This window comes from Formosa algae (genome assembly GCF_001439665.1).
Lineage (GTDB): Bacteria > Bacteroidota > Bacteroidia > Flavobacteriales > Flavobacteriaceae > Formosa > Formosa algae.
This window is the reverse complement of sequence record NZ_LMAK01000003.1, coordinates 1-57,671: the sequence shown is the minus strand read 5'-3', so window position 1 is coordinate 57,671 and position 57,671 is coordinate 1. Positions and strand designations below refer to the sequence as shown.

Here is a 57,671-nt window from a genome sequence, read left to right as displayed (position 1 = left end):
TCTATTTCGGAATTCCAATCGACCAAATAAATTATAACTAAACCATGAAGAAGAAAAAGTTAATCCTTATTATTTCCATAATTGTAGCACTTCTGGCATTACTTGTCATTGGAAAAAAAGCAGGTTGGTTTGGTAAGCAAACTAATTTTAAGGAAGTTGAAACTCAAGAAATATCAACAATAGATATTATTGAAACGGTATCTGCAACCGGTAAAATTCAACCTGAAATAGAAGTGAAGCTCTCTAGTGAAGTGTCTGGAGAAATTATAGCACTTCCTGTTCGCGAAGGTCAAGAAATTGAAAAAGGAGATTTATTGGTAAAGATCAATCCAGATATTTATCAGTCTAGTTTAAACCGCTCTCAAGCGACACTTCAGAATGCTAAATCTGGTTTAGATCAAGCAGAGGCGTCTTTAAAAGAAGCTAAAGCGAGTTACGTACGAAATAAAACCTTGTTTGAAAAAGGCATTATTGCTAAAGCAGATTGGGATAAAGCTATTTCTGCTTACGAAGTTGCCGAAGCCTCTAAGTCTTCTGCATATTATAATATGCAAAGTGCAGGAGCAACAGTAAATGAAGCTAACGATAACTTAAATAGAACAACAATCTTTGCTCCAATGAGCGGTACAATTTCTAAATTAGATGCCGAATTAGGTGAGCGTGTCGTAGGAACTCAGCAAATGGCAGGTACCGAAATTATGCGTGTAGCTAATTTAAATAATATGGAAGTTGAGGTCGATGTAAATGAAAATGATATTGTTAAAGTGAGTATTGGAGATTCTACAATTGTTGAAGTTGATGCGTATTTAAAGAAGGAATTTAAAGGTATTGTTACTGAAATTGCAAATTCTGCAGATGAAGCATTAACATCAGACCAGGTCACAAACTTTAAAGTAAAAGTTAGAATTTTAGAAGAGTCTTATAGCGATTTAGTTGAAGGTAAACCAAAATCATATTCACCATTCCGTCCAGGAATGACGGCTACGGTAGATATTATCACTAAGCAACGCAAAGGAATTATTGGTGTGCCAATTAGTGCCATTGTAATTAAAAACGATACTACAACGTCTAAAACCACGACACCAAAAACGTTAGATTCAACAGAAAAATTTGAATGTGTTTTTGTAAAAGAAGGTGAGCTTGCTAAGCTTCGTGTGGTTAAAACAGGAATACAAGATAATTCGAATATCGAAATTATTTCAGGATTAGAAACTGGAGATCTTGTGATTGTAGGACCTTACAATATGGTAACCAAAACGTTGAAAAGCGGAGATAAAGTTGGAACAAAATCTGACGAAGAAGAAAAAACTGAAGAGTAATTAAACGAATACATATACTGTGGCATTACTATTAAATATAGAAACAGCAACAACAAACTGTTCAGTCTCACTATCTAAGGATGGTGAGACTTTTGCTTTAAAAGAAGATAACGACAAAGGCTATTCGCATGCAGAACGACTTCACGTTTATATTAAAGCATTATTTGAAGACAATAATATTGAAACCTCTCAATTAGATGGTATCGCTATAAGCAAAGGACCAGGTTCTTATACCGGATTACGTATAGGAGTGTCTGCTGCTAAAGGCTTATGTTATGCACTAGATAAACCTTTAATTTCTGTATCTACTTTAGAAGCCTTAGCGCATCAAGTTAGCATTACAGACGGTGTAATTGTATCTATGTTGGATGCACGCCGTATGGAAGTGTATGCTGCTGTTTACGATGCTAATTATAACGAAGTAAGAAGCATAGAAGCAGAGATTTTAGACGAACATGCTTTCGAAACTTTTTTAGAAGAAGGGAAAGTGTATTTTGTAGGTAATGGTGTCGAGAAAACAAAAACCATTATAACACATCCTAATGCTGTGTTTGTAGATGGCAAATTACCATCGGCTAGAGAAATGGGCGCTTTGGCAGATGTGAAGTACAAAAAAAGCGACACCGAAGATGTCGCTTATTTTGAACCTTATTATTTAAAAGATTTTGTGGCTTTAAAGCCTAAAGCAAAATAGTTATTAAGACTCTTTATGAATTTCAACTTGATGTGGGTAAGGAATTTCAATTCCAGCTGCATCAAGTTGTAATTTAACTGCTTCTGTGTTTTCAAAATGAACATCCCAGTAATCTGCGTTTTTAACCCAACCTCTAACGGCAAAGTTTACAGAACTATCTGCTAATTCTGTTACAGCTACCATAGGTGCAGGATCTTTTAAAACCTTAGGGTTAGATGTTAAAACATTCATTAATACCTCTTTTGTTTTCTTGATATCATCATCATAGCTTACACCTACAATCATATCTAAACGAATTAAGTCGTTAGCACTGTAATTTATAATATTACTGTTAGATAAAGGTCCGTTAGGAACAATAACCTTACGGTTTTGTGGAGTTGCTAATTCTGTAGTAAAAATTCTAATTTCTTTTACCGTTCCAGATTCACCACTTCCAGTGATATAGTCTCCAACCTTAAAAGGTTTAAATAATAAAATTAGTACTCCTCCTGCAAAGTTAGCAAGCGAACCTTGTAACGCTAAACCAATAGCTAAACCTGCAGCTCCAATAATTGCAGCGAAAGACGTTGTAGGTACTCCCAACGTTCCTAAAAGGGTAATGATTAATAAGATTTTTAAACCCCAACTAATAAGACTAGAAAGGAAACCTTGTAGGCTATCTTCATACCCGCTTTTAGTCATTAATTTTTTTGAAGTACTTACTAATTTCTTAATAATCCAAGAACCAATAATCCAAATTAATATTGCTCCAATAATTTTTACTCCGTATTCTAATCCTAAATCAAGCCACTTTTCTGTGTCGATGTTTTCTAAATTCATATTTTTGATAATTAAATTTTTATAATGCAAATCTAAAAAAAACGTCTCTAAATCATATTTTTTTGAAGATAAAGAATTATTAAATAAGAAAAAACGCCCAATATTAAGTAATACTGTGCGTTTTTTCTTATTTAAATGAAACGGTAAGTCTCTGTAAACAAGCTTATCCGTTAATCGCTTCTACATAATCTACTTTGCCACTAAGCATTTCTTTAAGCATGTTCTCAATACCATTTTTTAATGTAAATGTAGACGACGGACATCCGCTACAAGCACCTTGAAGAATTACTTTTACCGTTTTAGTATCTGCATCATACGACTGAAATTGGATATTACCACCATCGCTTGCTACAGCTGGTTTTACGTATTCTTCAAGAATATTTATAATCTCTTTAGAGATATCGTCCATAGCCTCAAACGATTCATCAATTTGTGGTGTTGTTTTTCCTAATGCTTCTGGAGCTTCAGCAAGAACGACATCTTTTCCTTGTTCTATAAATCCACGAATAAATTCACGTAATTCCATTGTAATATCCTGCCATTCTGCAATATCGTACTTGGTAATCGATACGTAATTTTCGTCTATAAATACACTCTTTACAAAAGGGAAATGAAACAATTCTGAAGCTAAAGGAGATAGTTTGGCTTCATCTATAGATGTAAATTCAAACATAGCAGTCACTAATTTTTTGTTAGCGACAAATTTTTGTACAGCTGGATTTGGTGTGCTTTCTGCATAAACCGTAACAGCCGTTTTCTTTGGTGCACTATCGTCTAAAACAATAACTCCATCGTTATTTAAATAAGTTTCTATTTGTTCAGAAACTTCGTCTTGTACATCGTTCCATTCTACAATATTATAACGTTCTATGGCTATAAAATTAGCAGATATATAAACCTTTTTTACAAATGGTAAATAGAATAATTGTTGTGCCAATGGTGAATTTTTGGCCTCGTCTATATTGTTAAATTCAAAACTCTGATATTTTGTGATGAATTGATTTAATTCAAATTTTATAATTGCTGGATTGGTTGTCTCTTGTATTGAAACACTAAATGTTTTCATTTATAAATAATTTTGACAAAAATAACAAAACTAAATTTTACTTATCTGTTTAAGACTCTTAAATTATACTACAGAATATGTGAAAGATTTTTCTTATATTTAAAGTTGATTTACATAAATCATCTATGAAGTGTCAGAAAAATCAGGTGAATTTCATGTTTTTCGTTCTTTTTCAGCACGCTTTAGACCAAAATGAGCGTTAAATTTATATATTTGGACGTGCAATATGCTGACTTCCCCTCTTTAGTATGTTGTAACTGAATTAATAGCAAACGCATTTGTACATGAATTTTAGGATTTATAGTTTAGTTTTCTTTTTTGTATTGATAACTTCACTTGGTAAGGCACAAGAAGGTCTACCTATTTACACAGATTATCTTACAGATAATATTTACTTAATTCATCCTTCCATGGCTGGTGTGGCTAACTCCTCTCAAGTGCGACTTACAGCAAGACAACAGTGGTTGGGGCAGGACGATGGTCCGAGTTTAATGACTGCCAGTATAAATGGTAGAATTGGCGGATATTCACCTTCTGCAATTGGCGGAATTTTGTATTCAGATAAAAATGGTTACCATTCACAAAAAGGAGCCTATGCGACCTATGCACACCATATCATGTTTTCAAGAAATGATATCGATTTAGATATGCTTTCTTTCGGATTAAGTGCTGGGTTTATTCAGTATAATTTAGATGAGACTAGTTTTATTAATGGCGGTTATGATCCTATAATCTCAGGGATAGAACAAAGTTCTACCAATTTTAATATGGATCTTGGTGTGTCTTATCAGTTTATTAGTGCTTATATACACGCCACAATAAAAAATATCTTAAAAAACGACGGAATAAATAACGACATTGAGATAACAAATAATCTAAGACGTTACTTGTTTTCTGTTGGAAATGTATTTCACACCAGACGTTTAGATACCGATTATGAGCCTTCTATTATGTTTCAATATAAAGAAGGAACAAAAGAAACATTTATTGATTTTAATTTTAAAGTCTATAAAGATTTTGAAAAGTCTAAAATGTACTTTGGGTTGTCTTATAGACTTGGTTTAAATGGAAGTGAATATTTAGATGGCTCCGGAGAAAGTGAACAAAAACTACAATATCTAACACCTATATTTGGGCTGTCTATTAATCAATTTGTATTTGCCTATACCTACAGTTATCAAACAAATTCTATAGTGTTTAATAATGGGGGATATCATCAGTTTTCATTGGGGTATAATTTTAATATTAGGAGACCAAAATATGATGGTCGATTGCCAGGCAATAACTAACTTTGTGTAAAAGTTAAAATTATGATTATAAAAGCTGTAAATGGACACGCTCCACAGATTCCAGATGATTGTTTTATTGCTGAAAATGCCACTATAGTTGGTGAAGTAAGCATGGGGAAAGAATGTAGTATTTGGTTTAATGCAGTACTTCGTGGCGATGTACATTTTATAAAAATGGGCAATAAAGTTAACGTACAGGATGGTGCTGTAATTCATGCTACTTATCAGAAATCTCCAACTACAATTGGTAATAATGTTTCTATTGGTCATAATGCCTTAGTACACGGTTGTACAATTCACGATAATGTATTAATTGGTATGGGAAGTATAGTGATGGACGATTGTGTGATAGAAAGTAATTCTATTATTGCAGCTGGCGCTGTAGTTACTAAAAATACGATTGTTGAATCTGGTAGTATTTACGCTGGTGTGCCTGCTAAAAAAGTAAAAGATATTAGCGAAGAATTAATTTCTGGTGAAATTAATCGTATTGCAGATAACTACGTAAAGTATTCGGGTTGGTTTAAGGCCGAAGACGAAAACTAAAAATTCCACACATTTACAGTATAGCTATGGCCAAGTAGGTCATGCATAACATTAGGATTACCATTAGTGTAAAACTCATGTGTTGCTGGAATTGTTTGTGTATTAAGTAATGCCTTAATTTTTAAAATAGCTTTAGTCTGTCTAGCTACAGCTTCCCCAGAATCTATAATTTTTACATGTTTAGGTAGAAGTTGTAATAATAGCGGTAGGAGGTAAGGGTAGTGGGTACAGCCTAAAACCAAATAATCTATATTGGCAGCAATCATGGGTTTTAAGTACTGTTTAAGTAAGCTTTCCATGTCTTTACTTAATGTTTGTCCTGCTTCTATTAACGGGACTATACCATCTCCATCTTGTTCTATTACCTGTACATCGTTACGGTATAAGTTCGTGGTGTTATGAAATAATGCGCTAGACAGTGTGCCCTTTGTGGCTAATATACCAACAGCTTTAGTTTTACTATTTAAAGACGCTGGCTTAATGGCTGGTTCAATACCTATAAATGGGACATTATAGGTTGTTCTAAGCGTTTTAATGGCATTTGTTGTGGCTGTATTACAAGCAACAATAATAAGCTTGCAATTCTTGTTTAAAAGCAATTCGGTGTTTTTAATGCTTAATTCTAAAATTTCCTCAGCAGTTTTATTACCGTAAGGAGCATTAGCACTATCTGCTAAATAAATTGTGTTTTCATTAGGGAGTAAGGCTTCAATTTCTTTATAAATAGAAGTGCCTCCAACACCAGAATCGAATATGCCAATAGGTTGTGTACTCATTTTGTAAAAATAAAAAAAGCCGCTTTATTAAAAGCAGCTTTTTAAATATTGTTAATGTTATAAATTAGAATCCTAATTCTTTTTTTACATCAGCTAATAAGTCTTTACCATCGGCCATGATTACACCACCATTTTGAGAGGCATCTAATACATAATCGAAACCTTGAGCTCTTGCTACTTTTAAGATTGCAGCTTTAGCTTTTTCAGTAATAGGACGTAATAAGTCTATTTCTTTTTGTTGCATGTCTTTTTGAGCTTGTGCTTGGTACTGACGGATGTTTTGTTCCATAGTTTGTACTTCTTGCACACGTTTAGCATTTTCTTCTTGAGTTTTAGTAGCAGACTCAGAATCGTATTGCTTTACTTTAGTGTCAAGCTCTGTAGCCATATTTTTAATATCAGTCTCATACGTTTTTCCTAATTTCTCCATTTGCGATTGAGCCGTTTTCATTTCTGGCATTGAAGAAACTAATTCTTGAGTATTAATATGAGCAACTTTACTTTGTGCTTGTACAAAAGATGATGCGCCAATAAATAAAGCTGTTGCTATTAAAAGTGTTTTAAATTGTTTCATTTTTAAAGTATTAATTTGTGTTATAATTTTTATTGTTTACTCTCCGTTATCTTCACTATTCTCTTGGGCTTCGCGTTCTAATCTTGCTTTTTCTCGCTCTTCAAGAATACGTTGTTTTCGTGCTTCTAATTCTAATTCTCGCGCTTCACGATCTTTAATTTTTTGTTGTTTACGCGCTTCAAGAATTTCTTCCTTAGTTTTCGGTTCCTCAGTCGTTTCTGTTTCCGTTTCCGTTTTTGTTTCTTCTGTTTCTGTTTTTTCTGAATCTGATACAGTAGCGGGTTCAGATATGGTTTCTAAATCATATTCTGTAGGCGCAGAAGCGTTACTATCTTCAACCTTTTTTTCTTCACTAGCCACTGATTCTTCAACAGTTTCCTCAGAGGTCGCTAATGTATCATTATTTTCTGAATTATCAGAAACTTTATTTCTAGCAGCTAATTTTTCTTGTCTAGCAGCTTCTCTATCTTCTAGAATTTTTTGTCGTCTAGCAATAGCTTCTTGTTTGCTAGCTTCTCTTGCTTCTAAAATTTCTTGTCGGCGTTGCTCTTCTAATTGTTCACGCTCTGATATTTTATCTGCTTGTGCTTTTTCTCTAGCTTCTAACTCTGGATTGTAGTCTGGAACAATATCTTCTTCTGCAGCTGCACGTCGTTGTGCTTTTGTTTGTGCTTGTTGGCGCTTAGAGGTTCTATTAATACTTCGTAAAACAAGTTCGCTAATATCGTACCGCTCTGCTGAATATAGCATCACTAAATCTGCAGATTTATCGAATATAAAATCGTATTGTTTAGAGGCTGCAATATCTTGTACTGCTGAAAAGATCTGATCTTGTATGGGCTGAATTAATTGTTTTTTTTGAACCATTAAATCGCCGTTCGGACCGAAGCGTTTTTGTTGCTGATCTAAGATTTCTTTCTCTTCGTAATCAATATCTTCTTTACGTTCTTCGTAAAGCTCTGTTGTTAAAAGTGCTTTTTCGTTACTAAGGTCTTTTCGCTTTTGTGCAATATCGTTTAGTTTTAAATCGATATCTGCTTTCCAGCGTAATACTTTATCGTTTAATTGTGAAGACGCATCTTGGTATTCAGGAATATGTTCTAAGATATATTCTGTATCTATATAACCAATTCTTACGCCACGTTGTGCTTGGGCAGAAAAATTTAGTAAACCAACTACAGTCATTAAAAAAAGAACGTGTATTTTCATCTGTTTCATATTAATAAAATCATTAACTACTAAACTTTACAAACGACAGATGAATTAAAATATTCTGTCCCTACTTGATTTAAAGTTTCCAAAATTAACAAATTTTAACTTTATAGCTTTTAAAACAAGTAGTAAATCAGTGAAGTACTTATAGAAAATATCATGCCAAATTAAAATTGTTGTCCAATGATAAAGTGAGTTTCCCATCCGTTTGCATTAATTTCTCCCGGTAGAGGATCAAAACCGTAACCAAAATCAATACCTAATAAACCAAATGCAGGCATAAAAACACGTAATCCAACACCAGCAGATCGTTTTAATTGGAAAGGGTTATAGTCGCTAAAAGCATTATAAGCAGCACCACCTTCTATAAAAGATAAGGCGTATATTTTTGCAGATGCTTTTAGTGTTATTGGGTAACGTAATTCTAAAGAGAATTTATTGTAAATAGATGCCCCATCTTCTGTAGTATTTCCATTACTATCTACAGGTTGTATAGATTGGTTAGCATAACCACGTAAGGCAACAGCTTCTCTACCATCTAAACTATAGCTTCCTAAACCATCTCCTCCTAAATAGAAACGTTCGAAAGGGATAACACCTCTGTCTTGGTTGTAGGCTCCTAAGTAACCAAATTCAACTGTTGGTTTTAAAACTAATTTACCAATGATGTTTGTATACCATTCTCCTTTAAACTTAATTTTATAAAATTCTAACCAGTTAAAACGTTCTTGGTCAATTTCTCCCATACGCTCGTAAGCGTCCGTTCTTGTTACAGAAGATTCTTCTGTATCGTTATAAATGTCTTCTTGCTCTTGACGTTCTTCAGCTAAGTCGGCATAATCTACACCATTTACTAAAGAGTATGGTAAAGATAATTTAGCACTAACACTAAAATTAGAACCTCCTAATGGGAATACAGGGTCGTTCCAAGTATTGTTTCTTGTTAAACCAATAGTGTAAGCTAAACTGTTAGAGTATCCGTCTGAGAACGTAAATAATCCTGTACTATAATTTTTAAGATTGTAGTGTTGTAAACTTACAGATTGTGATAATGTAAAGAAATCGTCTGGAATAGATAAACGTTTCGCTAAACCAACCGTAATACCAATAATATCAAAACGTCTGTCTTTATCTGCTTCTCCTGTACTAGAATCGTATAAGAACTGATTTGAGTAAGACAGTGACGTAGAAAATTGTACAGGTTTTACACCACCCATCCATGGTTCTGAGAATGAAAAACTATACGTTCTGTAAAACTGACTCGCTTGTAAACGTAACGATAATTGCTGTCCGTCTCCCATTGGTAAGGGCTTGTATGCTTCTTTATTAAATATGTTTTTTAATGAGAAGTTATTAAATGAAAGTCCTAACGTACCAATAAAACCTCCACCACCGTAACCACCTTGCAATTCAATCTGGCTAGATCCGGTTTCTACAACTTCATATTCCATATCAATCGTTCCTTCATTAGGATTTGGATTGTTAAAGTTTGGTGTAATTTGTTCTGCATCGAAAAAGCCTAACTGACTTAATTCACGAACCGTTCTTACCACATTCTCTTTACTATAAAGTTCTCCTGGTCTAGTCCGGATTTCACGATAAATAACGTGGTCATTTGTTTTTTCGTTACCTACAACCGTAACTTCGTTAAAATGCACTGGTTTTCCTTCAGAAATTCTGATTTCCATGTCTATTACATTTCCATCTGCATTCGTTTCTACAGGGTTAATTGTCGAGAATAAATACCCATTGTTTTGGTATAAGTTGGTAATGTCGTTACCATCTGGTCTAGATTCGTCTGCAATCCCTTTTTCTAATAATACACCATTATATGTATCTCCTTTACGAACTCTTAATACAGCACTTAAATATTCGTCTGTGTAAACAGAGTTTCCTAAAAAGTTAATTTCTCCAAAAGTATACTTGCTACCTTCTTCAACTTTAATATCAATAGAAACCGTTTTATTGTCGTTGGCATATACACTATCTGAAATGATACGAGCATCTCTATATCCGTTTTCTTTATAGGTATCTATTATGCTTACTAAATCTGTTTTATAGTCGTCTTCAATAAATTTTGAACGTTTCCAAGCACGTAAAATCATTTTCTTTTTAGTATTTTTCATACTAGCAAGAAGCTTTTTATCTGCTAAAACGGTATTGCCTTCAAAATTAATATCTTTTACTTTTACTTTTTCACCTTTTTCAATAGCAACAATCATGTTAACACGGGGTTTTGCTATGGAATCTTCTATAGGATATGTTCTTACAATAACTTTAGAATTAAAGTAACCATCTTTTCTATACTTAGATTCTAAGTAGTTTTTTGTTGTGGTGATTAAGTTTTCTGTGATTTTAACGCCTTCATTAAGGTTGTTTTCCTCAATAATGTCATCCATTTTACCTTTTTTCACACCTGTAATTCTTAAATTTGTTAATTCAGGTAGGTCAAATAAATGTATTTCTAAACTAGCTGTGTCGCCTTCAATATCTTTAATGTAAATTTCGATATCGCTAAAGAGTCCAGATTTCCAAAGTTTCTTGATAGATTCGCTAATTTCTTCTCCAGGAATTAATATTTGCGATCCTTTTCTAAGTCCAGAATAGGTTACAATAGTTTGTTCGCTAAAGCTAGAATTACCGGATACGGTAATGTCTGAAATGGTGTATTTTTTTCCGTTGGCTGAAGCCTGAGCACTAACAAGATTAGATGTTAATGAAAAGAATAAAATAAAAATGAATGGTAAATATGTTTTCAATGATAATGAATTAGCTAAGTTGTTCACTTGTTTTTCCAAAACGGCGTTCTCTTTTTTGATAATCAATAATAGCATCATACAAATGTTGCCTAGTAAAGTCCGGCCAAAGTACATCTGTAAAATATAATTCGGCATAGGCTATTTGCCAAAGTAAAAAGTTGCTTATACGTTGTTCTCCGCTAGTACGTATAAGCAAGTCTACGTCTGGTAAATTTTGCGTGTAAAGATGCTTATTTATAACTGATTCATCAATATTTTCAGAAGAAATTATATTATTTTTAACTTTATCACTAATTTCTTTAACTGCAGAAATTAATTCTTCTCTTGATCCGTAGCTTAGGGCAAGAGTAAGAGTCATGCGTGTATTCTTCTCTGTTTTGGCAATAACTTCATGAAGTTCTTTAAATACTTTTTTAGGTAAGGATGTTAAATTTCCTATCGCATTTAATTTGATGTTATTGTCTTGTAATGTTTTAATTTCTTTTTTTAAAGAACTAACTAGAAGCTTCATAAGTGTGTCGACTTCTAATTTTGGTCTGTTCCAATTCTCTGTAGAAAATGCGTATAATGTTAAGTTTTCTATACCTAGTTCTGCGCAACTCTCAACAGTTTCTCTAACAGATTTTGTTCCGTTCTCATGCCCGATTGCTCGAAGCAATCCTTTTTGTTTTGCCCAACGTCCGTTACCATCCATAATAATGGCGATATGTTTGGGTAATCTATCTGTATTAATGTTTTCTTTCAAAATCTATTTAATTTGTGCAATAACACGGATTTCTACCAAAGGTATAAGTTAGTGTTAATCCTGTAAACACATACCAATCGTTATTGTATGTATTTCCTATATCCTCACTAGTATCGATATCGTCTGCAAACGCATATCGGGCTCCAACTTCTGCACCTATATTAAAAGACCTGTTAAGTCTAAATTTATAACCCAAAACCATGGGTAAAGCTAATGCCCATTTCTTTTTTAAATCTGAATTTGTATGGTTCAAAACACTTAAACCTGTATATATATAAGGTGTGCCTTGAGCTCCAGAATGATGCAAATCAAAATCAAAAAAATTAAATTCCAAACCTGCAGACAATTCGCCTACCGTTTTTGAGTCTTTTCTATCAGGTATATTAAGCTCTAGTTCGGTAATTACTCCAGAAACTCTCCAAGAATGTCTAGAACTTTTGTTCCATTTATAGATTCCTCCAAAAGCAACCTGATTAGGGTTTACGAAACTGGGCTCTCCATAATCTCCTATTAAATTACTACCACCTAGAAATATTCCAAATTCATGTATTTGGGAATAGCTAGATTGTAAACAAAAAAGACTTATAACAAGTACTAGTATATACTTCATGCGGTTTTAAAGTTTGCAAATATAACAAATAAGATTAGCTCTTAACAAATTGAATTAATTTGTCTTAGTGTAAAACTAAAATCTGACTAAAATATTGTCTAGTTGCGTTTGTCTTCTCCCCATAATAATTTTTTTCTGAGGGTGTTTAAAAAGCTTTCGTTTAATAATTCTATCATTTTAACTGTAAAATCTGCTTTTTTAATAGTTAATATAGTTTCGTTATTTATGGTTGCTATTCTGGAATCCAAAGATACGAGATAGCTGTTTTCTCGTCCGCTTACTTTTAATTTTATTTCTGTTGAATCGGTAATTATTAAAGGCCTTGCGTTTAAATTATGCGGGGCAATTGGTGTTAATGCTAAGCTATTGGTGTCTGGTGTTATCACTGGTCCGCCACAACTTAAAGAATATCCTGTAGATCCGGTTGGAGTGGAGATGATTAAACCATCGCTCCAATAAGACGTTAAATACTCGTCGTTTAAATAGGTTTCCACTGTAATCATGGAGGTTGTATCTTTTCTGCTTACGGCAATTTCGTTTAAAGCGAAATTCATTTTTGCTATATCCTCATTTTCTGGAGAAGTTGTAATATCAAGTAGACTGCGTTCAGAAATTCTATAATTTCCATTCAAGATATCGTCTATAGCTTTTTCAATATACTCTTTTGGTATGGTTGCTAAAAATCCTAATCGGCCAGCATTAATACCTACAATTGGGATGCCTAAATCTTTTACATAAGTTACTGCTCTTAATATAGTACCGTCTCCGCCAATACTTATTAAGAGATCGAAAGAAGAGTCTAGTGTATCAAAAGTACTGAATACATTATATTTCTGGTCGTTTTCTATTTCATGATGTATTAAATCGAAGAAATTACGCTCAATAAAAATTTCAGCATTTTTTTTCAGCAAATGTCCTAGCAATGTTTCTACAGGTACATCAGAGTTTTTATGATAAAATTGTCCAAAAATGGCGATTTTCATAATTACATGTTTAGGTATTTGTTTAGGTAATCTGATCGTTCTTTAAGACTTTCTATATAACTATCGTCTTCATGTCCGGAGATTATGCTGTAATCGTAGCGTCTAAAGGTTTGTATAATATCGTTTAAACTGGAATTGCCTATTTTTAAGGTAAGTTGTACTAATTCGTTTTCCATTTTAGAAATAAAAGCCCCTAAAAGTTTTCCTTTATTAGATTCTACAATCTGTGAAATTTCACTAAAAGAGTAATCGTCTAGCCCTTTTTCTATCACTAAAGTGCCACCATCTTCCGCAAAAAATGGGGTTTGGTTAAACAATGTTATAATATCATTTAGCTCATAATATCCCAAATAGGCGTTGTCTACATTTAAAACAGGCATGATATTACTGGCGTTTTGGGCAAATGTTTCTAAAACATCTAGCCAATTGGCATCGTCACGCACAAAAAAACCTTCGCTAGCATAGCTGTAATCGCTAATGTGTTTATCGCTTTCAAAACAATATACATCGGTTTCAGATAAGCAACCTATGTATGCGTTTTCGTTGTTTTTTATAGGTATATGGGTATATGTAAGCTGATTAAATAGCAATTGCATGTCGCTAATTTTATCGCTTATACTTAAGGGCTTAATGTCGTTTATTATATATAGGGAAATATTCATTCTATCCTCGTTTACTAAAGCGCAAATTAATTAAAAAATAGTACAATATGCCTCTTCTACTTTGTATTTTTGCGTTATCAAAAAAGGATTTATGACAAAGTTAAGTGTAAATATTAATAAAATAGCAACACTAAGAAATTCTCGCGGTGGCGATTTTCCTAATGTTGTTCAAGTTGCTAAAGATGTGCAACGTTTTGGTGCCGAAGGTGTAACCATACATCCTAGACCAGACGAACGCCATATTCGCTATCAGGATGCATTCGATTTAAAGACTGCAGTCTACACAGAGTATAATATTGAGGGAAATCCGATTAAGAAATTTATGGATATGGTTTTAGAGATAAAGCCTACCCAAGTTACACTTGTGCCAGATGCAGACGATGCCATTACTTCTAATGCCGGTTGGGATACTATTAAACACAAGGATTTTTTAATAGATATTATTACAGAGTGTAAACGCAATAATATTAGAACGTCTATTTTTGTAGACCCAGTATTAAAGCAAATAGAAGGGGCTAAAGCTACAGGTACAGATAGAATAGAATTATATACAGAAGCCTTTGCACATCAATTTGGATTAGGAAATTCAGAAAGTATTGTACCTTATACTGAATGTGCTGTTTTGGCAAATAGTTTGGGATTAGGCATAAATGCTGGGCACGATTTGTCTTTAGATAATATTAAATTTTTTAAAGATCATATTCCAGGTTTGCTTGAGGTTTCAATAGGTCATGCTTTAATTTCAGAAAGTTTGTACTTAGGTATTGAAAACGTAGTAAACATGTATTTAAATAAACTGAAGTAATATTTTAAAACAAAAAGGAATGCAATTACATGCTAATATTTTAGGCGAAGGTGCGCCGTTTGTTATTCTTCATGGTTTTTTAGGCATGAGTGATAACTGGAAAACACTTGGAGTCCGTTTTAGCGAACAACACTATCAAGTGCATTTGGTCGATCAGCGTAATCATGGTAGAAGTTTTCATAGCGACGATTTTAGTTACGAGCTCTTAGTAGAAGATTTAAAAGCCTATTGCGATGCTAATAATTTAAAAAACATCGTGCTTTTAGGGCACTCTATGGGCGGAAAAACAGCCATGTTGTTTGCGACTAAATATCCAGAATATGTTTCTAAATTATTAGTGGCCGATATTTCACCTAGATTTTATCCTGTACATCATGATGCCATTTTAAACGGTTTGGGTACTTTAGATTTTTCTGAATTAAAAACTCGAGGTGCTGCAGATAAAGCATTAGCAAATTATGTGTCAGATTTTGGAACGCGACAGTTTTTATTAAAGAACTTATATTGGGTAGAAAAAGGGCAATTAGGTTTACGTATAAACTTAGAGTCTTTAACAGAAAATGTTTCAGAAGTAGGCGAGGCTTTACCAATACACGCAGAGTTTGATGGGGACACCTTGTTTTTACGTGGCGATAAATCTGAATATATTGCACTACAGGATGAAGGTGTTATAAAATCACATTTTCCTAATGCACAAATTGTTACAATAAAAAATGCAGGACATTGGTTACACGCAGAAAATCCAGAGGATTTTTATAATGAGGTGATTGGTTTTATCTCGTAAAAAGCTGTAAATTCATTAAAAAAATAAATAATTATGAATCAAGTTATTAAATTTCTTTTAACAGCTTTCATAGTCGTGTTATTGGGTCGATTTTTATCAGGTATTCATGTAGACGATTATATTACGGCTATTATTGTGGCTATAGTTTTAGCCATATTAAATATTTTAATAAAGCCGCTTTTGCAAATATTAACGTTTCCAATAACTATTGTAACGTTGGGACTGTTCTTGTTGGTAATTAATGGAATAATTATCTTAATGGCAGGATATTTAGTAAGCGGTTTTCATGTAGATTCTATTTGGTCGGGAATACTCTTTAGTATTTTACTAACCATACTACAATCTATAATTTACAGTATTGTAGGAGACGATAAAAAATAGTCTGAAATACAAGACGTTAAAAACTTTGTAGGGTTGCAAAAATGTTTTATTTTTGCAGCCCGTTTTTAATTAGAAAAATCAAGGAGAATCTGTGCTTTAACGTTACATTAGGGCGCAGAAACTTATGTTAAATGCCCAAGTTGGGTTTTATATCATTTAAAATGAATATTACAAGAGAGAACATCGATGCATTAAATGCTGTAGTAAAAGTTGATATCGCAAAAGAAGATTATAGCGATAAAGTAGAGAAAATCTTAACAGATTACCGAAAAACAGCAAACATTCCTGGATTTAGAAAAGGACATGTACCAATGGGAATGGTAAAAAAGCAATACGGTAAAGCTGTTTTGGTAGACGAGGTAAATAAATTATTACAAGACGCTTTAAATAAATATTTAACTGAAGAAAAATTAGATGTTTTAGGTCAGCCGCTTCCTAAAGCTCAAGACGGTATCGATTGGGATGCTGAAGCATTTTCTTTTGAATTTGAATTAGGATTAACTCCTGAGTTCGATGTAGAATTAAAAGGTAAAGATGCTATTACTCAATATAATATTGTTGCAGACGATAAAATGATCGACGAACAAATTGAGCGTATCCAAAAACAATACGGAAAATTAATTCCTCAAGACGCTATAGAAGACGACAGTGAAATTACTGGAACTTTTAAGAACGAAGAGAAAGAAATAGAAAACACTGTAACTTTAACTTTAGATAAACTTAAAGGAAAAGCAAACACAAAGAAATTTGTTGGCGCTAAAGTAGGTGATGTTATTACACTTAAAACAAAAGGACTTTACAGCGACGATCACGATTTAATGAATGCTTTAAAAGTATCTCATGACGAAGCTCATGGGTTAGATATTGAAGTAACATTCACCATTTCTGAAATCAATAAGCGTGAAGCTGCAGATTTAGATCAAGAATTATTCGATAAATTATTCGGAGAAGGAACGGTTAAATCTGTAACAGAATTAAAAGATAAGATTAAAGAAGATGCTGAAAAGCAATTCGTGCAACAAGCAGATCAAAAACTTTTAAACGATGTGACTGAGTATTTAGTAGATAATACTAAATTTGATTTACCAGCAGAATTCTTACAAAAATGGATTCAAGCAGCAGGAGAAACACCTTTAGATGATGCCGCAGCAAAAGAAGAATACGAAAAGTCTGAAAAAAGCATGCGTTACCAATTAATCGAAGGGAAGTTAATTACTGCTAACGATATCCAAATTTCTATAGACGATATTAAAGATCATGCTAAAACCATGATTAAAGCACAAATGGCTCAATTCGGACAATTAAACCCGTCTGAACAAGAATTAGACGATATCGCTGCTCGTGTATTAGGAAACCAAGAAGAAGCACGTCGTATTTCTGAACAAATCGTTAGTCAGAGACTATTAGATGTGTATAAGGAAAAAGCAAATTTAGAAGTAAAAGAAGTGACTTACGAAAACTTTGTTAAAGAGGTTTACGGAGACAAATAAGTCAACTGTTTTAAAGAATAATCATTATATTTAGGCGTTGAATAGGTTTTATTCAACGCCTATTTTATTCATTATTTAATTAAAAATAACATTTATGAATTACGGAAAAGAATTCGAAAAATTCGCTATAAAAGATCAAGGGATAAGCAGCACATATTATAACCAAATTATTGGGAGTATGTATCCAACAAATTTAACACCTAACATTATCGAAGAGCGCCAAATGAATGCTGTAGCTATGGATGTGTTTTCACGTTTAATGATGGATCGTATTATTTTTATGGGTACAGGAATTAACGATCAAGTGGCTAATATTATTCAGGCACAGTTGTTGTTCTTAGAAAGTACAGATGCTAATAAAGATATACAGATTTATATTAATTCTCCTGGAGGAAGTGTATATGCTGGTTTAGGTATTTACGATACTATGCAGTTTATTAAACCAGACGTTGCAACAATTTGTACAGGTATGGCAGCATCTATGGGAGCTGTATTATTATGTGCAGGAGCAGAAGGTAAACGTAGTGGTTTAACACATTCACGTGTTATGATTCACCAACCTTTAGGTGGTGCCCAAGGACAAGCAAGTGATATTGAAATTACTGCGCGTGAGATCTTAATATTAAAAGAAGAATTATACAAGATTATTAGTAAGCATTCAGGTCAGGATTACGACAAAGTATATGCAGATAGTGATCGTGATTACTGGATGAAAGCTGATAAAGCTAAAGAATACGGTATGATTGATGAGATATTAGTGAGAAGCTAATACAACTCAAAAAAACAGTAGCAATTTGCTGCTGTTAAAAAGTGAAATTTAAAAAGATTTATGGCAAAGGAAGAATTAGAATGTTCGTTTTGTGGAAGAAAAAAACCTGAGACTAGTTTATTAATAGCAGGTTTAGATGCGCATATTTGCGATCGTTGTATCGAACAAGCACACGGTATTGTTTTAGAAGAATCTAAGCAATCAGATAATAGTGAATTATCTGCCGAATTAATGTTGCGTAAACCACTTCAAATTAAAGAGTTTTTAGACGAGTACATTATTGGTCAGGATATGACTAAAAAAGTAATGTCTGTCGCAGTTTATAACCATTACAAGCGTTTATTACAATCGCCTTCTAAAGATGATATTGAGATTCAGAAAAGTAATATCATGATGGTTGGGCAAACTGGTACTGGTAAAACATTAATGGCTAAAACCATTGCAAAAATGTTAAATGTGCCTTTAGCTATTGTTGATGCTACAGTATTAACAGAAGCAGGTTACGTTGGTGAAGATGTAGAAAGTATCTTAACACGTTTGTTACAAGCCGCAGATTACAGTCTTGAAAAAGCTGAAAAAGGAATTGTTTTTATAGATGAAATTGATAAAATTGCACGTAAAAGCGATAACCCTTCAATTACTAGAGATGTCTCTGGAGAAGGTGTACAGCAAGCGTTATTAAAACTTTTAGAGGGAACTACAGTTAACGTACCGCCAAAAGGAGGACGTAAGCATCCAGATCAAAAGTTTATTGAAGTTAATACTGAAAACATCTTGTTTATTGCAGGTGGAGCTTTTGATGGTATAGAACGTAATATCTCTAAACGTTTAAATATGCAAGCTGTAGGGTATAGTGCATCTAAGTCTGATGATATTATAGATCAAAATCACTTGTTGCAATACATTATTCCAAAGGATTTAAAAGACTTCGGTTTAATACCTGAAATTATTGGGCGTTTACCTGTATTAACATACATGGATCCTTTAGATGCTAAAACGTTAAGAGCAATTCTTACAGAACCTAAAAATGCAATTATTAAACAGTATAAGAAATTGTTCGAAATGGACGATATCGAGTTTAATATTACAGATGGTGCTTTAGATTTTATTGTTGAAAAGGCAATAGAATACAAGCTTGGTGCACGTGGATTACGTTCTTTATGTGAAGAAATCTTAACAGATGCTATGTTTGAACTTCCTGGTACAGACGAAACAGAGATCAAAATCACAAAAGTGTACGCAGAGAATAAATTGAATAAAACAACGATTAAAAAGTTGAAAGCTGTGTCTTAATTATTTTAAGGCATAAAGTATAAACAAAAAAAAACCACTCTAAGGAGTGGTTTTTTTTTATTTTGGTTGCAGGACATTGTATTGCAACATACTGTATCTAAACAGATTTCGATTAATAGCATGGCAAATGTATATGGATTATTGGCATTAAAAAAGTATAAGCCAAGTTTTTAGACATATGTACGTAATTTAACGATAAAGTGAATATTTAAGTGTGTTTAGTGGTGCGCAAACGTTTACTTTGAGTTAATTAAGAGTAATTCATCCATGTATTCTCTAGAATTTGATAGTCTAGGAATTTTATGTTGCCCTCCTAATTTGTTATGTTGTTTCAGCCAATCATAAAATAAATTTTGACGTCCCATATGTATAGTCGGCCTATTTAAGGTTAGATTGTTATAACGCTTCGCTTCGTAATCAGAGTTAACGGCTTTAAGCGCATTATCAAATAGTTCGATAAAGTAATTTAAATCTTCAGGTGCTTTTTTAAATTCTATAATCCACTCGTGAGCCCCTTTTTCTTTATCTTTCATAAAAATTGGTGCGCCCGTAAAATCTACAATTTCAGATTTAGTACGTTTACAAACCTTTCTCAAGGCACCTTCAACATTTTCAATAATTAATTCTTCACCAAATACATTAATATGATGTTTGGTTCGTCCAGAAACCTTTATTCTGTATGGTGAAATAGAAGTAAATCTAACAGTGTCTCCAATTCTATAACGCCATAATCCTGCATTAGTAGTAATTACTATTGCGTAGTTTTTCTTAAGTTCTACATCGCTTAATGGAATAATCTTTTGGTCTGGGGTATTGTAAGTTTCCATTGGAATAAACTCATAGAAAATACCATAGTCTAGCATAAGTAAGAGTTCTTTGGTGTCGTTCTGATCTTGTATGGCAAAGAATCCTTCAGAAGCATTATAAATCTCGTAATACTTAAATTCGTTTTTAGGTAGTATTTTTTTGTATTGATCTGCATAGGGTGTAAAACTTACGCCACCATGAAAATACACTTCTAAATTAGGCCAAACTTCATTTAAATTTCCTTTTCCTGTAGTTTCTAAGACATTGTTTAGTAATACTAACATCCAGGAAGGCACACCAGCTAAACTGGTTACATTTTCCATAATGGTTTCATCTACTATGGCCTGCATTTTAGTTTCCCAATCGCTCATAAGCGAAATCTTATTACTAGGTGTGCTACTAAATTCTGCCCAAAATGGCATGTTGTCAATGAGAATGGCCGATAAATCACCATAAACCGTTCCGTTTTCTCTATATAATTCTTTGCTTCCGCCAAGTCTTAGTCCTTTACCTGTAAAAAGTTGAGAGTTTTCATTGTTATTAAGGTACATGCATAGCATATCTTTTCCGGCTGCATAATGGCAGTCTTCCAAAGATTCTGAGCTTACCGGAATAAATTTACTTTTAGCGTTGGTTGTACCACTAGATTTGGCAAACCATTTAATATGAGACGGCCAAAAAATGTTGTTCTCTCCAGCTCGCGACAATTCAATTAAATCTTGATAATCTTCATACGTCGAGATTGGAACACGTTCGGCAAAGGTTCTATAATTTTTTATAGAACTAAAATCATGTAACCTTCCAATTTTAGTGTCTTTAGCAGTGTAAATTAAATTTAAAAGTAATTCTTGTTGTACCTCGTTTGGGTATTTTAAAAATAATTCAATTTGATGGAATCGTTTTTTTAGAAACCACGAGGCAATTGAATTTACTAAAGTAATTGGCATATTTACATTATCTTTAAAGAATTAAAAATAATACTTTTTTTATGACTTACGAAGGTGTTCTAACAAAAATGGAAACCGAATATGCTAATCCTATTCAATATTATTTAGTTTTTGATTCTGACTTTTTAAATATGAATCAGTTACTAAATAAAACTTTAAATATTAATTTCATAAAATACCAATGTTTAAATTGTGGATTAGATAAAAAAATATACAGACAGGGCTATTGTAAAAGTTGCTTTTTCGAGATTCCACAGGCTGCAGATTGGATTATGAAACCCGAATTGAGTAAAGCACATTTAGATATTGAAGATCGCGATTTGGCATTCGAGAAGAAAGTACAATTGCAACCACATATTGTATATTTAGCAAATTCTAGTAGTGTAAAAGTTGGGGTGACCAGAAAAGGGCAGGTGCCAACACGTTGGATAGATCAGGGCGCGCATGAAGCTATTGAAATAGTTGAGGTACCAAATAGGTATTTAGCCGGTATTACAGAAGTGGCGCTAAAAGATTATGTGGCCGATAAAACCAATTGGCGAACCATGCTTAAAAACGAAGTGCAAGATGAAAACTTAGTACAGTGGCGAGATAAATTGAAAACGCATATTCCAGAAGAGGCTAAGCCATATTTTATTGATTTAAATACAGAAACAGAAATAGAATTTCCCGTACTACAATATCCAAAGAAACCAAAGTCTTTAAATATTGAAAAAATGCAACACTATTCGGGTGTGTTAAAAGGGATAAAAGGGCAGTATCTTATTTTTGAAGATGATACTGTATTTAATATTCGCGGAAACGAAGGGATGTATGTTTCTATAGCTATAGATTAAAACAAAAAAACACGCTTTAGAAAAGGATCTATAGCGTGTTTTTTATTGTATATAAAGTCAACATTAAATATCTTCTTGATCTCTCAAGTTTTGGATATAAGCCGCTTTTTGATTTTCTCTTCTTCTTTTTACTGAAGGCTTAGTGAAAAACTGATTCTCTCTTAAGTTCTGCATCACTTTCACATTTCTGTGTTTTCTCTTGTAACGTTTAAGAGCGCGATCTATTTGCTCGCCTTCTTTTACAATAATTTTAAGCATTAAATTCTGATTTTAGTAATTAATTATTCTAAGATTTAGGATTATCCTAAATATGTTTTTAATATTTTGTTTTTAGAACTGTGGCGTAAACGTCTAATTCCTTTTTCTTTTATTTGTCTTACACGTTCACGTGTTAAATCAAATGTTTCTCCAATTTCATCTAAACTCATTGGAGCTTCATTACTTAGTCCAAAAAACAAACGTAATACATCACTTTCTCTTGGAGATAGGGTGTCTAAAGCTCTGTTAATTTCTAAGTTTAACGATTCATACATTAAATTGTTGTCAGGGTTTGGCGATTCACCAGACTTTACAACATCATATAAGCTAGAGGTTTCTCCTTCTTTTAATGGCGCATCCATTGATAGGTGACGTCCAGAATTTTTAAGAGACTGTTTTACTTCACTTACAGTCATATCCAATTCGTTAGCAATCTCATCTGCACTTGGCGGACGTTCGTGAGATTGTTCAAGAAAAGAATATGCTTTATTAATTTTATTAATCGAACCAATTTTATTTAATGGTAATCTTACAATTCTAGATTGTTCTGCTAGTGCTTGTAAAATAGCCTGACGAATCCACCATACAGCATAAGAAATAAACTTAAAACCACGTGTTTCATCAAAACGTTTTGCTGCCTTTACTAAACCAGCATTACCTTCATTAATTAAATCCGGTAAAGTTAATCCTTGGTTTTGGTATTGCTTAGCAACAGAAACTACAAATCGTAAATTAGAAGTTGTTAACTTATCTAAGGCCACTTGGTCTCCTTCTCGTATGCGTTGTGCCAATTCAACCTCCTCTTCGGCAGTAATTAATGGCATCTTACTAATATCTTGTAAGTACTTGTCTAACGATTTAGATTCCCTGTTCGTTACTTGTTTTGTAATCTTTAATTGCCTCATGTATCTGTTTTTGTTTTGTGCGTATCTATCAATGTAAACTTATTTTTAATAAATCCAAATATATTTACACTTAATTCGTTAAAAATGAAGAATTAAGCTGAATTTACATAAATACAGAGTAAAAAGGCAGGTGCTAAGTGCTAGATTAGTTGTATTTCTTCGTTTACTTTTAGATTGAAACGCCTTCTAAATAGATAAACGCCTAAATATAAAAACGGAGTATCAAATAAAGCCATTAAGACTTTAAATAAAAATCCGCTGATTAATAACCCGGCAAATTTAGTCCATTCTAGTTTACCAAAAAAACAAAGTAGCAATAAAACAGTCAATGTGTCGATAAATTGTGATAAAAAAGTGGAAAAATTGTTGCGTAACCACAAATGTTTCCCTTTAGTGAGCGTTTTCCAGTAGTGATAAATCTGAATATCTATAAATTGAGCAAATAAATATGCCATCATACTTGCTAAAACAGCAATAACTGTACTTCCAAAAACACTTGTAAATTTAGCATCGTTTACAGGCGACCAAGATGTTGCCGGAACAGCATCTGAGAGATAAATTATTGCCATAGAAAATACAGAAGCAAATATTCCGGTTACTACAATTTGATTAGCCGCTTTTTTACCATAAATTTCACTAATTAAGTCAGTTATTAAAAACGTAATAGGGTACGGAAGTATACCTACTGAAACTTCAAATAGGTTGGCGCCAAATATGGTGATGTTGAACGGATACCAATAAAAGAATTTTTGAAAAATAAGATTCGATACCACTAAAGAGGTCATAAATAAAGCGCCTAGTAATAGGTAGATACGATGTGCTAGAAAGAGATTCTTCTTATCCATAGATGTAAAATTCAAAAACAAACCTACATATTTAATTTTAAAATCACATTTTCATATTTAAAACTCTCGGGTTTTGAGAGTTAAATTTTTATCCCTCTTTAATGTAAAAATGGCCCTCTAAGTAAATTACTTTTCTTTAATTTGCCCATATTTTAGTTCATGGCAAAACACGTTTACATATCTATAGGAAGCAATAAAGGCGACAGATTTCAAAATTTACAATTGGCTGTTAATCGTATGTTCGACCTAATTGGTGCTGTTGAAAATTTGTCCAAAGTGTATACATCACCTGCTTTTGGATTTGAAAGTGATCCCTTTTTAAATGCATGCTTGATAGTTAAAACAGAACTTCAGCCAGATGAAGTGATGCAAACTTTATTAGACATTGAAACGGCATTGGGACGTACACGAACTGAAGGTGCAGGTTATGAAGCTCGTGTTATTGATTTGGATATTATTTTTATTGAAGATGAAATTATAAATACAGAATTACTAAAGGTGCCACACCCTGAAATGCAAAAACGCAAATTCGTACTATTGCCTTTAAACGATATTGCATCGAAATTAGAACATCCCGTTTTAATGGAATCAGTAAAGATGTTATTAGAGGGTTGTGAAGATTCTAGCGAATTATCACCGGTAGCTCAGAAGTTAGTAAACCCGATTACCAACTTTAATTTTTCTCATCAAAATTTTATCGCTATTGAAGGAAATATTGGTGCTGGAAAAACAAGTTTGGCTACAAAAATGTCTGAAGATTTTAATGCCAAATTAGTTTTAGAGCGTTTCGCCGATAATCCGTTTTTACCAAAATTTTACGAGGATGGCCCAAGATATGCCTTTCCGTTAGAAATGTCGTTTCTGGCAGACCGTTATCAGCAAATTTCAGATGATTTATCTCAGCTCGATTTGTTTAAAGATTTTATTGTAAGCGATTACGATGTATTTAAATCTTTAATTTTTTCTAGAATTACGCTTCAAGAAGACGAGTTTAAGCTTTATAGAAAGCTGTTTTACATTATGTATAAAGATATTGCGAAACCCGATTTGTATGTATACTTATACCAAAATACAGAGCGTTTACAGCAAAACATTAAAAAACGCGGACGAGAATACGAACAGCAAATTGAAGACGATTACCTTAATAAAATCAATTTAGGATATCTTGAGTTTTTAAAAAATCAGACCGAATTAAAAGTTAAAATTATCGATATTTCCGATATGGATTTTGTGGCCAATCGTGCCGATTATTTAAGTGTATTAAAAGCAATTTGTTCTTAACTTAAAGCTTTCATCTTACTAAATACATCCCAAATTACTACACCAGCACTTACCGAAATATTAAGTGAATGTTTGGTTCCGAACTGCGGAATTTCAATCACCATATCACTTGCGCTTACTACGTTTTGCGCGACACCTTTTACTTCGTTTCCAAAAACTAAAGCATAGGTGGTGTTTGCTTTAGGAGTGAATTCATCAAGCATGGTGGCGTGTTCAGCTTGTTCAATACTTAGCACTTTTACGTGTTCAGCTTGTAATTTTTCAACAACATCTAAAGTGTGTTCTGCATGTTCCCAAGCTACAGTATCTGTACTTCCTAAAGCCGTTTTATGTATGTCTTTATGTGGAGGTGTTGCCGTAATGCCACAGAGGTAAATTTTTTCAATTAAAAAAGCGTCACTAGTTCTAAATACCGAACCAATATTATTTAAACTTCTAATATTATCAAGCACTATAATAAGTCGCGTTTTCTTAGTGTCTTTAAAATCTTCAACACTCAATCTATCTAATTCGCTATTTTTTAATTTACGCATACTATTTAATTTCTGTATTCTTTAATTCTATTGATTTTCTGAATAGGTTCCTTCATATTTTTAAAAAAATCAAATTATGGTTACATTGCAACGCTATTTAGAATGCAAAAATAACACTAAAAAACGTCTTACCCTTGGCAAAAAAAACGAAAAAAGAAACGCCGTTAATGAAACAATATAATGCGATTAAAGCAAAGTATCCCGATGCTTTGTTGTTATTTCGTGTTGGCGATTTTTATGAAACCTTTGGTTCAGACGCAGTTAAGACGGCTGGAATTTTAGATATTACCCTGACAAAACGTGGTGCCGGAAGCGAAAGTGAGATAGAATTAGCAGGATTTCCGCATCATTCTATAAATACGTATTTGCCAAAATTAGTAAAAGCAGGCGAGCGTGTGGCGATTTGCGACCAGTTAGAAGACCCAAAACAAACCAAAACGATAGTAAAACGTGGCGTTACCGAATTAATTACGCCAGGTGTGTCTTTAAACGATGAGGTTTTAAAATCCAAATCGAACAACTTTTTGTGTGCAGTGCATTTTGGGAAAACCAATATCGGAATATCATTTTTAGATATTTCTACAGGTGAGTTTTTAACCTCGCAAGGAGACGAAGAATACATCGATAAGTTACTTCAGAATTTTAATCCGAGTGAAATATTAGTTTCAAAACAAAAACGAAAAACTTTTGTTGAAGCTTTTGGCGACGATCATCATGTGTTTCATTTAGAAGATTGGGTTTACCAAACCGATTATACTAATGAAACGTTATTAAAACATTTTAATACTAGAACTCTAAAAGGTTTTGGTGTCGAAAATTTAGATGAAGGTATTATTGCTTCAGGTTCAGTATTGCATTACTTAGGCGAAACACAGCATAATAAATTAGAGCATATTACCTCTATTTCGCGCATTGCAGAAGATGATTATGTGTGGATGGACCGTTTTACTATGCGTAATTTAGAATTGTATAATTCTACCAATAATAATGCAGTTACTTTACTTCATATTATAGATAAAACCATTTCGCCTATGGGCGGACGCTTATTAAAACGGTGGTTGGCTTTGCCTTTAAAAGATGCGAAAAAAGTTAATCAGCGCCACGAAGTAGTTGATTTTCTGACTAAAGAAAAGGACACACATCAAAAAATACGTCAGCATATAAAACACATCGGCGATTTAGAACGTTTAATTTCAAAGGTAGCGACTACAAAGGTGAGTCCGCGTGAGGTTATTCAGCTTAAAAATTCATTAGAAGCCATAGTGCCAATCAAAGCATTAGCGTCTCAATCTCCAAATGATGCTTTAAAAATTATAGGAGATAAATTACAGAGTTGCGATGTCTTGCGTGAGAAAATTAAGCAGACTTTAAATGAAGAAGCACCTGTAAACGTATTAAAAGGACATACCATTGCTGAAGGATTTTCGACCGAGTTGGATGAGCTTCGTGGGTTATCAACTTCAGGAAAGAATTATTTAGATGCCATGTTAGAACGCGAATGCGAACGTACGGGAATAACATCTTTAAAGATTGCCTCAAACAACGTCTTTGGTTATTATATAGAAGTTAGAAACACGCATAAAGACAAGGTTCCTGAAGAGTGGATTAGAAAACAAACCTTAGTAAGTGCAGAGCGCTATATTACTGAAGAGTTAAAGGAATACGAAGCTAAGATTTTAGGTGCTGAGGAACGTATTCTGGCTATAGAACAAAAATTATTCGCAGATTTAGTATCGTGGATGAGTCAGTATATAAAACCTGTACAACAAAATGCCTTTTTAATTGGACAATTAGATTGTTTATGCGGATTTGCACAATTAGCGACCGATAATAATTATGTATATCCTGTTTTAGATGATACATTCGATTTAGAAATTGTTGAAGGACGTCATCCTGTAATTGAAAAGCAATTGCCCATTGGCGAACCTTATATTGCGAACGATGTGTTTTTAGACCGCTCTTCGCAACAAATTATTATGATTACTGGGCCAAACATGTCTGGTAAATCTGCTATTTTACGTCAGACAGCACTTATTGTATTGTTAGCTCAAATCGGAAGTTTTGTGCCTGCTAAATCGGCTAGAATAGGTATAGTCGATAAAATATTTACTAGAGTAGGAGCGAGTGATAATATCTCGATGGGTGAATCTACATTTATGGTCGAGATGAATGAAACGGCATCTATTCTTAACAATATGTCAGAGCGAAGTTTGGTATTGCTAGACGAAATTGGACGCGGTACCAGTACCTACGATGGGATTTCTATTGCTTGGGCAATTAGTGAATATTTACATGAACATCCTGCAAAAGCAAAAACGTTGTTTGCCACGCATTATCATGAGTTAAATGAAATGACAGAAACGTTTCCGCGAATTAAGAATTTTAATGTGTCGGTAAAAGAATTAAAAGACAATGTCTTGTTTTTACGTAAACTGGTTGAAGGTGGTAGCGAGCATAGTTTTGGTATACATGTGGCTAAAATGGCGGGAATGCCACAGCAAGTTTTACATCGTGCGAATACGATTTTAAAGAAATTAGAAAAATCGCATTCTAGTGAAGAGTTAACAGATAAGGTTAAAACATTATCAGACGATTTACAATTAAGTTTTTTTAATTTAGACGACCCGCTTTTAGAAAATATAAAAGACGAAATTATCAACACAGATATCGACACCTTAACGCCTGTTGAAGCGCTAATGAAACTAAATGAAATTAAAAGAATGCTGATAAAACCAGGTAAGACTGTGAAAAATTAAACTAATTTGATCTTGATTTTCAATTATTTAAAAAATAATTTAATTTTTTTAATGAAAAAGCTTTGAGATACCAAGAAAAGTCCTAAATTTGCACCCGCAACAATTATGTTGCTACGTTCATTAAGACACTACGCGAAAGTAGCTCAGGGGTAGAGCATCACCTTGCCAAGGTGAGGGTCGCGGGTTCAAATCCCGTCTTTCGCTCTATACACTGTTCTAATTTATTGAAAATATACCAAATGCTGAAGTGGTGGAATTGGTAGACACGTTGGACTTAAAATCCAATGGGTAGTAATGCCCGTGCGGGTTCAAGTCCCGCCTTCAGTACTAAAGCCTTTATCGTAAGATAGAGGCTTTTTTATTATTATTTTCAATCTCTGTATTTATAGAGATTGTTTTAATAAATTATATACCATGCAGAAATGGTGGAATTGGTAGACACGTTGGACTTAAAATCCAATGGGTAGTAATGCCCGTGCGGGTTCAAGTCCCGCTTTCTGTACTAAAGCCTTTATCTTAAGATAAAGGCTTTTTTGTTTTATAGCATGTCTTAGTTTTAAATGCTTTTATTTTTCCTCTATATCTTATTCTTTGTGCTTCGAATGGTTGTGAAAGGATCAGTTTGTCTTTTCTATTTAAGTCTTTTTTTTGTTATAATAACAAGTCATATTGCTGTAATGTGTTGTTTTTTAGGTGATTTTTGTTTTTTAATGGTTAAATTGGTATAGTCTTGAGACTTGTTGAAAATGAAGCAAAATTGAGAATTATGAATTTGTAATCTTCTTTTGCATCTAACAGCTATTATGTAACCAAACACTTCTTCTATGAAAAATCTTGTTACAGTATTCCTATTGCTAAAGCGCATCTTTTTAATGGTGTAAATACAATTACTTTATTTAATGCGAATAACAACCCTGTAGCAGAGCCTCATTTTTATTTAGAAACTAAAAATGAAATTAAAATTGATGTAAAACAGAATGAGGTTGTAGGGGGATTCTTTAGGGTTAGGTTTTAATATTAAAGGTAGTGCTGTGGCTTCAAATTTAAGTGTTTCGGTATTGCCACAAGGCACAAAATTAAACTCTTTATTAATGGTATGAATACAAATGGTGAATTGTTTTCTGATATTGTAGAAGTGCCATTAGCATCTGAATTGTAGTTTTATTTATATAAAATATACTATTTAATTTAGCGTCCTAAAGGAATACCAATTCCAAAAAACACTCTAAATTTATCTGTGCTATTTACCCAAGTAAAGTCTAAACCTATGGGGCCAATCATAGAGTTGTAAGTCAGTTTTGTGCCTAGTGATATTAGTTCACTGGTTTCAATATTGTCTTTCCATTCTCCTTTTGGTTTAAAGGCATCTTCGGTATAGTTATTAAAAGTACTAAATCCTACTGATGCAATATCGAAATGAGGAGTAAGGTATAGTTTTTTCAGGAATTGGTATTGCAATGCGACATTGGCACTTATAAATTGAGTGACAGGTAACTCATCTTCTAAAAGCCCGTAAAAAACAAAATCATCTTTTCTAGGACGTTGTAAATTTCCACCTAAATAATAGTTGGCCCCATAACCTAATTCTAGAAAAGAGATGTCGTTTGCTTCTAGTTTATCTAAAAATGTGAACCCAATATTAGCACCTAAAATTAAGCTTAAATTATCACGAAATGTTTCTACATTTTTTAAATGAAATCTAAATTTAGTAAATCCATTTGTGCGTCCAGATTGATTACTCGATAAAGATCTGTCGTAGAAACTGGCTTCTACATCATTTGCAATAGTTCGTCCTATTTTTGCTTCTATATTTAAGCCTTTCGTAGGGATAAATACTTCGTTCAAGGTATTGTAAGTATATTGTCCATATACTTCTAAGGTTCTGTATTTATAATTTACAAGGTTAAATACGTTGTTTAGAATGTCTGGGTCTGCCTCTGGTTTTAATACGGTAGATTGATAATCTATTCCTAAACCGGCATAGCTGTTAAGTGTGTGAATGTTACGATTTATTTCATTATCAAATTGTAGATATTTATAATTCATTTCATCTACAGTTTCTCCACTCACAATAACATCCTGATCTAGTTTTTCTCCAAAAATTTCAGATCTAAACCAGAAGTCTTTATTTTTTCCAAATATTTTTTGGTATTGAATTTTAAACTTAGGTTGTTCGGCAATATCAAGCGTTGTAAGAATACGAGAAGAAGCTCCAATAATGTTTCGTCCCGTATAGTTAAATATAAGTCCAACACCTCTGTAATCGTCAAAATGGGCTGCAACCTTAACTTGATTATGTGCCTTTTCTTTAACTGTAATTTCAAGTCCGTTATAATCCTTATCCAATATAGGATTTGCATATATGGCGCTAAATAAATTGGTGCCTAATATTCTGTTTATATGTGTTCTGGCTTGATCAATACTATATTCTTTTTTCTCTTCTAAACCCGATCTACATTGTACTAGTCTCAGGTTGTTTTTGCTAATTCCTTTATACACAATGGTGTCTAAAATTGTATATTCTTGAATTTCGGGTTTTTCGTGTTTACGTTGTTTGTAAGGTTTTAGCATATCTGCAAGCGCTTTAAACTTGTCTTCATTGTCTAAAACCGCTTTTTTACCTTGTTCATATATCATTTCAGACTTATCGAAATCGCCTGGCGTAAATTTTAAATTGGGAACGTTATCAATTAATATGTCACACGCTTGTTTATTTTTTTCACTCAACAAGTTACTGGAAAGCATACCTGTTTGAAGAAGAAGCGTTTCTAGATTACTTAATTTTTCCTTAGGTTGTAAACCCCCGCTAACCTCGCTTCCTATAATAAAATCTGCACCTAGTTGTTGTGCAATATCTACAGGGAAATTGTTTAAAACACCACCATCTACTAATAAGGTGTTTTCGTATTCTACAGGTTTAAAAACACCGGGAATAGACATGCTTGCTCGCATTGCAGAAGTTAAAGAACCTTTAGATATAACAACCTGTTTCCCATTTACAATATCTGTAGCCATGGCTCTAAACGGAATGGGAAATTTATCGAAATCGGTAACATTATACACTGGAAATGTTATGACGCTAAAGAACTCTCTTAAGTTTTGATCGTTTAATATGGCAAGTACAGGTTTTGGTTTCTTATCAATAACTTCAAATCCTAAAGAATAACGGCCAAATTCACTCTTTTCTTCGTTACTGACGCTATTTATAGATACTTTGCCCCCAAATAAGGCGTCCCAATCTGTGGTTTTAGAAAGCTCTGCAATTTCGTCACCAGTATAACCAATAGAGTATAGGGCTCCTACAATACTTCCCATACTTGTCCCAATTATTAAATCGGGCACTATACCTAAGGAGTCTAGTTTTTGGAGGGTCGGAATATGTGCAATTCCTAAAGCACCACCGCCACTTAATACCAATGCTACTTTAGGTTTGTCTTTATCTTGTGCGTTACCTAAAATAGGTAATAATATACAGCTTAATAGAATAAAAAATTTGTTCAGATTATTCATTTTGATAAAGGAAATAAGTGTTGATAATACCAAGATAGGACGATATGCAAATGTAACTCAAAATAATTTAGAACATCGATGTTGAAATTATAGAACTTAAATTACATTTAAAATGTTTTAAAAGCTCATAAAACTGAAAATTATTCAATGGATATGGTTAATTTTAATCAGTAATAAAAAAACATTATAAGACTATTTCGGGATTAAATGCGTTAATTATTAATTCAAACTTTATAGGAAATTAAAAGGTCCTTATTTAGTTTTTTTTGTATAAAACACTAACGGTTAATTAGGTTTTATGCTGGGGTTTAACATTTTAAAATATAACATTGAAAAAACAAACAAAACTTAAAAAAAGGTCATGGTTAGGTATACTAATAAAACTAGTTCTGTTCGGAGCGCTTTTAGTATTACTTTTTATAGGAAGTATTTATTTAGAAGTTTGGGGAAAAATACCTTCTAAAACAGAGTTGTCCGATTTAAAACAAGCTGAAGCCAGTCTAATCCTAGATCGTAATGAAGACTTACTAGGAAAATATTTTGTGTTTGATAGAAGTATCATTGAGTTTAAAGATATTCCTAAATATCTAGTAAACGGCTTAGTGGCTACAGAAGATGCTCGTTTTTATGAGCACGAAGGCATAGATTATAAAAGCTTTTTTAGAGTGTTTTTTAAAAGTGTATTGCTGCAAGACGATTCTGCCGGAGGCGGAAGCACGATAACTCAACAATTGGCTAAAAATTTATATGGCAGAAAAAACCATGGGTTATTTTCAATGCCTGTAAATAAAATTTCAGAAATGATTATTGCTTCTAGAATTGAAGCGATTTACGATAAAGACGACATTATAGCGCTTTATTTAAATACTGTGCCGTTTAGTGAAAATACTTTTGGTATAGAAAGTGCAGCCCAGCGCTTTTTTAATACCACAACCAGTAATCTTAGTCTGTCGGAAGCTTCTACCTTAGTAGGAAGTTTAAAAGCTAACCACAGTTATAATCCGCGATTGTTTCCAGAACGCAGTCAGTTTCGTCGTGATGTGGTGTTGCAACAAATGGAAAAATATGGTTATATAGATGAAGCTACTCGATTAAAAGAGAGCAATACTCCAATAGAAATCGATTACCATAAATTCACCTATAATGAAGGTTTAGCGCCTTATTTTAGAGAGCAAGTTAGAAAGCAAGTGTCTCAGGTTTTAGATAGTATTAACAGTGCTGATGATACGGAGTATGATTTGTACACAGATGGTCTTAAAATTACCACTACCTTAGATAATACCATGCAAGAATACGCAGAACAAGGTATGATTAGCCATATGGAACGTTTACAAACTCAATTTGAAAATGCATATGGTGCGCACGCGCCTTGGTTAAAAAATGACGAATTGATACAAGAAGTTGTCCAAAAATTACCAGAGTATAAACGTTTACAAGCAAAGAAGCTGTCGGAAGCTCAAATTATGGATTCACTACGAAAAAAATCTAAGAAACCGTTGTTTACATATGAAGGAGATACTATTATGTCCATATCGACTATAGATAGTTTAAAGCATTATTTAAAATTTCTCAATGCTGGTTTTGTGGCTATAGAACCGCAAACTGGAGCTGTAAGGGCTTATGTTGGAGGTGTGAATTTTGAGCATTTTAAATACGATCATATATCCATGGGTAAACGGCAAGTAGGATCAACATTTAAACCTTTTGTATATACAGCAGCATTAGAATCGGGATTAGAACCGTGTGCTTATTTTTCTGTAAAAGAAATTACATATACAGATGAAGAGGGATGGACGCCATCTAATGCCTCAGATGGAGAAGACGATCCTTACATGAATTATTCATTAGAAACTGCTTTGAGTAGATCTATAAATACAATAGCTGTTAAGGTTTTAGAACAAGTAGGGATTCAGCCAGTAATAGATCAGGCTCGTAAAATGGGTGTGGTTTCAGATTTGCCAGAAGTGCCTTCGTTGGCTTTAGGAACGGCAGAATTATCGCTTATGGAATTAACGTCGGCTTACACGAGTTATGTGAATGAAAGTGTGCCCTCGAGACCTTATTTTATTGAAAAAATTGAAGATAAAGACGGACGTGTTTTATACGGATATAAACCTAGTACCCCATTAGATGCTGCTTATTCAGAACAAACTAGAGAAACTATGATCGAGTTTATGAAAGCCACTATTAATGAAGGAACAGCAAAGCGCATACGTTCTACTTATGGGTTATCTAACGATATGGCTGGAAAAACAGGAACTACTCAAGACAATCGTGACGGTTGGTTTATGAGTATTACTCCTAATCTTGTTATGGGATCTTGGGTTGGAAACGACGATCACCGCATTGGTTTTAGTAGTACAGGCATTGGTCAGGGAGCAAATTCAGCATTACCTATTGTTGCTAATTTTGTATCCCGATTAAATAATAATAACGATTTTAATAGCATTACACAGGCTAAGTTTAAAACCCCTTCAGACGACGTTTTAGAAGCGTTAGATTGTGATCCAGACAAGCGTGATGGATTTTTTAAACGCCTTTTCGGAAAAAAGAAAAAGGAAAAAGCATTTGGAGAATAGGTGCTGTTTTATATTCGTTTAGGTAATTATACGGTGGTGTAATTATTTTATATTTTTGACAATAACGTAGAATTAATTACAAGAACATGTATCAAGCAAATAGTGATAGATATAATACGATGCCGTATAGACGGTGTGGAAAAAGCGGATTAGTACTACCTCCCTTATCGTTAGGGTTGTGGCATAATTTTGGAGATGTAGATAAGTTAAGTAATGGAAAGCAAATGTTGCATACTGCTTTTGATAAAGGTATTACACATTTTGATTTAGCGAATAATTACGGGCCGCCTCCTGGCAGTGCAGAATCTAATTTTGGTAGTATTTTTAAAGAAAGCTTTGTGCCTTATCGCGACGAGCTTATTATTTCTACAAAAGCAGGATATAGAATGTGGCCTGGTCCTTATGGAGAATGGGGATCTAAGAAATATTTGGTCTCTAGTTTAGACCAGAGTTTACAACGAATGGGCTTAGACTACGTCGATGTTTTTTATCATCATCGTCCAGATCCAAACACGCCTTTAGAGGAAACTATGGCTGCCTTAGATTTAATTGTACGGCAGGGGAAGGCATTGTATGTTGGTATTTCAAATTATAATGCAGAAGATACTTTAAAAGCATCGCGGATATTAAAAGATTTAGGAACCCCATGTTTAATTCATCAACCAAGATACAATATGATGGATCGTTGGGTTGAAGATGGGCTTTTAGAAGTGTTAGGAGACGAAGGTATAGGTGCAATTGCATTTTCGCCATTACAACAGGGTATTTTAACGTCTAAATATTTAAAAGGCATTCCAGAACAATCCCGAGCTGCAAAGTCTACAGGGTTTCTTCAAAAAGAAACCATTACTAAAGCCGTATTAGCACAAGTTACACAGTTAAATGCTATTGCAGAAAAGCGTAACCAAAGTTTAGCGCAAATGGCTGTGGCGTGGTTATTAAAAGATGATAGAATTACTTCTGTTTTGGTAGGTGTAAGTAGTGAATCACAACTACTAGATAATTTAGGTGCACTTGATAATTTAGAGTTTTCTGCATCAGAATTAGAGGCTATTGAATCTGTTTTACAATCATAATTTTACAAAAATATCGGGCTATTACATATTAATAACTAAATTTAGACTTCAACCATAAAAGTTATTAATTATGAAAAAATCATTTGTTTATTTATGTTTTATTGTTTTTGCATTTGTGTCTGTAGATATTGAAGCGCAAAGTATTAAACTGCCCTCGCCAGAGTTTTCGACAGATTTACTCTCGGCATTAAAGCCAGGTAGTGATTCTGGATTAGCTTCAGACGTTAGTTCTAAAGTTGAAACAGAAAATAAAAGTTTTGTTAGCGATGTTGTAGGAATTATGGGAAGTTCTGACGACGATGATGCTAAAAAATCTAAAATCGCCAGTCGAAAAAAAGAACGTGAAGGCGTTTTGGGTAAGGCCTTTGGAAATGATACGGCTTTATCGTCTTATAAAAAGCAAGTCAATTCTAAAATCAAGCCTTTTAAACGAAAATATAAAATGGCAAGTTTAATATTTTAGGCATAAAAAAATCCCTTGTAAAGTTAATACAAGGGATTTTTATTATTTATACTATTGTTACTAATTATTTAGTTTTCATAGCGTCATTTGCAGCTTTAGTCGCAGCATCTTTAGTGTCTTTTGCAGCACCTTCTACAGCACTAGAAGCATCATCTACAGCTTTACCAGCGGCATCTTTAGCATCAGTTGCAGCACCTTCAACAGCATCAGCAGCGTTGTCCATTGCTTCACCTGTTGCATCTACTGCACCGTCTACTGCTTCACCAGCATCATTAGCAGCTCCTTCAATAGCTTCACCTGTTGCATCAGCAGCATCGTTTACAGCGTCTTTAGTGTCTTTTGCAGCACCTTCTACAGCATCAGCAGCATCATCCATTGCTTCACCTGTAGCTTCAGTAGCGCTTTCAGCTTTTTCTTTTACGTCTCTACAAGATGTGAATGTTGTTCCTAAAGCAAACACAAGGGCAGCACTTAAAATAATTTTTTTCATAATTTGAATGTTATAGTTATTGTTAATTTTCAAGGGCCAAGGTAATAACTTCTTAGAAATCATCATATTTAAAATGTTAATTTCTTCTAAATTTTAGTTAAAAATGAGAATATTTAACTTTTTTTGCTTAAATGGAGACGTATTATACTTACAGCGCCTTTATTTTTGTTAATATATAAAGCATTTTTAGCCCCAGCTGTTTTTCTGAAATTTTCGTCTTCAATAAGTTTGTTAACTATTTGATTTAATTGGGTTTGATTGCTAACAGAAAATAAACCTTCGTGATCCAACATGGCTTTAGCTTCTGGAAATTTATCGAAATGATTACCAATAATTATAGGTGCTCCAAATACTGCGGGTTCCAAAGTGTTGTGTAATCCTGTTGTGCCTATTGCTCCCCCCACATATGCAATGTCTGCATAATTATAGATTTTCGTTAATATACCTATCGTATCAATTATAAAAACGGTTGCGGTAGAGCGTGTTTTATTTGCTTTTTCTGAAAACAATACAGTTTCTACTTTTAGACTGTTTTTTAGTTGAGCAATCTGATTTGGCTTAATGTTATGTGGTGCAATAATAAATTTTACATCTGCTGCCGCTTCATTATTAATATAGTTAACTAATAATTTTTCGTCTTCAGGCCAAGTACTTCCGGCTATAAAACATAATTTGTCTTGTTTAAATTCGGCTATAAAATTTAACGTATTGTCAATTTCTAATTGATTGGCTACGCGATCAAAACGTGTGTCTCCAGATACGCTTACGTTATTATAGTTTACCGATTCTAATAATTGTTTAGAAGCTACGTTTTGGGTAAAAATATGTTCGAAAGCAAATAATGCATCTTTCATAAATGTACCATAGCTTTTAAAGAAAATCTGCTCTTTTCTAAATAATGCGGAAATTAATATGGCTCTGCCTTGTCTGCGTTTTAATTCCTTTAAAACATTCGGCCAGATATCATATTTTACAAAAACCGTAAGTTCTGGGTGAACTAAATCTAAAAATCTATGCGCATTACTTTTAGAGTCCAAAGGTAAATACACAACACAGTCTGCAAGGGGAGTATGTTTTCTAATCTCGTACCCAGAAGGCGAAAAGAAAGACAGTATAACTTTATGGTTGGGATATTGTTTTTTTATTTCGGAAAAGACCGGGAGACCTTGTTCGTACTCACCTAAAGAGGCACAGTGAAACCAAAGTGTGTTATCTGTAGGTAAAATATTGTTTTTTAATTTATCGAAAGTTTCTTTACGGCCAAGCACACCAGATTTAATCTTTACATTGAACAGACCAATGAGTTGAAGTAAATAATTCGCTAGGAAAATGCCAATATTGTATATAATTCTCAAATTAAAAAGCTTTAGGGCAAAAATAGGATTTCTTTGGCATAATTTGATTGGTAAACGTTGCTGATTTTCGTAATTTCGTGTGCTTAATGTTCCAAAAGGATTTATTAATTTTCATGGTTCATATACTTCGAAGTAATGAACCTTAATTTCTTTTTTATGAGAAAAATTCAAATGGTTGACTTAAAAAGTCAATATGCTAGAATAAAGGATGTTGTAAATGATTCTATTCAAGACGTTTTAGAAACTACAGCATTTGTAAACGGACCAAAGGTTCACGAATTTCAGAAAAATTTAGAACAGTATTTAAATGTAAAACACGTTATTCCTTGTGCTAATGGTACAGATGCGTTGCAAATTGCAATGATGGGATTAGGATTAAAACCTGGAGACGAAGTTATTACAACAGATTTTACGTTTGCAGCTACAGTTGAGGTGATTGCACTCTTGCAATTAACTCCAGTTTTAGTAGATGTAGAGCCAGATACTTTTAATATAGATATCGATGCCATTAAAAAAGCAATTACACCAAATACAAAAGCTATAGTGCCTGTGCACTTATTTGGGCAGTGTGCTAATATGGAAGCTATTATGGAAATAGCAGAAGCAAATAATTTGTTTGTAATTGAAGATAATGCTCAAGCTATAGGTGCAAATTACACCTTTAAAAACGGAACTAAAGTAAAAGCTGGTACTATTGGAGATGTTGCTGCAACTTCTTTTTTCCCTTCTAAAAACTTAGGTTGTTATGGAGATGGTGGAGCCATTTTTACAAATAATGATGAATTAGCTCATACCATTCGTGGAATTGTTAATCATGGGATGTACGAACGTTATCATCACGATGTGGTAGGTGTAAATTCTAGATTAGATGCCATTCAAGCTGCTGTTTTAGGTGCTAAATTACCAAACTTAGACACTTATAATAAAGCGAGAATAGAAGCTGCAAATAAATACGATGCTGCTTTTAAAGATGAAAAACATATTACAACACCGTTTAGAAGTGGAGCAGAAGACAATCACGTATTTCACCAATATACTTTAAAAGTAACAGGCGTAGATCGTGATGCTTTGGCTAAGTTTTTAAATGAAAACGATATTCCATGTGGTGTGTATTATCCAATTCCTTTACATAACCAAAAGGCCTATTTAGACGACCGTTATAACGAAGCAGATTTTAAAGTTACTAATCAGTTGGTAAAAGAAGTTATTTCTTTACCTATGCATACAGAATTAGACGACGACCAGATTGAATATATTACTACAAAAGTAAAATCATTTATCAATGCGTAAAATATTAGTTACTGGAGGCCTTGGATTTATAGGATCTCATACCGTTGTAGAACTTCAGCATGAAGGCTATGAGGTGGTTATTATTGATAATCTTTCAAACTCATCTCGAGATGTGTTAAAAGGAATCACCGGAATTACTGGAAAGGAACCCCTTTTTGTAGAGTTAGATTTGAAAGATAAACAAAGTGTTCAAGACTTTTTTAGAACGCATAATGATGTTGATGGTGTAATTCATTTCGCTGCAAGTAAAGCTGTTGGTGAAAGTGTTGGAAATCCGCTTTTGTATTATGAAAATAATCTAAATACATTAGTCTACGTTTTACAAGAGTTAAATAAACTACAAGCTGCTAATTTTATTTTCAGTTCGTCTTGTACGGTTTATGGTCAAGCAGACGAATTACCCATTACTGAAAATGCACCTGTAAAACCAGCCGAGTCTCCATATGGAAATACGAAGCAAATTGGTGAAGAAATTATAAAAGACAGTTGTAAAGTAAGTCCGAATTTAAAAGCGATTGCTTTACGCTATTTTAACCCTATTGGTGCTCACGAATCGGCACTTATTGGAGAGCTACCAATTGGAGTCCCTTTAAATTTAGTTCCTTTTATTACTCAAACTGCGGTAGGTTTACGCGAACAATTGTCTGTATTTGGAGACGATTATCCAACTACAGACGGAACATGTGTGCGTGATTATATTCATGTTGTAGATTTAGCTAAAGCGCATGTAATAGCATTAAAACGCTTGTTAGATGGTAAAAATACTACTAATTTTGAAGTGTTTAATCTAGGTACAGGCACGGGAAGTACCGTTTTAGAGGCTATTAAGTCTTTTGAAAAGGTGTCTGGAGAACACTTAAATTACAAAATTGCTCCACGTCGCGAAGGCGATGTTGTTGCGGCATTTGCAGATACAGAAAAAGCCAATACAGAGTTAGGTTGGACGTCTGAATTAACCTTAGATGATGCTATGAGATCGGCTTGGAAATGGGAGAAAAAAATAAGAAATAAGTAAATTAATTAGTGTTAATTTAATAAAGACCTTCTTTGCTATTTGCAGTAAAGAAGGTTTTTTCATGTTTAGAAGTAAGATTTTACTTATGTTTTTTACCGAATTTTGATAGAGTATTTTTAAAGGGATTCGAAAATCGTTGAATATAATGTAATTCTATAGTTAAATGATAGGGTAATGATTAGTAATCTAGTTTTTTTGTATGCGTTTCATTATCTTTGACTTATAATGAAATATGATATTATGAAATTGATTACGGTAAAACGAGAAACCAAAAATGAAGCACGATTTACACCTAAAATGGGTGTGTTGCAAACCAAGGTGACTTATATTAAAATGTTGTTTTTAAATATGCCTTTTAAAACACTGCATAAATACAGAGAAACGTATTACGGAGAAATTAAAGATTGTGAAGATTGTCTCCTAAAAGCATAATAAAATAAAAAAGCCTCAAGAATTTATCTTGAGGCTTTTTTTATGCGTTTTGTTTTGCGTTTTTAGTCGTTATAAAATTGGAGTAGAGTAAAAGCCCCATGCCCAACATTACAGACATGTCTGCAACATTAAACACTCCGGTTTTAAATACACCTCCTAAATCAATATGGAAAAAGTCGGTAACAGAACCATACAAAATTCGGTCATACACATTAGCAATTCCGCCACCAATAATACATGCAAATCCAAATACAGAATATTTATCTAAAGCCTTATTGGTTAAAATGTAATAGGTTACGTACCCTAAAACAGCTATAGGTAATATGAGTAAAAAAATACTTTTTAACGTCGGATTTAAATCGCTTCCTAAACTTAAAAAAGCACCTGAATTCTCTACATTGGTTAAAATAAATAAATTTCCAAGTAATTCTGTGGTTTCGTAAGGTGCTACATAAGCTCTGACCAGGAATTTAGAAATCTGATCGAGTGCAATATTTATAGCTATTAATCCTACAATGAATTGAGTTCTAGAAAGCTTCATTAATTTGCAGACGTTTCAAAAGTTGCAGAAGCAGTTTCAGCAGATCTATCAATTTTTTTAACTAATCCTTGTAGTACTTTTCCAGGGCCAACTTCAGTAAAATGTGTTGCTCCATCAGCAATCATTTGTTGTACAGATTGTGTCCAACGTACGGGAGCTGTAAGTTGAGAAATTAAATTAGCTTTTATTTCATTCTCATCTGTTATAGCAGTTGCCGTAACATTCTGATAAATTGGGCAATTAGGTTTGCTAAATGTTGTGTTTTCTATTGCAGCAGCTAATTCTTCACGAGCAGGTTCCATCATAGGAGAATGAAAAGCACCTCCAACAGGCAATATTAATGCACGTCTTGCTCCAGCAGCTTTTAAGGCTTCACAAGCTGCTTCTACAGCTGTTGTTTCTCCAGAAATAACTAATTGTCCTGGGCAGTTGTAATTTGCAGCTACTACAACACCATCTATAGATGCGCATACATCTTCCACAATTTTGTCTTCTAAACCTAATACAGCAGCCATAGTACTTGGTGCTAATTCACATGCTTTTTGCATGGCTTGAGCACGTTGAGACACTAATTTTAAACCATCTTTAAAGGTTAAAGCGCCAGCTGCAACTAAAGCTGAAAACTCTCCTAAAGAATGCCCTGCAACTACATCTGGTTTAAAGCTATCTCCTAATCCTTTTGCTAAGATTACTGAGTGTAAAAATATAGCAGGTTGCGTCACTTTAGTTTGTTTAAGATCTTCTGCACTACCTTCAAACATAACATCTGTAATAGGAAATCCTAAAATTGAATTTGCTTGTTCAAATAATTCTTGTGCGTCTTTAGAGTTTTCGTATAGATCAAGTCCCATTCCTGAAAATTGGGCACCTTGACCAGGAAATATATATGCGTTCATAGTTTTAATTTTAAAAATGTAAAAATAAGAATAATATTTAGATTATAATTTTTTGTGTGTTTAGCTATGCTATCAGATTATAGTCACCTGTTACATCATCGTGTTTTATAATTAACCTAATGTATTCGTGTTGTGTTATAATCCTATTACAGCAGCTTCTGCGCAACGTTCTCCATCCATAGCTGCCGATATGATACCACCAGCGTAACCACCACCTTCACCGCAAGGATAAAGTCCTTCAATTTGCGGGTGTTCCAGTTTCTCTGTTCTAGGAATACTTACGGGTGAAGAGGTTCTAGATTCTACACCAATAATATTGGCTTCTTCGGTATAATAGCCTTTCATTTTTTGTCCGAAAGATTCAAACCCTTTTCGTAAACTCTTTCCAATTAATTTTGGTAATAACGAATGTAAAGGCACACTTTTTATGCCAGGTTGATAAGATGTCGGATTTAAATCTGAAGATAATCTGCCTTCTACAAAATCGGTTAGACGTTGTGCAGGTGCAACTTGACTTCTACCCCCAGATGTAAAGGCTAATTTTTCTAAGTCTTTTTGATATTCTAAAGCTTTAAGCGCTCCAAATTGTTCGTATTTATATAAATCCTTATCAGCATTAATTTCAACAACAATTCCAGAGTTAGCGAATTCGTTATTTCGTTTTGAAGGCGACATACCATTCACCACAACTTCGCCATTTGCTGTTGCAGCAGGTACAATAAATCCGCCAGGACACATGCAAAACGAATAGACGCCACGTCCGTTTACTTGTTGAACCAAACTGTAAGCAGCGGCGGGTAATAATTCGCTTCGTTCTCCACTACAATGGTATTGTATTGAATCTATAATATGTTGCGGATGCTCTACACGTACGCCCATGGCAAACGATTTGGCTTCAATAGCCACCTTCTTTTTATCTAATAAATAGAAAATATCTCGTGCAGAATGTCCTGTTGCTAAAATTACGCGCTCTACAGCTAATTCTTCTCCATTAATTAATTGAATGGCTTTAATTTTATTATTGGTAATCGTAAAATTTGTGACACGCGTTTCAAAATGAACTTCTCCACCGTATTTTAAAATGGTTTCTCGAATATTCTGAACCACTTTAGGCAGTTTATTAGTTCCGATATGCGGATGCGCATCGACCAAGATTTGATCTGTAGCGCCGTGATAGACTAGATTCTCAAATATACGACGCACATCGCCACGCTTTAAACTACGGGTATATAATTTTCCGTCTGAATACGTACCAGCACCACCTTCACCAAAACAATAATTAGAGTCTTCATTTACATGATGATCTTGATTTATGGCTTTTAAATCACGACGTCTATCTTGTACGTTTTTACCACGTTCTAAAACAATAGGTTTAAATCCTAATTCTATGCAACGTAAAGCGGCATACATTCCAGCAGGACCAAAACCAATAATATGGATAGGTTTTGCTTTAGAAACATCTTTGTATTTGAATGTGTAAGAAGAGCTTTCTGGAAGTGGTTCGTTAATATAAACCGCAACTTTATAGTTGAAAACTATTGCAGGTTTTCTAGCATCGATAGATTTTCGAAGCACTTTTATGCCTGTAATTTTTTCTTTTGGGATATCTAACAATTTAGCAGATTTCCACAATAGGGTATTTTGCTGTTTAGATTCTTCTACAAGAGATACACGAAGCTGGATTTCTTTTATCATGTTGCAAATTTACAGAAATTTGCAGATAATGAACTTGTAAAGTTTACAATATCATATTTTGATTTTCGAACTTATAAAGAATAGTTTTTATATGCGTTCGTAGGTTAAAAATGAAAAGGCATAATCGTTTTGTTCGTCTTTAGGATGATAAATATTCTGGATTTCTCTCCATTCGTTAAGGTTTAGCTCAGGGAAATGTGTGTCGGCTTCAAAAGCTTCATGCACTCGTGTTAATTCAATTTTATCTGCAAATGGGAGTGCTTGCTTATAAATTTCGCCACCACCAATAACGTATGGGTGTTTGTCTTCTAAAGCGGCATCTAAAGCGTCTTCCATGTTGTGTACCACAATAACTCCATGAGGAACTTTGTAGTTTTGCTGATTGGTAACAACAATATGAGTACGATTAGGTAGTGGTTTTGGAAAACTCTCAAATGTTTTACGTCCCATAATAATACAATGTCCAGACGTTAACGATTTAAAGCGTTGTAAATCGTCACGCAAGTGCCAGATTAATTGGTTGTCTTTACCAATAGCATTGTTTTCTGAAGCAGCAACGATTAGAGTCAGGTTCTGTTTTTTACTCAATTTTTTTTTTTCAATCGCAGGAACTATTGCAGGCTCGTTATCTGGTAGTTTTGTTTTTAATTTTTCGATCCCTTCTTTTTGTTTTGCAACCAATTTATCTAATTGGTGTTGTTGCCAAGTAGGACCCATAAACCTGTTAATCACAAACACATTAAATGCATGGTATATTAAAATTAACAACCAAAATCCTACAATAAATATAAACCAATCCTTGCCTAATGGTTTATATGTTTCACCTATGTGAAGTCCTAAATTGGCAATAATTAATGCCACAGATCCAATTAAAAACAGAATAAAATGTGTGTATAAGCTCTTTTTTTGCTTAATACGTTTTTGTGCATTTTTTATAAGCTCCAATTGCTCTTTGTCAATCTGAGGTGTTTTCTTTTTAGTACCGAACATAGGTTATTAAGTGTTTGTAGAGTAAAAATACTATTTCTACATCAATATTTGAAATTTTTGTAAAAATGATATTAAATAGAAGTAAAAAGTTTAATAATAATTTGAAAAAGTAACATTTTAATTTAGAACATTAAGTTTAATTTAATTCTTTTTTAAGAAAAACATAATTATTTGTTAGCTAGGGGATTATTCGTTTGATAATGGCTAATAGTTTCTTACTTTTATATTAATTAAAAATAGAATTTATGGCAATTTCAAAACAATATTTAAAAACGAAGCCTGTTTGTAAAGTTACTTTTACAGTACCTGCAGAAACTGCAGAAACAGTGGCTGTAGTTGGGAGTTTCAATGATTGGGATCACAAAGCTACTCCATTAAAAAAGTTGAAAAACGGAACGTTTAAAGGCGTTGTTAGTTTGGATACAGATACTAGCTATGAGTTTAGATACTTAGTAGATGGTGAGTTTGTAAATGAAATTGATGCAGACGAACAAGTTTGGAATGATTTTGCTGACGCAGAAAATAGTGTGTTAAAAATATAGTAAATAAAAAGGCATTTCTAAACTTAGAAATGCCTTTTTATTTATACTGATACTACACCTTTTATATGCGGATGCGGATTATAATCTACTAAAGTAAAATCTTCGAATTTAAAATCGAAGATGTTTTTTACATCTGGATTTATAATCATTTTTGGTAACGGTTTTGGGTCTCTACTTAATTGTAGTTTAACTTGCTCAAAATGGTTGCTATAAATATGTGCGTCTCCGAAAGTGTGTATAAACTCTCCAGCTTCGTAACCGCAGACTTGAGCCATCATCATGGTTAATAATGCATAAGATGCAATATTAAAAGGCACACCTAAAAAGATATCTGCACTACGTTGGTATAATTGGCATGATAATTTTCCGTTTGCTACATAAAATTGAAAAAAGGCATGACACGGTGGTAATGCTGCTTTTCCATTAGCTACGTTGTCGCTAAAGGATTTAGACGTGTCTGGTAATACTGATGGATTCCATGCAGAAACAAGCATGCGTCTGCTGTTAGGATTCGTTTTTAAGGTTTCTACAATTTCTGAAATCTGGTCAATGTCATCACTATTCCAATTACGCCATTGGTGTCCATACACAGGACCTAAATCACCTTGTTTATCTGCCCAAGCATTCCAGATTTTTACGCCATTTTCAGTTAAATAATTTATGTTAGTATCGCCGTTTAAAAACCATAGCAATTCATAAATAATAGATTTTAAATGCAATTTTTTAGTGGTAACCATAGGGAAGCCTTCACTTAAATCGAAGCGCATTTGATGTCCAAATACACTTTTTGTTCCTGTTCCTGTGCGATCTCCCTTCTCGTTTCCAGTTTCTAAAACATGCTTAACGAGGTCTAAATATTGTTTCATTTTAATCTAATTCTGAATGTGACAAAAGTATAAAAATACGTGCTAAAAACGGCAAGCGTGTGTAGTAAATGTTAGCCAATAATCATACCTGCAATAGTAGCAGATAATAACGAAGCTATAGTCCCACCAATAAGTGCACGAATTCCGAACTCTGAAAGTGTTTTTCTTTTACCTGGAGCTAAAGATCCTATACCTCCAATTTGGATTCCAATAGATGCAAAATTTGCAAAACCACATAACATATATGTGGCCATGATTATAGATTTTTCGTAATGAAAATGTATGGGTTTAGTGACATCTTTTAATTCTGCTAATTGCATATAGCCTATAAATTCACTCGCTGCAAGTTTAATTCCTAATAATTGTCCCATGAGTGCCATGTCTTGTTTGGCAACACCAATAATCCACATTAACGGAGAAAACAAATAACCAAGAATAAATTCTAAAGAAAACATTTTATATGGCGTGTTTTCAGCAATCCAAGAGTTAAAGCCTCCAATTAGACCTATTTTTCCAAAACCGTAATTAATCATGGCTATAAAAGCCACAAAAACTAATAACATAGCACCAACATTAGCTGCTAGTTTAAGTCCTTCTGTAGTTCCGTTAGCAATAGCGTCTAAGATGTTAGAACCTATGTTTTCTTGAGATACTTCCATCTCTGAACTAATTTTTTCCTGTTGCGGATACAACATTTTAGAAATTACAATAGCACCAGGTGCAGCCATTACAGATGCTGTTAGTAAATGCTTGGCGTAAAATATTTTTAAAGCTTGATCTTCTCCTCCTAAAAATCCGATGTAAGCGGCAAGAACTCCTCCGGCTACTGTGGCCATTCCTCCAACCATAACAAGCAGAATTTCTGATCTTGTCATACGTTCTAGGTAAGCTTTTATCATTAAAGGCGCTTCTGTTTGTCCTAAGAAAATATTACCTGCCACACTTAAACTTTCTGCTCCAGAAATACCAAGTAATTTAGTTAATACCCATGCCATTCCTTTTACAACTATTTGTATAACACCTAAATAAAATAACACCGATGTTAATGCTGAAAAGAATATAATAGTAGGTAAAATTTGAAATATAAAAATAAATCCAAAACTGCTAACATCCATCATGCTTCCTAATAGAAACTCACTTCCTGCTTGGGTAAATTCTAATATTTTCACGAATATTTTTCCAACAAATTCGAATGCGTTTTGAGCAAATTCAATTTTTAATACAGCTATAGCAAGTAAGGCTTGTGCGCTTAATCCAGCTCCAATAGTTTTCCAGTTAATTGCCTTTCTGTTACTACTTAGTAAGTAACAAATCACTAACAAAACAATCATACCTAATAAACCGCGTAATAAACTATTTGTTGAGAATCCTTGACTAGGAATAATCGCATCTTTCTCTGAAGTCGCTATGGCGCTAGGAGAAACAGCTATTGAAGTTTTAAATGAATAAGTGTTTGCGTTTTTATTAAAGACTAAAGTAGAGTCTGTTAATTCAGAAATTTTATAGTGTTCAATATCATCTGTAGGTGTACTGTAATAGAAAACTAACAAATTATTTTGAAGCATATAGTCTCCTGTAGCTGTAGTTGTATTTTCGCCAGAAGCTTTAAATTCTCCATTTTCAAACTTTAAAGTTTCAAAAGTTGTATTTGCCGTTTGTGTAGAATCTTCTATTTGGGGTTCAGACTGTTCTAATTGCCATAGTTTTTCTATGCTTTGCGCGTGTGCACTGTTAAATAATCCGAAAAAAATAAGAGCAAGGGCAAATAAAAGGTGTTTCATACTTTTAATAGGGCTTTATCGTTTCGAGATTTCATCTCGAATTTTGGCTGCTTTTTCGTAGTCTTCATTCATTACTGCGTGTGCCAGTAATTGATTTAATTCCTCTAAAGTTTTTGATTGATAGCTGTCTTTTGGAGCAGGCGTTTCAAGGTCTTCAGAAATCAAATCATCGGTAAGTACATCATCAGAATGAGAACTGTCGTGTTCTTTTTCAGGATTTACTTTTAAATAAATTCCTGCTTTGTCTAAAATGTTTTTATAAGTAAATATAGGTGCTTGGAATCTTAGTGCTAATGCAATAGCATCACTAGTTCTTGCATCAATAATTTCCTCAACGTTTTCGCGTTCGCAAATTAAGCTTGAATAGAATACACCATCTACTAATTTATGAATAATGACTTGTTTAACGGTAATATTAAATCTGTCAGAAAAATTCTTAAATAAATCGTGCGTTAATGGGCGTGGTGGCCTAATTTCTTTTTCAAGAGCTATGGCAATTGATTGTGCCTCGAATGCACCAATAACGATAGGTAATTTGCGATCACCATCTACCTCATTGAGTATTAAAGCATAAGCGCCATTTTGCGTTTGGCTATAGGAAATACCTTTTATATTTAGTCTAACTAAACTCATAAATTTAAAAACACAAAAGACTGTTTAAATTAGGACTTTACCAAACCTATTCTACATTTTTTGTTTTAAACAATGGGTAAAAATAGGCGAACTCCTTTAAATTTTATTAAAAATTTGAAGGGTAGGAGTCTTTTAAACAGTCTTTTTATTAATACAATTTAAAAAAAATTAAGCGTTTTGCGCTTTAAAAGCTTTTAATTTTTCGATTAGCTGAGGTACAACTTCAAATGCATCTCCAACAACACCGTAATCTGCAGCTTTAAAGAATGGTGCTTCAGGGTCTGTGTTAATCACTAATTTAACTTTAGAAGCATTAATTCCTGCTAAATGTTGAATAGCCCCAGAGATACCTATCGCAATATATAAGTTTGCTGCAACGGGTTTTCCGGTTTGACCTACGTGCTCGCCGTGAGGTCTCCATCCTAAATCTGAAACAGGTTTAGAGCAGGCTGTAGCACCTCCTAAAACATCGGCTAAATCTTCAATCATTCCCCAATTTTCTGGACCTTTTAAACCACGACCACCAGAGACTACGATGTCTGCATCTGCTATAGTGACTTTATCTGTAACCTTATCTACAGATTCTACATGTACGCCGTTATCTGGAATAGATGGTGAATAATGTGTAACTTCTGCTTCTGTAGCATGTTCTTTTATTCCGAAAGAATTATTAGATAATCCAACTAATTTAATTGATGTACTAATACTTGTTTCGTTAAATGCTTTATTTGTAAATGCTGTACGTTTAACGGTAAAAGGGGATAAGTTTGTAGGCAAGGCAACAACATTAGAAGCGTAACCTGCTTTTAACTCTATAGCTAATAATGGTGCTAAATATTTACTATCTGCACTTGAGCTTACAATAACAACTTCCGAGCCTTCTTCTGCAGCGGCTTGATTAATTACATTTGCATAAGATTTGGCGTTAAAAGCATCTAATTTGCTATCCTGAACATTTAATATTTTTGTCACGCCGTAGGTTCCTAAAATAGAAGGATCCTTTGCGTTAATTGATATTGCTGTAACAGAAGTACCTAATTGATCGGCAATAGCTCTAGCATAAGACGCTACTTCGAAAGCTACTTTTTTATATGTTCCTTGTTCTGATTCTGTATATACTAAAACTGACATAATGTTTTTAAGTTTTTAATTTCAATACAAATTAATATTTGGTCTTGAAATGTGATTAAATGACTTTGGCTTCTGTGTGAAGTAATTGTACTAACTCGTCTAAATTGTCTGGAGACACAAGTGTTACGGCTCCTTTAGGCGTTGGTTTTTCAAATTTTACAGAAACGGTTTCTGTTGAAGCTTCAATAGGTTCTAAAACCGTTAGAGGTTTTTTACGAGCCATCATGATTCCTCGCATATTTGGAATACGTAAATCACTTTCTTCAACTAGTCCTTTTTGTGCACCTATAACTAAAGGGAGCGCTGTAGTAACGGTTTCTTTTCCGCCATCAATTTCACGAATAGCTTTCGCATTTGTGCCATCTATTTCTAAACTAATACAGGTGTTTACAAAGTTTGCATCTGTTAATCCTGCAAGCATACCTGGTACCATGCCTCCGTTGTAATCTATAGATTCACGACCTGCGATTACTAAATCGTAAGCGCCGTCTTTTACAACTTTTGCTAATTGTTCTGCTACGGCAAAGCCGTCTAAAGCCGGTGTGTTAACACGTATTGCGCCATCTGCACCAAGTGCCAATGCTTTACGTAAGGTTGGTTCGGTTTCTGGTCCTCCAACATTTACAACATCTACTGTAGCGCCTTGTTTTTCCTTAAACCACATGGCACGTGTTAAACCATATTCGTCGTTAGGATTAATTATAAATTGTACACCATTGGTATCAAATTTAGTATCTCCTTCTGAAAAATTTATTTTTGAAGTCGTATCTGGAACGTGACTAATACACACTAAAATTTTCATAATATTTGTTTGTTTTAAATAAGTATGGTTCTATTTGGATACGAAGTTATTGAATTTTATTTAAATTTTACTATGCATGCATAGTAAAATAATCAAAAAAAGAGTTAAAAATTGCTAAATGTGGAATTTAGAGGGCTGTAAGGAAAAAAGATTGCTAAGGAAGTGTTAAAGGAATAAGAACACTAATTATATTCAGAAACGTTTTTGTATGAATTAAAATTCTAATTATACAGAGTACTATAATGTATACTATAAATTAAAGCATGTCATGACTTCTGTAATTGTATTAACGGCTTCTTTGAAATTCATTAATACTTATAAAGTTGTTTTTGTTTTTTGGAGCTTCTAGAACAGTGTTTTTATCATTGAAGACTTCTATTTCTTCAAATTTAACGAGTACACTTTCATTGTTTTTAAGTTCTAATATTAAACCAGGTAATCCATTAAAATATCCAGGACCATCATTAAAAGGGATCTCTTCTGTGTACCATGCTGTAGTATGGGTTTTTCTGCCAAAAAGAATTTTTTCTGTTGTCGCTTTTTTACACGTGTAACCTAATATAATTTTTGTTTCATCATGTAGTGTCCAATTAAAAGTAAGATTATGGTCTTTAATACTGGTATGTTCCGTAATTAAATCTCTGTTTTTTCGAGAAGCTTCTAACCGATACACATCGTTGGTGTAATCTTTATATGTTATTAGTTTATGAGGTTTTAAACTTATGCTTGTGGTTTCTTGGAATTGCCCTAGTGATTCGGGATGACTAATAAATTTCACGTCTATAGCTGTTTCTTGTACAGATATTAATTCTTGAATAGATTTATCATTAGAATAGATATAACTACTGTAACGTGGGGTTTTTGCTTTTTCTGATAATTCTGTCACATCTGTGGCCTTTTTCATTTTTATTTTCAATTTAATGAATTAATAATAATTCTTTTATTGAAAGTTTTCTATTTATTGTTATTTTTGTGGTCTTATAAAAAATGATACATGAGAACAATTCAATTCAGAGAAGCGATTTGTGAAGCCATGAGTGAGGAAATGCGCAGAGATGAGAGCATATACTTAATGGGTGAAGAAGTTGCTGAATACAACGGTGCATACAAAGCATCAAAAGGAATGTTAGACGAGTTTGGTGCAAAACGTGTTATCGATACTCCAATTGCAGAATTAGGTTTTGCAGGTATAGCTGTAGGTTCAACAATGACTGGAAACAGGCCAATTGTAGAGTATATGACCTTCAACTTTTCGTTAGTAGGAATTGATCAAATTATAAATAACGCTGCAAAAATTAGACAAATGTCTGGTGGGCAGTTTAAATGTCCAATCGTATTTAGAGGACCTACTGGTTCTGCTGGACAATTAGGTGCTACGCACTCTCAAGCATTCGAAAGCTGGTTTGCAAATACACCTGGTTTAAAAGTAATTGTTCCTTCAAATGTATATGACGCTAAAGGTCTTTTAAAAGCTGCCATTCGCGACGACGATCCAGTTATTTTTATGGAAAGTGAGCAAATGTACGGTGATAAAGGTGAAGTGCCAGATGGAGAATATGTTCTACCAATTGGTGTTGCCGATATCAAGCGTGAAGGTACAGATGTAACAATCGTTTCTTTTGGTAAAATTATTAAAGAAGCTTACAAAGCTGCAGACGAGTTACAAAAGGAAGGTATCTCTTGTGAGATTATCGACTTACGTACTGTTCGTCCATTAGATATAAATGCCGTATTAGATTCGGTAAAGAAAACAAATAGATTGGTTATTTTAGAAGAAGCATGGCCATTTGGAAACGTATCTACAGAGATTACGTACCAAGTACAAGCTCAAGCTTTTGATTATTTAGATGCTCCAATAGTAAAAATTAATACTGCAGATACTCCTGCTCCTTATTCTCCAGAATTATTGGCAGAATGGTTACCTAACAGCAACGACGTTGTAAAAGCTGTTAAAAAGGTAATGTATAAGTAAACTGCATTTATCACATATTTAAAACTTCATCAACATGATTTATTGCTGATGAAGTTTTTTTTTAACTATGAAATTAAGACTTAGCCTCCTATTATTACTTTTCGGATTCCTATCTGTTCTAGCTCAAACAAAAGTTAGCGGTTATGTCTTTGATGAAAATAACGAACCCGTAGCTTATGCTAACGTTATTTTTAAAGGTTCTTCTCAAGGTACTATTACTAACGAAGAAGGACGATTTTATATGGAATCAGATTCCGACTGGGATACACTTTCCATCTCATTTATTGGGTATATAACTCAAAATCTTCCGCTACCTAATAAAATTAATTACAATTTAAAGGCTGTGTTAGAAGAAGAAACTGCACAACTAGACCAAGTTGTTATTGTTGCAGGGAAACAACCTAAAAAGAATAATCCCGCGATCGATATTTTGAGAAAAATATGGGAACATAAACGCCGTAATGGACTTCGTAAATTCGATCAATATGAATACGACAAATACGAAAAAATAGAATTCGACTTAAATACCATAGATAGCGCTTTAGTAAAAAGTAAGATTTTTAAAGGCATGGAATTTATTTTTGAATCTGTAGATACATCTAACGTGACAGGAAAAACGTACTTGCCTATTTTTGTGAATGAATCTGCAAGTAAAGTATACGGAGATAACGTTTCTACGAATGAGCGTGAAGTCCTGAAAGGAAATAAAATGTCTGGATTTAGTAATAATCAATTCATTTTAGATTTTATAAAAGATTTGTATTCTCAATACGATGTGTACGATAATTACCTGAAATTTTTCGATAAAAGTTTTGTAAGTCCCTTGTCTAAAACAGGGATAAATACCTACAATTATGTTTTGGCAGATAGTTCGTTTATAGATAATAAATGGTGCTATAATATTATTTACTATCCGAGACGTAAAAATGAGCTGACATTTAAAGGTGATTTTTGGGTGAACGATTCTACGTTTGCCATCAAGAAAATAAACATGCAAGCTTCTAGAAGTGCCAATATAAACTGGGTAAAAGAGATTTACATAGAGCAAGAATTTGATGTATTAAACGATTCTATATTTCTTATAAAACGCGACTACTTTATGTCGGATTTTGCCTTTAAGAAAAAAGAAAAAGCTAGAGGTGTCTACGGAAAACGTACCACACTTTACGATAATTATGTATTCGATAAACCTAAAGCCGATAACTTTTATAGCGAACAAGTTTTTGAGTATAATGAGGACACTTATAACCGAGATGATGAATTTTGGGACGCCAATAGATTAGAAACCCTAAGTAAAGACGAAAAAGGGGTGTATAAAATGTTAGATACACTACAAACGGTTAAGAAGTTTAAACGCTTGTATAGTGCCGGAACTATTTTGGCATCCGGATATGTAGAGTTGGATGAACTTAATATGGATTACGGTCCCATTTTTTCTAGCTTTGGATATAACGAAGTAGAAGGATTGCGTATTCGTGGTGGTGGACGAACCTATTTTGGAGCTAATGACCCCTGGCGAATTGAAGGCTTTGGAGCTTATGGTTTTAGAGATAATAAAATTAAATACGGAATTTCAGGTAAATGGTTAATCGATAAAGAAAATCGTTTTATTGTTTCTGGAGGTCATCGTAAAGATATCGAGCAAATCGGGGCAAGTTTAACTACATCTACAGATGTTTTGGGTCGAAGTTTGGCATCATCAGCTTTATTTGCAAAAGGCACCAACGATAAATTAACGAATATTGAACTTACCAGTTTAGCTTTTGAACTAGAACCTATAAAGAATGTGGTGTTTCGATTAGGAGCAGATTATAGAACATTAGGTTCTGCGTCTGATGCGTTTAATTTAGATTATTATACAGATGATAGTTATACCGAAATAGCGTCTGAACTTAAACAATTTGAAACCGCTTTATCTGTAACGTATTTCCCAAATAGAAGGATGACTGGTTATGGTGTTGAACGCTCTCGAGCAAATGATAATTTTGCAACCTTATTTGCGCAAGTTAGTCGTGGAGAAAAGAATGTGTTTAATAGTGATTTTGATTATACTAAAATGCAATTCTCTTACACACAACCATGGCAAATTGGTGGGTTTGGAAGATTATTAACTACGATTGAAACAGGGAAAACATTTGGAGAAGTTCCGTTAGGATTATTAAGTGTAGTGCCAGGTAACCAAGCGTATTTTTCAATCTATAATACCTTCTCGCAATTAAATTATTACGAGTTTATTACAGATACATATGCCTCTGCACATTTAGAACACAATTTTAATGGTCGTTTGTTTTCTAGAATTCCTTTTCTAAGAAAATTAAACTTAAGAGAAATTGTAGGTTTACGCGGTGTTTGGGGAGAAATTTCAGATGAAAATATTGCATTAAATGCATCAAATGTAGCGTATAATGCACCAACAGATAAAGTGTATTATGAATATAGTTTTGGTATAGGAAATATTTTTAAAGTATTCAGAATAGATTTCAACTTTAGAGGAAATTATCTAGATAATCCAGATGCACGAAGTTTTGGAGTTACGGGTAGTTTTGGTTTTTATTTTTAGTTTTGTGCTCTATTTTTTCAATTATAATCAATTTACATCGTTATAATTATTATTTCTGAAATCAATTCCTTTTTTGGTTGCCTATAATTATAGTCTTCAGTACATTTACCATAATAAACACAGTAAATATGAGTCAAAAAAAGCAAGAAACTTTCGATGTTTTAATCGAAATTCCTAAGGGAAGTAGAAATAAATACGAATACGATTTTAAACTACATAAAATCAGATTCGACAGAATGCTATTTTCTTCAATGATGTACCCTGGAGATTATGGTTTTATACCTGAGACTTTAGCGTTAGATAAAGATCCATTAGATGTGCTTGTATTAGGACATCAGCCAACATATCCAATGACTGTAATGGAAGTTAGACCAATTGGAGTGTTCCATATGACAGATGAAAAAGGACCTGATGAAAAAATTATTTGTGTACCAGTTTCAGATCCAATTTGGAATAATAAATCAGACATCGCAGATTTAAATCCACACCGTTTAAAAGAGATCGAACACTTTTTCCAAGTTTACAAAGATTTAGAGAAAAAGAAAGTAGATACTGGAGGTTGGAGTAATGCAGAAACAGCGATACAAGTCTACCATGAATGTGTAGAACGTTATAATAATAGCGAGCACAAAGAAAAAGGAGACTTTAAAATCTAATTTTTTAGTAAAAAAATAAAAAAACCACATTTAAACTGACAAATGTGGTTTTTTAGTATCTGGTATTGTGGTATTTTTATGACTATGTAAATTAATAACCTTTTTAATTATAGTTTAAGTATGGAATATCTAATAAAATTTTTACCGCTTTTTGGTGTGCTCGCACTAATTTTCGTTTTTCTTAAAAGCGGATGGGTTTCTAAACAAGACGTAGGCGACGAAAAAATGTCGCGTATCGCCAAAAATATAGCCACTGGAGCCATGGCTTTCTTAAAGGCTGAATACAAAGTTTTAGCCATTTTTGTAGCTGCTGTAGCTACCTTATTATACTTTAAAGGCGTATCTGAAGTTGGATCCAGTGGGATTGTAGCAATTTCATTTATTGTTGGAGCCATTTGTTCTGCATTAGCAGGATTTATTGGAATGAAAGTTGCAACTAAAGCAAATGTGAGAACAACTCAAGCAGCAAGAACCTCTTTAGGGAAAGCATTAGAAGTTGCTTTTGCTGGTGGAGCTGTTATGGGCTTAGGTGTTGTAGGTTTAGGTATATTAGGATTAAGTAGTTTATTCATGATATATCAAAATATATGGCCAGGTGCAGATAACTTAGCGATGGTATTAAACGTGCTTTCAGGGTTTTCTTTAGGAGCATCATCTATAGCATTATTTGCTCGTGTTGGTGGAGGTATTTATACTAAGGCAGCCGATGTAGGTGCAGATTTAGTAGGTAAAGTTGAGGCTGGTATTCCAGAAGATCACCCTTTAAACCCAGCAACTATTGCAGATAACGTTGGAGATAATGTTGGAGATGTAGCTGGTATGGGAGCAGATTTATTTGAATCGTATGTAGGTTCTATTATTGGTACTATGGTATTGGGTGCTTTTATTCTTACACCAGAATTTGATGGTTTAGGAGCCGTGTACTTACCTTTAGTTTTAGGAGCTGTTGGAATTGTAATGTCTATATTAGGAACGTTCTTTGTTAAAGTTAAAGATGGAGGAAATCCGCAAACAGCATTAAATATCGGAGAATTTGGTTCAGCCGGATTAATGGTTATAGCTTCTTATTTTATAATTAAAACATTAATTCCTGAAACTGTTGCAGGTTTACCTTTCGGTTCTTGGGGTGTTTTTATGGCAACTGTTGCTGGTTTAATCGCTGGTTTAGGTGTAGGTAAAATCACTGAATATTATACAGCTACAGGTAAAAAACCCGTAATGTCTATTGTTAAGCAATCAGATACTGGTGCAGCTACAAACATTATTGCTGGTTTAGGTGTAGGGATGATGTCTACAATGATTCCTATTTTATTAATCGCCGCAGCAATTATGATTTCTCATTATTATGCAGGATTATATGGTATTGCCATTGCAGCTGTTGGAATGTTAGCAAATACAGGAATTCAGTTAGCTGTTGATGCTTACGGACCAATTTGTGATAATGCCGGAGGTATTGCAGAAATGGCAGAACTACCTAGTGAAGTACGTGATCGTACAGATAAATTAGATGCTGTTGGTAATACAACTGCTGCTGTAGGAAAAGGATTTGCAATTGCTTCTGCAGCTTTAACTGCTTTGGCACTTTTCGCAGCCTTTATGAAAACAGCCAATGTAACGGCTATCGATGTGTCTAGACCAGATATTATGGCGGG

The 57,671-nt window shown here is 33.6% G+C and carries 53 protein-coding genes and 3 tRNA genes (1 of these 56 running past the window's edge); 28 read left to right on the top strand and 28 right to left on the bottom strand.

Going from position 1 to position 57,671, the window contains the following annotated elements; all coding sequences use genetic code 11:
- The 3 genes in view from AST99_RS00485 to tsaB are tightly spaced (at most 19 nt apart) and all read left to right on the top strand, a layout consistent with a single transcriptional unit that may run on beyond the window.
- A protein-coding gene (locus AST99_RS00485; protein WP_069727771.1) for a TolC family protein crosses the window boundary here: on the top strand, positions 1-41 show its end. 1,312 nt of this gene lie to the left of the window's left edge; the window shows 41 of its 1,353 coding nt (coding positions 1,313-1,353); the start codon falls outside the window, past its left edge; its stop codon occupies positions 39-41.
- Between the two features lie 3 nt (positions 42-44).
- On the top strand, positions 45-1,319 hold the full coding sequence (locus tag AST99_RS00480; protein ID WP_057777997.1) for an efflux RND transporter periplasmic adaptor subunit: 1,275 nt from the start codon (positions 45-47) through the stop codon (positions 1,317-1,319).
- Positions 1,320-1,338: 19 nt separating this feature from the next.
- Complete coding sequence (tsaB, locus tag AST99_RS00475; protein WP_057777994.1) at positions 1,339-2,013, top strand: tRNA (adenosine(37)-N6)-threonylcarbamoyltransferase complex dimerization subunit type 1 TsaB; 675 nt, start codon at positions 1,339-1,341, stop codon at positions 2,011-2,013.
- A gap of 3 nt (positions 2,014-2,016) precedes the next feature.
- Here the strand turns inward: tsaB and AST99_RS00470 are convergent, their stop codons facing one another.
- Together AST99_RS00470 and AST99_RS00465 are read right to left on the bottom strand one after the other, a co-directional pair.
- Positions 2,017-2,832, bottom strand: coding sequence for a mechanosensitive ion channel family protein (locus AST99_RS00470; protein WP_057777991.1), 816 nt, complete (start codon positions 2,830-2,832; stop codon positions 2,017-2,019).
- Positions 2,833-2,995: 163 nt separating this feature from the next.
- Positions 2,996-3,898, bottom strand: coding sequence for a NifU family protein (locus tag AST99_RS00465; protein WP_057777989.1), 903 nt, complete (start codon positions 3,896-3,898; stop codon positions 2,996-2,998).
- Positions 3,899-4,182: 284 nt separating this feature from the next.
- On the opposite strand from AST99_RS00465, the gene AST99_RS00460 reads away from it, so the two are divergent.
- A complete protein-coding gene (locus AST99_RS00460; protein WP_057777988.1) occupies positions 4,183-5,187 on the top strand; it encodes a PorP/SprF family type IX secretion system membrane protein in 1,005 nt (334 codons plus the stop codon).
- Positions 5,188-5,205: 18 nt separating this feature from the next.
- Positions 5,206-5,733 carry a gamma carbonic anhydrase family protein gene (locus tag AST99_RS00455; RefSeq protein WP_057777986.1) on the top strand — a complete coding sequence of 176 codons (528 nt, stop codon included), beginning with the start codon at positions 5,206-5,208 and terminating at the stop codon, positions 5,731-5,733.
- Here the strand turns inward: AST99_RS00455 and murI are convergent.
- From murI to AST99_RS00415, 8 genes are all read right to left on the bottom strand, one after another.
- Entirely contained in the window at positions 5,730-6,509 is a 780-nt protein-coding gene (gene murI / locus AST99_RS00450; protein WP_057777983.1) for a glutamate racemase, read from the bottom strand. The two genes, AST99_RS00455 and murI, sit on opposite strands and share 4 nt — an antisense overlap.
- A gap of 64 nt (positions 6,510-6,573) precedes the next feature.
- Positions 6,574-7,083, bottom strand: a complete 510-nt coding sequence (locus AST99_RS00445; RefSeq protein ID WP_057777981.1) for an OmpH/Skp family outer membrane protein — start codon at positions 7,081-7,083, stop codon at positions 6,574-6,576.
- Positions 7,084-7,119: 36 nt separating this feature from the next.
- A complete protein-coding gene (locus tag AST99_RS00440; protein WP_057778028.1) occupies positions 7,120-8,292 on the bottom strand; it encodes an OmpH family outer membrane protein in 1,173 nt (390 codons plus the stop codon).
- Between the two features lie 170 nt (positions 8,293-8,462).
- Positions 8,463-11,132, bottom strand: a complete 2,670-nt coding sequence (locus tag AST99_RS00435) for a BamA/OMP85 family outer membrane protein (RefSeq protein WP_083495559.1) — start codon at positions 11,130-11,132, stop codon at positions 8,463-8,465.
- Entirely contained in the window at positions 11,065-11,748 is a 684-nt protein-coding gene (locus AST99_RS00430) for an isoprenyl transferase (protein WP_057778024.1), read from the bottom strand. The genes AST99_RS00435 and AST99_RS00430 overlap by 68 nt, the downstream gene beginning before the upstream one ends.
- A 58-nt stretch (positions 11,749-11,806) precedes the next feature.
- On the bottom strand, positions 11,807-12,409 hold the full coding sequence (gene porG, locus AST99_RS00425) for a type IX secretion system protein PorG (RefSeq protein ID WP_057777979.1): 603 nt from the start codon (positions 12,407-12,409) through the stop codon (positions 11,807-11,809).
- 98 nt (positions 12,410-12,507) lie between these two features.
- Positions 12,508-13,392: an NAD kinase gene (locus AST99_RS00420; RefSeq protein WP_057777977.1), complete on the bottom strand. Its 885-nt coding sequence runs from the start codon at positions 13,390-13,392 to the stop codon at positions 12,508-12,510.
- A gap of 2 nt (positions 13,393-13,394) precedes the next feature.
- Positions 13,395-14,054 carry a CBS domain-containing protein gene (locus AST99_RS00415; protein ID WP_057777975.1) on the bottom strand — a complete coding sequence of 220 codons (660 nt, stop codon included), beginning with the start codon at positions 14,052-14,054 and terminating at the stop codon, positions 13,395-13,397.
- 91 nt (positions 14,055-14,145) lie between these two features.
- Between AST99_RS00415 and AST99_RS00410 the strand changes: the two genes are divergently transcribed.
- From AST99_RS00410 to clpX, 6 genes are all read left to right on the top strand, one after another.
- A complete protein-coding gene (locus AST99_RS00410) occupies positions 14,146-14,859 on the top strand; it encodes a pyridoxine 5'-phosphate synthase (protein ID WP_057777973.1) in 714 nt (237 codons plus the stop codon).
- 19 nt (positions 14,860-14,878) lie between these two features.
- Complete coding sequence (locus tag AST99_RS00405) at positions 14,879-15,643, top strand: alpha/beta fold hydrolase (RefSeq protein ID WP_057777971.1); 765 nt, start codon at positions 14,879-14,881, stop codon at positions 15,641-15,643.
- A 33-nt stretch (positions 15,644-15,676) separates the two neighbouring features.
- A complete protein-coding gene (locus tag AST99_RS00400) occupies positions 15,677-16,024 on the top strand; it encodes a phage holin family protein (protein ID WP_057777969.1) in 348 nt (115 codons plus the stop codon).
- Between the two features lie 161 nt (positions 16,025-16,185).
- Positions 16,186-17,514: a trigger factor gene (tig, locus tag AST99_RS00395; RefSeq protein ID WP_057777967.1), complete on the top strand. Its 1,329-nt coding sequence runs from the start codon at positions 16,186-16,188 to the stop codon at positions 17,512-17,514.
- A gap of 94 nt (positions 17,515-17,608) precedes the next feature.
- Complete coding sequence (gene clpP / locus AST99_RS00390) at positions 17,609-18,283, top strand: ATP-dependent Clp endopeptidase proteolytic subunit ClpP (protein ID WP_038526533.1); 675 nt, start codon at positions 17,609-17,611, stop codon at positions 18,281-18,283.
- 60 nt (positions 18,284-18,343) lie between these two features.
- Complete coding sequence (clpX, locus tag AST99_RS00385; protein WP_057777965.1) at positions 18,344-19,576, top strand: ATP-dependent Clp protease ATP-binding subunit ClpX; 1,233 nt, start codon at positions 18,344-18,346, stop codon at positions 19,574-19,576.
- Positions 19,577-19,812: 236 nt separating this feature from the next.
- Here clpX and AST99_RS00380 read toward each other — a convergent pair whose 3' ends face one another.
- Positions 19,813-21,330 carry a GH3 auxin-responsive promoter family protein gene (locus AST99_RS00380; RefSeq protein WP_057777963.1) on the bottom strand — a complete coding sequence of 506 codons (1,518 nt, stop codon included), beginning with the start codon at positions 21,328-21,330 and terminating at the stop codon, positions 19,813-19,815.
- Positions 21,331-21,371: 41 nt separating this feature from the next.
- Here AST99_RS00380 and AST99_RS00375 point away from each other — a divergent pair, with 41 nt between their 5' ends.
- Positions 21,372-22,166 (top strand): DUF2797 domain-containing protein, encoded by a 795-nt coding sequence (locus AST99_RS00375; protein ID WP_057777962.1) that lies wholly within the window; start codon positions 21,372-21,374, stop codon positions 22,164-22,166.
- Between the two features lie 63 nt (positions 22,167-22,229).
- Here the strand turns inward: AST99_RS00375 and rpsU are convergent, their stop codons facing one another.
- From rpsU to AST99_RS00360, 3 genes are all read right to left on the bottom strand, one after another.
- The gene (gene rpsU, locus AST99_RS00370; protein ID WP_038526570.1) at positions 22,230-22,424 is read right to left on the bottom strand and encodes a 30S ribosomal protein S21; all 195 of its coding nucleotides are present in this window, start codon (positions 22,422-22,424) and stop codon (positions 22,230-22,232) included.
- 41 nt (positions 22,425-22,465) lie between these two features.
- Positions 22,466-23,329, bottom strand: a complete 864-nt coding sequence (locus tag AST99_RS00365; protein WP_057777960.1) for a sigma-70 family RNA polymerase sigma factor — start codon at positions 23,327-23,329, stop codon at positions 22,466-22,468.
- Positions 23,330-23,469: 140 nt separating this feature from the next.
- Positions 23,470-24,174: a queuosine precursor transporter gene (locus AST99_RS00360; RefSeq protein WP_057777958.1), complete on the bottom strand. Its 705-nt coding sequence runs from the start codon at positions 24,172-24,174 to the stop codon at positions 23,470-23,472.
- 159 nt (positions 24,175-24,333) lie between these two features.
- Between AST99_RS00360 and folK the strand changes: the two genes are divergently transcribed.
- On the top strand, positions 24,334-25,455 hold the full coding sequence (folK, locus tag AST99_RS00355; protein WP_057777956.1) for a 2-amino-4-hydroxy-6-hydroxymethyldihydropteridine diphosphokinase: 1,122 nt from the start codon (positions 24,334-24,336) through the stop codon (positions 25,453-25,455).
- Here folK and AST99_RS00350 read toward each other — a convergent pair.
- Positions 25,452-25,988, bottom strand: coding sequence for an RNA methyltransferase (locus AST99_RS00350; RefSeq protein WP_057777954.1), 537 nt, complete (start codon positions 25,986-25,988; stop codon positions 25,452-25,454). The two genes, folK and AST99_RS00350, sit on opposite strands and share 4 nt — an antisense overlap.
- A gap of 134 nt (positions 25,989-26,122) precedes the next feature.
- On the opposite strand from AST99_RS00350, the gene mutS reads away from it, so the two are divergent.
- The 4 genes from mutS to AST99_RS00330 all read left to right on the top strand — a co-directional run bounded on the left by mutS (position 26,123) and on the right by AST99_RS00330 (position 29,246).
- Positions 26,123-28,744, top strand: a complete 2,622-nt coding sequence (gene mutS / locus AST99_RS00345) for a DNA mismatch repair protein MutS (protein ID WP_057777952.1) — start codon at positions 26,123-26,125, stop codon at positions 28,742-28,744.
- 132 nt (positions 28,745-28,876) lie between these two features.
- Positions 28,877-28,948, top strand: a tRNA-Gly gene (locus AST99_RS00340).
- Between the two features lie 37 nt (positions 28,949-28,985).
- Positions 28,986-29,071: transfer RNA gene (locus AST99_RS00335), tRNA-Leu, on the top strand.
- A gap of 89 nt (positions 29,072-29,160) precedes the next feature.
- Positions 29,161-29,246: transfer RNA gene (locus AST99_RS00330), tRNA-Leu, on the top strand.
- Positions 29,247-29,932: 686 nt separating this feature from the next.
- Here AST99_RS00330 and AST99_RS00325 read toward each other — a convergent pair.
- On the bottom strand, positions 29,933-32,254 hold the full coding sequence (locus AST99_RS00325) for a patatin-like phospholipase family protein (protein WP_057777950.1): 2,322 nt from the start codon (positions 32,252-32,254) through the stop codon (positions 29,933-29,935).
- A gap of 329 nt (positions 32,255-32,583) precedes the next feature.
- Here AST99_RS00325 and AST99_RS00320 point away from each other — a divergent pair, with 329 nt between their 5' ends.
- From AST99_RS00320 to AST99_RS00310, 3 genes are all read left to right on the top strand, one after another.
- Positions 32,584-34,833: a transglycosylase domain-containing protein gene (locus AST99_RS00320; RefSeq protein ID WP_057777946.1), complete on the top strand. Its 2,250-nt coding sequence runs from the start codon at positions 32,584-32,586 to the stop codon at positions 34,831-34,833.
- 119 nt (positions 34,834-34,952) lie between these two features.
- Positions 34,953-35,909, top strand: a complete 957-nt coding sequence (locus AST99_RS00315; protein ID WP_370875279.1) for an aldo/keto reductase — start codon at positions 34,953-34,955, stop codon at positions 35,907-35,909.
- Positions 35,910-35,979: 70 nt separating this feature from the next.
- Positions 35,980-36,372, top strand: a complete 393-nt coding sequence (locus AST99_RS00310) for a hypothetical protein (protein ID WP_057777941.1) — start codon at positions 35,980-35,982, stop codon at positions 36,370-36,372.
- A 64-nt stretch (positions 36,373-36,436) separates the two neighbouring features.
- On the opposite strand, the gene AST99_RS00305 is transcribed toward AST99_RS00310, so the two are convergent.
- Together AST99_RS00305 and AST99_RS00300 are read right to left on the bottom strand one after the other, a co-directional pair.
- Positions 36,437-36,862, bottom strand: coding sequence for a hypothetical protein (locus AST99_RS00305; RefSeq protein WP_069727773.1), 426 nt, complete (start codon positions 36,860-36,862; stop codon positions 36,437-36,439).
- A gap of 113 nt (positions 36,863-36,975) precedes the next feature.
- Positions 36,976-38,217, bottom strand: coding sequence for a 3-deoxy-D-manno-octulosonic acid transferase (locus tag AST99_RS00300; protein WP_057777939.1), 1,242 nt, complete (start codon positions 38,215-38,217; stop codon positions 36,976-36,978).
- A 156-nt stretch (positions 38,218-38,373) separates the two neighbouring features.
- Between AST99_RS00300 and AST99_RS00295 the strand changes: the two genes are divergently transcribed.
- The 3 genes from AST99_RS00295 (at position 38,374) to AST99_RS00285 (ending at position 40,954) form a co-directional block, all read left to right on the top strand.
- Positions 38,374-39,507 carry a DegT/DnrJ/EryC1/StrS family aminotransferase gene (locus tag AST99_RS00295; protein ID WP_057778021.1) on the top strand — a complete coding sequence of 378 codons (1,134 nt, stop codon included), beginning with the start codon at positions 38,374-38,376 and terminating at the stop codon, positions 39,505-39,507.
- Positions 39,500-40,522 carry a UDP-glucose 4-epimerase GalE gene (gene galE / locus AST99_RS00290; protein WP_057777937.1) on the top strand — a complete coding sequence of 341 codons (1,023 nt, stop codon included), beginning with the start codon at positions 39,500-39,502 and terminating at the stop codon, positions 40,520-40,522. The genes AST99_RS00295 and galE overlap by 8 nt, the downstream gene beginning before the upstream one ends.
- A 240-nt stretch (positions 40,523-40,762) precedes the next feature.
- Positions 40,763-40,954 carry a hypothetical protein gene (locus tag AST99_RS00285; protein ID WP_057778020.1) on the top strand — a complete coding sequence of 64 codons (192 nt, stop codon included), beginning with the start codon at positions 40,763-40,765 and terminating at the stop codon, positions 40,952-40,954.
- Positions 40,955-40,994: 40 nt separating this feature from the next.
- Here the strand turns inward: AST99_RS00285 and lspA are convergent, their stop codons facing one another.
- The 4 genes from lspA to AST99_RS18395 all read right to left on the bottom strand — a co-directional run bounded on the left by lspA (position 40,995) and on the right by AST99_RS18395 (position 45,076).
- Positions 40,995-41,495, bottom strand: coding sequence for a signal peptidase II (gene lspA, locus AST99_RS00280; RefSeq protein WP_057777935.1), 501 nt, complete (start codon positions 41,493-41,495; stop codon positions 40,995-40,997).
- Positions 41,495-42,391 (bottom strand): ACP S-malonyltransferase, encoded by an 897-nt coding sequence (gene fabD, locus AST99_RS00275; RefSeq protein ID WP_057777933.1) that lies wholly within the window; start codon positions 42,389-42,391, stop codon positions 41,495-41,497. Before fabD ends, lspA begins: the two co-directional genes overlap by 1 nt.
- Positions 42,392-42,526: 135 nt before the next feature.
- The gene (locus AST99_RS00270; RefSeq protein WP_057777931.1) at positions 42,527-44,086 is read right to left on the bottom strand and encodes an NAD(P)/FAD-dependent oxidoreductase; all 1,560 of its coding nucleotides are present in this window, start codon (positions 44,084-44,086) and stop codon (positions 42,527-42,529) included.
- 87 nt (positions 44,087-44,173) lie between these two features.
- Positions 44,174-45,076, bottom strand: coding sequence for a dihydrofolate reductase (locus AST99_RS18395; protein WP_057777929.1), 903 nt, complete (start codon positions 45,074-45,076; stop codon positions 44,174-44,176).
- Between the two features lie 245 nt (positions 45,077-45,321).
- Here AST99_RS18395 and AST99_RS00260 point away from each other — a divergent pair, with 245 nt between their 5' ends.
- On the top strand, positions 45,322-45,618 hold the full coding sequence (locus AST99_RS00260; RefSeq protein ID WP_057777927.1) for an isoamylase early set domain-containing protein: 297 nt from the start codon (positions 45,322-45,324) through the stop codon (positions 45,616-45,618).
- 41 nt (positions 45,619-45,659) lie between these two features.
- Here the strand turns inward: AST99_RS00260 and AST99_RS00255 are convergent, their stop codons facing one another.
- The 6 genes from AST99_RS00255 to AST99_RS00230 form a co-directional block, all read right to left on the bottom strand.
- Entirely contained in the window at positions 45,660-46,484 is an 825-nt protein-coding gene (locus AST99_RS00255; protein WP_057777924.1) for a thymidylate synthase, read from the bottom strand.
- A 71-nt stretch (positions 46,485-46,555) separates the two neighbouring features.
- Positions 46,556-48,265, bottom strand: a complete 1,710-nt coding sequence (locus AST99_RS00250) for a nucleoside transporter C-terminal domain-containing protein (RefSeq protein WP_057777922.1) — start codon at positions 48,263-48,265, stop codon at positions 46,556-46,558.
- 15 nt (positions 48,266-48,280) lie between these two features.
- Entirely contained in the window at positions 48,281-48,898 is a 618-nt protein-coding gene (locus AST99_RS00245) for a bifunctional nuclease family protein (RefSeq protein ID WP_057777920.1), read from the bottom strand.
- Between the two features lie 168 nt (positions 48,899-49,066).
- Positions 49,067-50,029 carry an electron transfer flavoprotein subunit alpha/FixB family protein gene (locus tag AST99_RS00240; RefSeq protein WP_057777918.1) on the bottom strand — a complete coding sequence of 321 codons (963 nt, stop codon included), beginning with the start codon at positions 50,027-50,029 and terminating at the stop codon, positions 49,067-49,069.
- A gap of 55 nt (positions 50,030-50,084) precedes the next feature.
- Entirely contained in the window at positions 50,085-50,831 is a 747-nt protein-coding gene (locus AST99_RS00235) for an electron transfer flavoprotein subunit beta/FixA family protein (protein ID WP_057777916.1), read from the bottom strand.
- A 286-nt stretch (positions 50,832-51,117) separates the two neighbouring features.
- Positions 51,118-51,735 carry a GLPGLI family protein gene (locus AST99_RS00230; RefSeq protein ID WP_057777914.1) on the bottom strand — a complete coding sequence of 206 codons (618 nt, stop codon included), beginning with the start codon at positions 51,733-51,735 and terminating at the stop codon, positions 51,118-51,120.
- A 90-nt stretch (positions 51,736-51,825) separates the two neighbouring features.
- Here AST99_RS00230 and AST99_RS00225 point away from each other — a divergent pair, with 90 nt between their 5' ends.
- The 4 genes from AST99_RS00225 to AST99_RS00210 all read left to right on the top strand — a co-directional run.
- Positions 51,826-52,803, top strand: coding sequence for a pyruvate dehydrogenase complex E1 component subunit beta (locus tag AST99_RS00225; protein ID WP_057777912.1), 978 nt, complete (start codon positions 51,826-51,828; stop codon positions 52,801-52,803).
- Positions 52,804-52,870: 67 nt separating this feature from the next.
- Positions 52,871-55,363, top strand: coding sequence for a DUF5686 family protein (locus AST99_RS00220; protein ID WP_057777910.1), 2,493 nt, complete (start codon positions 52,871-52,873; stop codon positions 55,361-55,363).
- Positions 55,364-55,491: 128 nt separating this feature from the next.
- Positions 55,492-56,019, top strand: coding sequence for an inorganic diphosphatase (locus AST99_RS00215; protein WP_057777908.1), 528 nt, complete (start codon positions 55,492-55,494; stop codon positions 56,017-56,019).
- A gap of 120 nt (positions 56,020-56,139) precedes the next feature.
- Positions 56,140-57,671 (top strand): V-type H(+)-translocating pyrophosphatase (locus AST99_RS00210; RefSeq protein ID WP_057777906.1); only part of this gene is annotated, 1,532 nt, incomplete at its 3' end.

Excerpts from the sequence above, each read along its gene's own strand:
- AST99_RS00245 (WP_057777920.1), bottom strand. The coding sequence starts at position 48,898 with ATGAGTTTAGTTAGACTAAATATAAAAGGTATTTCCTATAGCCAAACG.
- folK (WP_057777956.1), top strand. The coding sequence starts at position 24,334 with ATGGCAAAACACGTTTACATATCTATAGGAAGCAATAAAGGCGACAGA.
- AST99_RS00220 (WP_057777910.1), top strand. The coding sequence starts at position 52,871 with ATGAAATTAAGACTTAGCCTCCTATTATTACTTTTCGGATTCCTATCT.
- murI (WP_057777983.1), bottom strand. The coding sequence starts at position 6,509 with ATGAGTACACAACCTATTGGCATATTCGATTCTGGTGTTGGAGGCACT.
- AST99_RS00315 (WP_370875279.1), top strand. The coding sequence starts at position 34,953 with ATGCCGTATAGACGGTGTGGAAAAAGCGGATTAGTACTACCTCCCTTA.
- AST99_RS00440 (WP_057778028.1), bottom strand. The coding sequence starts at position 8,292 with ATGAAAATACACGTTCTTTTTTTAATGACTGTAGTTGGTTTACTAAAT.
- AST99_RS00460 (WP_057777988.1), top strand. The coding sequence starts at position 4,183 with ATGAATTTTAGGATTTATAGTTTAGTTTTCTTTTTTGTATTGATAACT.
- AST99_RS00405 (WP_057777971.1), top strand. The coding sequence starts at position 14,879 with ATGCAATTACATGCTAATATTTTAGGCGAAGGTGCGCCGTTTGTTATT.
- AST99_RS00260 (WP_057777927.1), top strand. The coding sequence starts at position 45,322 with ATGGCAATTTCAAAACAATATTTAAAAACGAAGCCTGTTTGTAAAGTT.
- porG (WP_057777979.1), bottom strand. The coding sequence starts at position 12,409 with ATGAAGTATATACTAGTACTTGTTATAAGTCTTTTTTGTTTACAATCT.
- AST99_RS00250 (WP_057777922.1), bottom strand. The coding sequence starts at position 48,265 with ATGAAACACCTTTTATTTGCCCTTGCTCTTATTTTTTTCGGATTATTT.
- AST99_RS18395 (WP_057777929.1), bottom strand. The coding sequence starts at position 45,076 with ATGTTCGGTACTAAAAAGAAAACACCTCAGATTGACAAAGAGCAATTG.
- AST99_RS00270 (WP_057777931.1), bottom strand. The coding sequence starts at position 44,086 with ATGATAAAAGAAATCCAGCTTCGTGTATCTCTTGTAGAAGAATCTAAA.
- AST99_RS00420 (WP_057777977.1), bottom strand. The coding sequence starts at position 13,392 with ATGAAAATCGCCATTTTTGGACAATTTTATCATAAAAACTCTGATGTA.
- AST99_RS00285 (WP_057778020.1), top strand. The coding sequence starts at position 40,763 with ATGAAATTGATTACGGTAAAACGAGAAACCAAAAATGAAGCACGATTT.
- AST99_RS00400 (WP_057777969.1), top strand. The coding sequence starts at position 15,677 with ATGAATCAAGTTATTAAATTTCTTTTAACAGCTTTCATAGTCGTGTTA.
- AST99_RS00225 (WP_057777912.1), top strand. The coding sequence starts at position 51,826 with ATGAGAACAATTCAATTCAGAGAAGCGATTTGTGAAGCCATGAGTGAG.
- AST99_RS00380 (WP_057777963.1), bottom strand. The coding sequence starts at position 21,330 with ATGCCAATTACTTTAGTAAATTCAATTGCCTCGTGGTTTCTAAAAAAA.
- fabD (WP_057777933.1), bottom strand. The coding sequence starts at position 42,391 with ATGAACGCATATATATTTCCTGGTCAAGGTGCCCAATTTTCAGGAATG.
- AST99_RS00235 (WP_057777916.1), bottom strand. The coding sequence starts at position 50,831 with ATGAAAATTTTAGTGTGTATTAGTCACGTTCCAGATACGACTTCAAAA.
- AST99_RS00230 (WP_057777914.1), bottom strand. The coding sequence starts at position 51,735 with ATGAAAAAGGCCACAGATGTGACAGAATTATCAGAAAAAGCAAAAACC.
- AST99_RS00375 (WP_057777962.1), top strand. The coding sequence starts at position 21,372 with ATGACTTACGAAGGTGTTCTAACAAAAATGGAAACCGAATATGCTAAT.
- AST99_RS00255 (WP_057777924.1), bottom strand. The coding sequence starts at position 46,484 with ATGAAACAATATTTAGACCTCGTTAAGCATGTTTTAGAAACTGGAAAC.
- AST99_RS00240 (WP_057777918.1), bottom strand. The coding sequence starts at position 50,029 with ATGTCAGTTTTAGTATATACAGAATCAGAACAAGGAACATATAAAAAA.
- AST99_RS00435 (WP_083495559.1), bottom strand. The coding sequence starts at position 11,132 with ATGATGCTATTATTGATTATCAAAAAAGAGAACGCCGTTTTGGAAAAA.
- galE (WP_057777937.1), top strand. The coding sequence starts at position 39,500 with ATGCGTAAAATATTAGTTACTGGAGGCCTTGGATTTATAGGATCTCAT.
- AST99_RS00325 (WP_057777950.1), bottom strand. The coding sequence starts at position 32,254 with ATGAATAATCTGAACAAATTTTTTATTCTATTAAGCTGTATATTATTA.
- AST99_RS00305 (WP_069727773.1), bottom strand. The coding sequence starts at position 36,862 with ATGAAAAAAATTATTTTAAGTGCTGCCCTTGTGTTTGCTTTAGGAACA.
- AST99_RS00470 (WP_057777991.1), bottom strand. The coding sequence starts at position 2,832 with ATGAATTTAGAAAACATCGACACAGAAAAGTGGCTTGATTTAGGATTA.
- AST99_RS00465 (WP_057777989.1), bottom strand. The coding sequence starts at position 3,898 with ATGAAAACATTTAGTGTTTCAATACAAGAGACAACCAATCCAGCAATT.
- rpsU (WP_038526570.1), bottom strand. The coding sequence starts at position 22,424 with ATGCTTAAAATTATTGTAAAAGAAGGCGAGCAAATAGATCGCGCTCTT.
- clpX (WP_057777965.1), top strand. The coding sequence starts at position 18,344 with ATGGCAAAGGAAGAATTAGAATGTTCGTTTTGTGGAAGAAAAAAACCT.
- AST99_RS00310 (WP_057777941.1), top strand. The coding sequence starts at position 35,980 with ATGAAAAAATCATTTGTTTATTTATGTTTTATTGTTTTTGCATTTGTG.
- tig (WP_057777967.1), top strand. The coding sequence starts at position 16,186 with ATGAATATTACAAGAGAGAACATCGATGCATTAAATGCTGTAGTAAAA.
- clpP (WP_038526533.1), top strand. The coding sequence starts at position 17,609 with ATGAATTACGGAAAAGAATTCGAAAAATTCGCTATAAAAGATCAAGGG.
- lspA (WP_057777935.1), bottom strand. The coding sequence starts at position 41,495 with ATGAAGCTTTCTAGAACTCAATTCATTGTAGGATTAATAGCTATAAAT.
- AST99_RS00215 (WP_057777908.1), top strand. The coding sequence starts at position 55,492 with ATGAGTCAAAAAAAGCAAGAAACTTTCGATGTTTTAATCGAAATTCCT.
- AST99_RS00430 (WP_057778024.1), bottom strand. The coding sequence starts at position 11,748 with ATGGATGGTAACGGACGTTGGGCAAAACAAAAAGGATTGCTTCGAGCA.
- AST99_RS00480 (WP_057777997.1), top strand. The coding sequence starts at position 45 with ATGAAGAAGAAAAAGTTAATCCTTATTATTTCCATAATTGTAGCACTT.
- AST99_RS00365 (WP_057777960.1), bottom strand. The coding sequence starts at position 23,329 with ATGAGGCAATTAAAGATTACAAAACAAGTAACGAACAGGGAATCTAAA.
- AST99_RS00360 (WP_057777958.1), bottom strand. The coding sequence starts at position 24,174 with ATGGATAAGAAGAATCTCTTTCTAGCACATCGTATCTACCTATTACTA.
- AST99_RS00295 (WP_057778021.1), top strand. The coding sequence starts at position 38,374 with ATGAGAAAAATTCAAATGGTTGACTTAAAAAGTCAATATGCTAGAATA.
- AST99_RS00445 (WP_057777981.1), bottom strand. The coding sequence starts at position 7,083 with ATGAAACAATTTAAAACACTTTTAATAGCAACAGCTTTATTTATTGGC.
- AST99_RS00350 (WP_057777954.1), bottom strand. The coding sequence starts at position 25,988 with ATGCGTAAATTAAAAAATAGCGAATTAGATAGATTGAGTGTTGAAGAT.
- AST99_RS00415 (WP_057777975.1), bottom strand. The coding sequence starts at position 14,054 with ATGAATATTTCCCTATATATAATAAACGACATTAAGCCCTTAAGTATA.
- AST99_RS00410 (WP_057777973.1), top strand. The coding sequence starts at position 14,146 with ATGACAAAGTTAAGTGTAAATATTAATAAAATAGCAACACTAAGAAAT.